Annotated in this window: 52 protein-coding genes and 2 pseudogenes (1 of these 54 running past the window's edge); 25 read left to right on the top strand and 29 right to left on the bottom strand. The window is 62.0% G+C overall.

The features are described from left to right. From DK870_RS28020 to DK870_RS28005, 4 genes are all read left to right on the top strand, one after another. A protein-coding gene (locus DK870_RS28020; RefSeq protein WP_161550308.1) for a multidrug effflux MFS transporter crosses the window boundary here: on the top strand, positions 1-1,181 show its 3' portion. It extends 22 nt beyond the left edge of the window; the window shows 1,181 of its 1,203 coding nt (coding positions 23-1,203); its start codon lies beyond the left edge, outside the window; the stop codon is at positions 1,179-1,181. Between the two features lie 105 nt (positions 1,182-1,286). Further along, positions 1,287-2,147 (top strand): pirin family protein, encoded by an 861-nt coding sequence (locus DK870_RS28015; protein ID WP_060752455.1) that lies wholly within the window; start codon positions 1,287-1,289, stop codon positions 2,145-2,147. Between the two features lie 173 nt (positions 2,148-2,320). Further along, on the top strand, positions 2,321-3,766 hold the full coding sequence (locus DK870_RS28010) for a cyclic nucleotide-binding domain-containing protein (protein WP_060752456.1): 1,446 nt from the start codon (positions 2,321-2,323) through the stop codon (positions 3,764-3,766). A gap of 94 nt (positions 3,767-3,860) precedes the next feature. Continuing rightward, the gene (locus tag DK870_RS28005; RefSeq protein WP_090370387.1) at positions 3,861-4,298 is read left to right on the top strand and encodes a carboxymuconolactone decarboxylase family protein; all 438 of its coding nucleotides are present in this window, start codon (positions 3,861-3,863) and stop codon (positions 4,296-4,298) included. Here DK870_RS28005 and DK870_RS28000 read toward each other — a convergent pair whose 3' ends face one another. Further along, positions 4,299-6,440: a TonB-dependent siderophore receptor gene (locus DK870_RS28000; RefSeq protein ID WP_161550307.1), complete on the bottom strand. Its 2,142-nt coding sequence runs from the start codon at positions 6,438-6,440 to the stop codon at positions 4,299-4,301. It lies immediately after the preceding gene. A 119-nt stretch (positions 6,441-6,559) separates the two neighbouring features. Further along, a complete protein-coding gene (locus tag DK870_RS27995; protein WP_161550306.1) occupies positions 6,560-8,434 on the bottom strand; it encodes a sigma-54-dependent Fis family transcriptional regulator in 1,875 nt (624 codons plus the stop codon). Between the two features lie 309 nt (positions 8,435-8,743). Here DK870_RS27995 and DK870_RS27990 point away from each other — a divergent pair, with 309 nt between their 5' ends. From DK870_RS27990 to DK870_RS27980, 3 genes are read left to right on the top strand one after another with little or no spacing between them, the layout of a single operon-like run. Further along, positions 8,744-9,724, top strand: coding sequence for a thiamine pyrophosphate-dependent dehydrogenase E1 component subunit alpha (locus DK870_RS27990; protein WP_104994074.1), 981 nt, complete (start codon positions 8,744-8,746; stop codon positions 9,722-9,724). 24 nt (positions 9,725-9,748) lie between these two features. Beyond that, on the top strand, positions 9,749-10,768 hold the full coding sequence (locus tag DK870_RS27985; RefSeq protein ID WP_161550305.1) for an alpha-ketoacid dehydrogenase subunit beta: 1,020 nt from the start codon (positions 9,749-9,751) through the stop codon (positions 10,766-10,768). Continuing rightward, positions 10,765-11,868, top strand: a complete 1,104-nt coding sequence (locus DK870_RS27980) for an acetoin dehydrogenase dihydrolipoyllysine-residue acetyltransferase subunit (protein WP_060752462.1) — start codon at positions 10,765-10,767, stop codon at positions 11,866-11,868. The genes DK870_RS27985 and DK870_RS27980 overlap by 4 nt, the downstream gene beginning before the upstream one ends. A 112-nt stretch (positions 11,869-11,980) precedes the next feature. Here DK870_RS27980 and DK870_RS27975 read toward each other — a convergent pair whose 3' ends face one another. Further along, positions 11,981-12,877, bottom strand: coding sequence for a helix-turn-helix domain-containing protein (locus DK870_RS27975; RefSeq protein ID WP_060752463.1), 897 nt, complete (start codon positions 12,875-12,877; stop codon positions 11,981-11,983). 139 nt (positions 12,878-13,016) lie between these two features. On the opposite strand from DK870_RS27975, the gene DK870_RS27970 reads away from it, so the two are divergent. The 5 genes from DK870_RS27970 to DK870_RS27950 all read left to right on the top strand — a co-directional run bounded on the left by DK870_RS27970 (position 13,017) and on the right by DK870_RS27950 (position 18,142). Beyond that, positions 13,017-14,375, top strand: coding sequence for a glutamine synthetase family protein (locus DK870_RS27970; RefSeq protein ID WP_161550304.1), 1,359 nt, complete (start codon positions 13,017-13,019; stop codon positions 14,373-14,375). Positions 14,376-14,399: 24 nt separating this feature from the next. Further along, positions 14,400-15,488, top strand: coding sequence for a polyamine ABC transporter substrate-binding protein (locus DK870_RS27965; protein WP_090370399.1), 1,089 nt, complete (start codon positions 14,400-14,402; stop codon positions 15,486-15,488). Further along, positions 15,485-16,783 carry an FAD-binding oxidoreductase gene (locus DK870_RS27960; RefSeq protein ID WP_161550303.1) on the top strand — a complete coding sequence of 433 codons (1,299 nt, stop codon included), beginning with the start codon at positions 15,485-15,487 and terminating at the stop codon, positions 16,781-16,783. The genes DK870_RS27965 and DK870_RS27960 overlap by 4 nt, the downstream gene beginning before the upstream one ends. 120 nt (positions 16,784-16,903) lie before the next feature. Continuing rightward, positions 16,904-17,701: an SDR family NAD(P)-dependent oxidoreductase gene (locus tag DK870_RS27955; protein ID WP_060752467.1), complete on the top strand. Its 798-nt coding sequence runs from the start codon at positions 16,904-16,906 to the stop codon at positions 17,699-17,701. A 24-nt stretch (positions 17,702-17,725) separates the two neighbouring features. Beyond that, positions 17,726-18,142 (top strand): SRPBCC family protein, encoded by a 417-nt coding sequence (locus DK870_RS27950; protein WP_060752468.1) that lies wholly within the window; start codon positions 17,726-17,728, stop codon positions 18,140-18,142. Here the strand turns inward: DK870_RS27950 and DK870_RS27945 are convergent. Further along, entirely contained in the window at positions 18,126-18,632 is a 507-nt protein-coding gene (locus DK870_RS27945; protein WP_161550302.1) for an AAA family ATPase, read from the bottom strand. The two genes, DK870_RS27950 and DK870_RS27945, sit on opposite strands and share 17 nt — an antisense overlap. Before the next feature lie 42 nt (positions 18,633-18,674). Continuing rightward, positions 18,675-19,709 carry an alginate lyase family protein gene (locus DK870_RS27940; protein WP_161550301.1) on the bottom strand — a complete coding sequence of 345 codons (1,035 nt, stop codon included), beginning with the start codon at positions 19,707-19,709 and terminating at the stop codon, positions 18,675-18,677. 118 nt (positions 19,710-19,827) lie between these two features. Between DK870_RS27940 and dapF the strand changes: the two genes are divergently transcribed. Next, positions 19,828-20,631: a diaminopimelate epimerase gene (dapF, locus tag DK870_RS27935; RefSeq protein ID WP_060752471.1), complete on the top strand. Its 804-nt coding sequence runs from the start codon at positions 19,828-19,830 to the stop codon at positions 20,629-20,631. Here the strand turns inward: dapF and DK870_RS27930 are convergent. Further along, the gene (locus DK870_RS27930) at positions 20,619-21,761 is read right to left on the bottom strand and encodes a PAS domain-containing sensor histidine kinase (protein ID WP_161550300.1); all 1,143 of its coding nucleotides are present in this window, start codon (positions 21,759-21,761) and stop codon (positions 20,619-20,621) included. The genes dapF and DK870_RS27930 overlap by 13 nt on opposite strands. Beyond that, positions 21,751-22,566 carry an alpha/beta fold hydrolase gene (locus tag DK870_RS27925; RefSeq protein ID WP_161550299.1) on the bottom strand — a complete coding sequence of 272 codons (816 nt, stop codon included), beginning with the start codon at positions 22,564-22,566 and terminating at the stop codon, positions 21,751-21,753. Before DK870_RS27925 ends, DK870_RS27930 begins: the two co-directional genes overlap by 11 nt. Before the next feature lie 130 nt (positions 22,567-22,696). Here DK870_RS27925 and DK870_RS27920 point away from each other — a divergent pair, with 130 nt between their 5' ends. Beyond that, entirely contained in the window at positions 22,697-23,905 is a 1,209-nt protein-coding gene (locus DK870_RS27920) for a YgcG family protein (protein ID WP_161550298.1), read from the top strand. 36 nt (positions 23,906-23,941) lie between these two features. Next, on the top strand, positions 23,942-24,475 hold the full coding sequence (locus tag DK870_RS27915) for a GNAT family N-acetyltransferase (RefSeq protein ID WP_161550297.1): 534 nt from the start codon (positions 23,942-23,944) through the stop codon (positions 24,473-24,475). Here the strand turns inward: DK870_RS27915 and DK870_RS27910 are convergent. From DK870_RS27910 to DK870_RS27850, 14 genes and pseudogenes are all read right to left on the bottom strand, one after another. Then, the gene (locus tag DK870_RS27910) at positions 24,462-24,887 is read right to left on the bottom strand and encodes a GNAT family N-acetyltransferase (RefSeq protein WP_161550296.1); all 426 of its coding nucleotides are present in this window, start codon (positions 24,885-24,887) and stop codon (positions 24,462-24,464) included. The two genes, DK870_RS27915 and DK870_RS27910, sit on opposite strands and share 14 nt — an antisense overlap. Before the next feature lie 85 nt (positions 24,888-24,972). Then, positions 24,973-25,326 (bottom strand): hypothetical protein, encoded by a 354-nt coding sequence (locus tag DK870_RS27905; RefSeq protein WP_158683636.1) that lies wholly within the window; start codon positions 25,324-25,326, stop codon positions 24,973-24,975. 127 nt (positions 25,327-25,453) lie between these two features. Continuing rightward, complete coding sequence (locus tag DK870_RS27900) at positions 25,454-25,945, bottom strand: GNAT family N-acetyltransferase (RefSeq protein ID WP_104994060.1); 492 nt, start codon at positions 25,943-25,945, stop codon at positions 25,454-25,456. Between the two features lie 387 nt (positions 25,946-26,332). Continuing rightward, the gene (locus DK870_RS27895) at positions 26,333-26,896 is read right to left on the bottom strand and encodes a TetR/AcrR family transcriptional regulator (protein ID WP_161550313.1); all 564 of its coding nucleotides are present in this window, start codon (positions 26,894-26,896) and stop codon (positions 26,333-26,335) included. A gap of 22 nt (positions 26,897-26,918) precedes the next feature. Then, positions 26,919-28,559, bottom strand: a complete 1,641-nt coding sequence (locus tag DK870_RS27890) for an AMP-binding protein (RefSeq protein ID WP_161550295.1) — start codon at positions 28,557-28,559, stop codon at positions 26,919-26,921. A gap of 77 nt (positions 28,560-28,636) precedes the next feature. Then, a pseudogene (locus DK870_RS30110) lies at positions 28,637-28,891 on the bottom strand (methyl-accepting chemotaxis protein); the annotation flags it as partial. Between the two features lie 30 nt (positions 28,892-28,921). After that, a pseudogene (locus tag DK870_RS30105) lies at positions 28,922-29,584 on the bottom strand (PAS domain-containing protein); the annotation flags it as partial. 353 nt (positions 29,585-29,937) lie between these two features. Continuing rightward, positions 29,938-31,182 carry a GTP-binding protein gene (locus tag DK870_RS27880; protein WP_161550293.1) on the bottom strand — a complete coding sequence of 415 codons (1,245 nt, stop codon included), beginning with the start codon at positions 31,180-31,182 and terminating at the stop codon, positions 29,938-29,940. Then, on the bottom strand, positions 31,179-31,841 hold the full coding sequence (nthB, locus tag DK870_RS27875; RefSeq protein ID WP_058426056.1) for a nitrile hydratase subunit beta: 663 nt from the start codon (positions 31,839-31,841) through the stop codon (positions 31,179-31,181). The genes DK870_RS27880 and nthB overlap by 4 nt, the downstream gene beginning before the upstream one ends. 41 nt (positions 31,842-31,882) lie before the next feature. Further along, a complete protein-coding gene (nthA, locus tag DK870_RS27870) occupies positions 31,883-32,485 on the bottom strand; it encodes a nitrile hydratase subunit alpha (protein WP_060752482.1) in 603 nt (200 codons plus the stop codon). A gap of 81 nt (positions 32,486-32,566) precedes the next feature. Beyond that, positions 32,567-34,081, bottom strand: a complete 1,515-nt coding sequence (locus DK870_RS27865; protein ID WP_161550292.1) for an amidase — start codon at positions 34,079-34,081, stop codon at positions 32,567-32,569. A 234-nt stretch (positions 34,082-34,315) separates the two neighbouring features. Beyond that, positions 34,316-34,840, bottom strand: a complete 525-nt coding sequence (locus DK870_RS27860; RefSeq protein WP_161550291.1) for a group 1 truncated hemoglobin — start codon at positions 34,838-34,840, stop codon at positions 34,316-34,318. A gap of 123 nt (positions 34,841-34,963) precedes the next feature. Continuing rightward, entirely contained in the window at positions 34,964-35,830 is an 867-nt protein-coding gene (locus DK870_RS27855) for a transporter (protein WP_161550290.1), read from the bottom strand. 87 nt (positions 35,831-35,917) lie between these two features. After that, on the bottom strand, positions 35,918-36,976 hold the full coding sequence (locus tag DK870_RS27850; protein WP_090370438.1) for a phenylacetaldoxime dehydratase family protein: 1,059 nt from the start codon (positions 36,974-36,976) through the stop codon (positions 35,918-35,920). Between the two features lie 560 nt (positions 36,977-37,536). On the opposite strand from DK870_RS27850, the gene DK870_RS27845 reads away from it, so the two are divergent. Beyond that, complete coding sequence (locus DK870_RS27845; RefSeq protein ID WP_090370440.1) at positions 37,537-38,472, top strand: helix-turn-helix domain-containing protein; 936 nt, start codon at positions 37,537-37,539, stop codon at positions 38,470-38,472. Positions 38,473-38,843: 371 nt separating this feature from the next. Here the strand turns inward: DK870_RS27845 and DK870_RS27840 are convergent, their stop codons facing one another. From DK870_RS27840 to DK870_RS27830, 3 genes are all read right to left on the bottom strand, one after another. Further along, positions 38,844-39,089, bottom strand: coding sequence for a hypothetical protein (locus DK870_RS27840; RefSeq protein WP_060752489.1), 246 nt, complete (start codon positions 39,087-39,089; stop codon positions 38,844-38,846). A gap of 74 nt (positions 39,090-39,163) precedes the next feature. Beyond that, positions 39,164-39,457, bottom strand: a complete 294-nt coding sequence (locus tag DK870_RS27835) for a superinfection immunity protein (protein ID WP_161550289.1) — start codon at positions 39,455-39,457, stop codon at positions 39,164-39,166. A gap of 131 nt (positions 39,458-39,588) precedes the next feature. Beyond that, positions 39,589-40,536 carry an AraC family transcriptional regulator gene (locus DK870_RS27830; RefSeq protein WP_090370447.1) on the bottom strand — a complete coding sequence of 316 codons (948 nt, stop codon included), beginning with the start codon at positions 40,534-40,536 and terminating at the stop codon, positions 39,589-39,591. A 171-nt stretch (positions 40,537-40,707) separates the two neighbouring features. Here DK870_RS27830 and DK870_RS27825 point away from each other — a divergent pair, with 171 nt between their 5' ends. The 4 genes from DK870_RS27825 (at position 40,708) to DK870_RS27810 (ending at position 45,137) form a co-directional block, all read left to right on the top strand. Continuing rightward, a complete protein-coding gene (locus DK870_RS27825) occupies positions 40,708-41,136 on the top strand; it encodes a hypothetical protein (RefSeq protein WP_161550288.1) in 429 nt (142 codons plus the stop codon). Between the two features lie 3 nt (positions 41,137-41,139). After that, positions 41,140-42,456 carry a M48 family metallopeptidase gene (locus tag DK870_RS27820; RefSeq protein WP_178126911.1) on the top strand — a complete coding sequence of 439 codons (1,317 nt, stop codon included), beginning with the start codon at positions 41,140-41,142 and terminating at the stop codon, positions 42,454-42,456. 3 nt (positions 42,457-42,459) lie between these two features. Continuing rightward, positions 42,460-43,128, top strand: coding sequence for a hypothetical protein (locus DK870_RS27815; protein WP_060752494.1), 669 nt, complete (start codon positions 42,460-42,462; stop codon positions 43,126-43,128). 155 nt (positions 43,129-43,283) lie between these two features. Then, entirely contained in the window at positions 43,284-45,137 is a 1,854-nt protein-coding gene (locus tag DK870_RS27810) for an ABC transporter ATP-binding protein (protein WP_161550287.1), read from the top strand. 47 nt (positions 45,138-45,184) lie between these two features. Here the strand turns inward: DK870_RS27810 and DK870_RS27805 are convergent, their stop codons facing one another. Beyond that, complete coding sequence (locus DK870_RS27805) at positions 45,185-45,826, bottom strand: TetR/AcrR family transcriptional regulator (protein ID WP_161550286.1); 642 nt, start codon at positions 45,824-45,826, stop codon at positions 45,185-45,187. Between the two features lie 122 nt (positions 45,827-45,948). Between DK870_RS27805 and DK870_RS27800 the strand changes: the two genes are divergently transcribed. Then, a complete protein-coding gene (locus DK870_RS27800) occupies positions 45,949-47,166 on the top strand; it encodes an MFS transporter (protein ID WP_090370455.1) in 1,218 nt (405 codons plus the stop codon). A gap of 37 nt (positions 47,167-47,203) precedes the next feature. Here the strand turns inward: DK870_RS27800 and DK870_RS27795 are convergent, their stop codons facing one another. Then, a complete protein-coding gene (locus DK870_RS27795; protein ID WP_161550285.1) occupies positions 47,204-48,265 on the bottom strand; it encodes an SDR family oxidoreductase in 1,062 nt (353 codons plus the stop codon). 101 nt (positions 48,266-48,366) lie between these two features. Next, entirely contained in the window at positions 48,367-49,407 is a 1,041-nt protein-coding gene (locus DK870_RS27790) for an alpha/beta fold hydrolase (RefSeq protein WP_161550284.1), read from the bottom strand. Between the two features lie 383 nt (positions 49,408-49,790). On the opposite strand from DK870_RS27790, the gene DK870_RS27785 reads away from it, so the two are divergent. Further along, on the top strand, positions 49,791-50,717 hold the full coding sequence (locus DK870_RS27785; protein ID WP_161550283.1) for a bifunctional oligoribonuclease/PAP phosphatase NrnA: 927 nt from the start codon (positions 49,791-49,793) through the stop codon (positions 50,715-50,717). A 405-nt stretch (positions 50,718-51,122) separates the two neighbouring features. Here DK870_RS27785 and DK870_RS27780 read toward each other — a convergent pair whose 3' ends face one another. Then, entirely contained in the window at positions 51,123-51,992 is an 870-nt protein-coding gene (locus tag DK870_RS27780) for an AraC family transcriptional regulator (RefSeq protein WP_161550282.1), read from the bottom strand. A 303-nt stretch (positions 51,993-52,295) separates the two neighbouring features. Between DK870_RS27780 and DK870_RS27775 the strand changes: the two genes are divergently transcribed. Together DK870_RS27775 and DK870_RS27770 are read left to right on the top strand one after the other, a co-directional pair. Further along, a complete protein-coding gene (locus tag DK870_RS27775; RefSeq protein WP_161550281.1) occupies positions 52,296-53,369 on the top strand; it encodes an FAD-binding oxidoreductase in 1,074 nt (357 codons plus the stop codon). Positions 53,370-53,630: 261 nt separating this feature from the next. Next, complete coding sequence (locus tag DK870_RS27770; protein WP_161550280.1) at positions 53,631-54,593, top strand: tetratricopeptide repeat protein; 963 nt, start codon at positions 53,631-53,633, stop codon at positions 54,591-54,593. A 116-nt stretch (positions 54,594-54,709) separates the two neighbouring features. On the opposite strand, the gene DK870_RS27765 is transcribed toward DK870_RS27770, so the two are convergent. Continuing rightward, entirely contained in the window at positions 54,710-55,579 is an 870-nt protein-coding gene (locus tag DK870_RS27765) for a hypothetical protein (protein WP_256679938.1), read from the bottom strand. Positions 55,580-55,975: 396 nt separating this feature from the next. On the opposite strand from DK870_RS27765, the gene DK870_RS27760 reads away from it, so the two are divergent. After that, positions 55,976-56,443 (top strand): metallophosphoesterase family protein, encoded by a 468-nt coding sequence (locus DK870_RS27760; RefSeq protein WP_161550279.1) that lies wholly within the window; start codon positions 55,976-55,978, stop codon positions 56,441-56,443. The last annotated feature ends 274 nt before the right edge of the window (positions 56,444-56,717 follow it).

Raw genomic sequence — 56,717 nt, 5'->3', positions numbered from 1 at the left:
CACGCAGTTTGTTGTTTTTATTGGTTGCCCTGACAGCACTGGGTGAAGTCTCGACCCAATTGATCATCCCGGGCCTGGGCTCTATCGAGCAGGCGCTGGCGGCGCCGCCCGGTTCGGCATTGATGGCGATGTCGGCATTTGTCGCGGCGTTTGGCCTTGGGCAACTGCTGTTTGGCCCGCTGTCGGACCGCATAGGTCGCCGTCCCGTGCTGATCGGCGGCTTGGTCCTGTATGCTCTGGCCACGTTGTCGATGCTGTTGGTCAGCGACATCCACCAATTGATTGCCGCCCGGGTCGCGCAGGGGCTGGGCGCCTGCGCCGCGCTGGTGTTGGCGCGCACGGTGGTGCGCGATGTCTGGAAAGCCGAGGCGGGCCCGGCCCTGGCGTTGACCATGATCGGCATGCTCTACGCCATTGTGGTCGCACCGATGATCGGCGGCCTGCTGATCAAACTCTTCGGTTGGCGCGCGCCTATCGTCCTCTCGTTGCTCATCGGTAGCGCGGTGTTGCTGCTGGCGCTGCTGTTTTTCCGCGAGAGCAACCATTCCCTCGATCCCAAGGCCGGTCATTGGCGCACGCTGGGCGGGCAATACCTGGATTTACTCAAAAGCCGCCAATACCGCGCCTACGCCGTCGCGCTGGCCTGTACCTATGGCGCCATGTTTGCGGTGATTGCCGGCTCCTCGGCGGTGTTTATCAACCTGTTGGGTTTCAGCAGCCTTGCATACGGCATCAACTTCGGCCTGATCGTGTCGATGCTGATCCTCGGTTCCACCTACACCCGGCGCAATATCCTGCGCCTGGGCGCGCAACGGATTGTGGCGATGGGCGTGACGATAGTGGCTGTGGGCGGTCTGTCGGCCGTGTTGATTTACGCAGTGTTCGGCCTCTCGGTCGTCGGCTTGGACCTGCCGATTGCGCTGGTCACCCTCGGCGGTGGGCTGGTGTTGCCAGGCTCGGTCACCGGTGGGGTGATGCCCAATGCCCACCGCGCCGGCCTGGCCGCCGGCTTGATGGGCTTTTCCCAGATGTTCGGCGCAACCTGCAGCGGCTTGTTATTGAGCCAACTGCGCGATGGCAGCGCCGTGCCCATGATCATGCTCGAGGCCAGTTTTGCGGTGGCGGCATTCGTCGCGTTTCACCTGTTGCGTGAGCGCCGGCCGGCGCTGGCGGCTGCCTAGCCATAAGCGGTTGATTGTCTCACCTGTGGGACAGTAAGAGCTGTGGCTGCTATCTAGCGCTCAATTGGTATCGGATTTAAGGTGTATGCACTTTGGAGGTACACCATGAAAAAACTGATCGGTATCTACACCAGCCCCCGCGCCCACTGGGTCGGCGACGGCTTCCCGGTGCGTACGCTGTTTTCCTACGACACCATGGGCAAGCACATCAGCCCATTCCTGTTGCTGGACCACGCAGGCCCTGCCGATTTCACCCCCACCGAGCAACGTCGTGGCGTCGGCCAGCACCCTCATCGTGGGTTTGAAACCGTGACCATCGTCTACGATGGCGAAGTCGAGCACCGCGATTCCACGGGTGCCGGCGGCAAAATCGGCCCTGGCGATGTGCAGTGGATGACGGCGGCCAAAGGCATCCTCCACGAGGAGTTCCACTCCGAAGCCTTTGCCCGCAGCGGCGGGGCACTGGAGATGGTGCAACTGTGGGTCAACTTGCCGGCCAAGGACAAAATGGCCGACGCGGGCTACCAGACCATCGTCGATGGCGACATTCCGCTGCTGCCGTTGGCTGACGGCGCCGGGCAACTGCGCCTGATTGCCGGTGAGTTCGCCGGCACCCAGGGCCCGGCGCGCACCTTTACGCCGATTGACGTGTGGGACCTGCGCCTCAACGCCGGTAAAGCGCTGACGCTGGACCTGCATGCCGGGCGCAATACCGCGTTGGTGATCCTGCGCGGCACGGTGCTGGTCAACGGTGAGGAAGTCGCACGCCAAGGCCAGTTAGCCTTGTTCGAGCGCGATGGCAGCCAACTGACCCTGGAGGCCAACGACGACGCCAAGGTGCTGCTGCTCAGCGGCGAGCCGATCGACGAGCCCATCGTCGGCCACGGCCCGTTCGTGATGAACACCGAGCAGGAAATACACCAGGCGTTTGTCGACTTCCAGTCGGGCAAGTTTGGGCGGATGTGAAGCCAGGGGGGGGCGCAACCCCCTTGTGGGAGCGGGCTTGTTGTGGCTGGGGAGCTTGTTGTGGCGAGCAAGCTCCTTCACCACAACAAGCCCGCTCCCACATTTTGCTTGGCGCTATACCTGATCTGTCTATTTCATGCGATCTTCTGCGCATTCGCCCTGGAGTCGCCTGGATGCCCACATTTATCGCTGAACACCCCATGCTCTGCGCGTTGGCGCTGATCTTTATCGACATTGCCGTGTGGCGGCTGATTTCCGTCAACCTGGCCAGTTGGAAGCTGGCGGCGCGGTTGGTGATCTTCGCGGTTTTCAGCGCCGTGCTGTTCAACGACGGCATGAACCCCATGCAACTGGCGCCCTATGCCGACGACACCACCTTGCACCTGGCCGCCACGGCCCTGCAGATCGGCTGGTGGCTGTTCGCGGCGCGCACCCTCACGGTGTTGCTCGGCACCGTGATGATGCAGCGGGTCGGTCACACCGGGCGGCTGTTGCAGGACCTGATGGGCGCGGTGATTTTCCTGATCGCGATCATCGCGGCCATGGCCTATGTGCTCGACCTGCCGGTCAAGGGGGTGCTCGCCACCTCCGGCGCGGTGGCGATCATCGTCGGCCTGGCGCTGCAGAGCACCTTGAGCGATGTGTTTTCCGGGATCGTGCTCAACACCACCAAGCCGTATCAACTCGATGACTGGATTTCCATCGACGGCACCGAAGGCCGCGTCACGGATATCGACTGGCGCGCCACCCGCCTGCAAACCTCCCAAGGCAGCCTGGCGGTGATTCCCAACTCCCTGGCGGCCAAAGCCAAGATCATCAACTTCTCACGCCCGGCGGACATGTTCGGGCTGGCGGTCAGCCTGCAAGTGAGCCCCCACGCGCGCCCGCAAACTGTGATCGAAGCATTGGAACGGGCGATGCTGGGGTGCCGGCCGTTGCTGGCCACGCCGGCCCCGAGCGTGGCATTCAAGTCTTCGGGCAGTGGCGGCGTCGAATATGAGATCAGTGGTTTCGTGCCGGCCATGGGCCTCAAGCGCGATGTGCGCAACCAACTCTATGACCTGGCATTCCGTCATCTGCAGGCCGCGGGCGTCAGCCTGTTGTCCGCCACCGAAAGCAGCGCGCCAAGCTTGGTGTCCGGGGCGCGGGCACTGCTGGAGCGCTCGCCGATTTTCTCCACCCTGCGCCAGGAAGAAAAGGACACCTTCAGCCAGAACATGGTCCTGCAGTCTTTTCGTAGCGGCGAGATGATCTTGCCGGCGGGAGAGGTCAGCGACCACTTGTTCATCGTCGCCTCCGGTGTGGTCTCGGTCATGCTGACCAAGGATGGGCGCAAATTCGAAGCCGGGCGCATGGGGCCAGGTGAGGTGATTGGCGAAGCGGGGATTCTGTCCGATCAAGGCGTGCCGGCAGACTTCCTGGCCAAGACCTACTGCACCCTGTACCGCGTCGAGAAGGAATACCTCAAGCCTTGCCTGGATGCGCGGCATGACATCAGCGAGGCCATGAAAGCCTTGCTCGACTTCCGCCTGCACGCGGCCCAGACCTTGACTCAAGCCACACCGGTCGCGCCGGTAAAGACCGGGTTCCTGCAATGGCTGCGCAACCGTGGCCTGTAGATTGGTCACCTGTTCTTCGCCCGAATTGGCTATTTCTCCGGGACGCCGCGCTGACTAATCTGCTCAGCGTTCCCACCGTTCCCGGAGTATCACCATGCAGGCCCGTACCGATTTCTACACCGCGTCCCCAGATGCCATGAAAGCCATGCTTGCCCTGGAAGCCGCCGTTGGCAAACTGTCCATTGAACTGCCGTTGCTGGAGCTGGTGCGCCTGCGCGTGTCGCAAATCAACGGCTGCGCCTTCTGCCTCGACATGCACACCGCCGATGCGCGCAAGGGCGGTGAAACCGAGCGCCGCCTGTACACCGTGTCGGCCTGGCGCGAAACACCCTTCTTCACCCCCCGTGAGCGTGCCGCCCTGGCCTGGGCCGAAAGCCTGACCCTGATCAGCCAGACCCACGCCGCCGACGCCGACTACAGCGCACTGGCGGCTGAGTTCAGCCCACAGGAGCAGGTCGACCTGAGCGTGGCGATCAGCACGATCAACAGCTGGAACCGCCTGGCGGTGGGCTTTCGCAAGATGCCCAAGTAATCAGAAATTGACCGAGGCACTCAGGCGCGCCGTCAAGGGCGCGCCCTGGAACAGGTAGTCATCGCCCAGGTACTCGCCCGCGTCGCGCCAGTAGCGCTTGTCGAACAGGTTGTCGACGCTCAGGCGAAACACCGTTTCATAGCCGTCGAGCCGGGTGGTGTAGCGGCTGCCCACATTGACCACCGCATAATCCCCCACCTCCACATTGCCGCTGCGATTGGCGTACTTCTTGGCGCTGTATTGCACGCCGCCGAGTACCGCCAGGCCGTTGACCCACGGCAAGGCATAGTCGGCGTACACACTGGCGCGCAGCTTGGGCACGTTGATCGCTTGATGGCCTTCGTAAGCCGGCGTGCCGCTGCCGTCCACCCGGGCACGGATCGCCGCCACGCTGGTGGCGATTTGCAGGCGCTCAGTGGCCCAACCGTTGGCTGACAACTCCAGCCCGGTGTTCTGCTGCCGGCCTTGTTGCACGTAGGTGAACTGGCCATTTTCGGGTTTGGCGTACTGATAGGCCTGGCGCGTCTGGAACACGGCGGCGGCGAAGCTGATACGGCGCCAGTCGTATTTCACACCGGCTTCGATTTGCCGCGAGGTGGTCGGGGCCAGGGTTTCATCGGCATTGGTTGCGAACCACGGCGCGCTCCCGCCCAGGGACAGGCCCTTGCTGTAGCTGGTGTACAGCGAGAGGTTTTCAATCGGTTTATAGATCAACGACGCCTGGGGTAGAAACACAGACTGCTGGGTATGACGCGCCGGGTTGCCATCGCTGTCGAAGGCTTTTTCATCCAGGCGCACTTCACGTCCGCCGAGAATCGTCTGCCACTGCTCGTTGAAACGAATGCGGTCGGTGACGAACAGGCCGTACTGGCGGCTGTCGAGGTTACGGTGGCTGTCGTTCAACGGGACGTCGGTGGCTGGGAAACTCGGCGCATCTTCGTTGATATTGCCGCTGCCGATGTACTCGTTGACCGGTTTGCGCTTGTCGATCACCCGGCGGAACGCGCTGGTGCCGAAGGTCAGCTCATGGCCCAGGCCCGCCGTGTCGAACAGCCCGGTCATGGCGGCTTGCACTTCGTCATCGCGGCGGGTGTCGTCGGGGCTGCGGTAGTCGTAGATGCCGTAATCGCCTTGCGCAGAAAAATAGTTGCCCAGGCCCGTCGTGTCGCCGCCCCAGGCAAACGCGCTGTAATCGTCAATCACCACCTTGCTGTGTGCCGCGCTGACGGAGCCTGTCCACTGATCGCTGAAGCGGTACTCGAACTTGCCGTTGAGGTTCAACGAATCGATACCGACCTGGCGGCCGCCGGTTTGATGGCCGAGCAGTTTCTTCGGCGACGCGTCGTGGGGCACTTCGCTGCCGCCGAGCAACTGATAGCCCGGCACCGAACGCTGCTGCTTGTTCTGGTATTCCGCATCCAGTTGCAGCACGGCATCGGGGCTGATATTCCAGTCGAACGCCAGGGACACGAAATCACGCTGGCCATTGGCATGCTCCACATAGCTGTGCAGGTCTTCATGGGCCACGTTGGCGCGCAGGCCAAATTGCTGTTCGCTGCCGAACCAGCCACCGACGTCGGTGGCGACATAACCACTGCCACGATCGTCGCTGGAAACGCTGACCGAGCGCATATCCTCCGGGCGCTTGGTCACATAGTTGATCACACCGCCGGGCTCGGAGATGCCACTCTGCAAACCCGCCAGTCCCTTGAGCACTTCCACCTGCTGCTTGTTTTCCAGGGCGACGTTCTGCTCGCCGGTGATGGTGCGCCCGTTGATCTTGTAGCTGCTCGCGGCATTCAGTGAAAAGCCGCGCACCACAAAGTTTTCGTAATAGCCAATGGGCGCATAGCTGTCACCCACTGCGGCGTCGTTGCGCAGCACTTCGCTGAGCAGGCGGGCCTGCTGGTCCTTGAGCATGGCGGCGTTGATCACTGTGATCGAGGCCGGGGTGTCCAGCAATGGCGTTTCAGTGAAGCCGCCGACCGAGGCTGTGTCGCTGCGGTAGCCGGATGCTTCCTGGCCCTGGACCTTCACCGCCGGCAGCTCTATTTCAGCCGCCAGGCTGTTGCCGATGCCGCCGCTGAGCAGCAGGCCGAGGGCAAAATGTGAAGGAGCGACGGGACGAAAACGCAAAACCATGGGGCAGGGCCTTAAAGCGCGGGGAGGGGGCGCATAAGCTAGGGGGCAACGCGGCAGCGGGCAAGCCCAAATATCAGTCACTGAAGACTTTTTTGCGGGTGCGGGCTGTTCGCGTCAGATCATTGCTTGCCGGGCATGTCGATGCCCAACCGGTTGACCCGGCGATACAGCGTCGCCCGCGAAATCCCGAGTGCCTGCGCCGTCGGCAACGGCTTCCAGCGATGTCGAATCAGCGCGTCCAGCACGACCTGGCGTTCCGGGCTGGCACTCGGTTGCACCCGTGCCTCAACCTGTTCCCCGCGCACCTCAACCGGCAAATTCGCCAATTGCAGGGTATCGCCTTCGCACACCGCGCAGGCATACGCCAGCACATGCTGCAATTGCCGCACGTTGCCCGGCCAGGCATAACCAAGCAGCGCTTGGAGTGCCGCCTCGCTGAGGCCCAGCGTCATGCCGCTGTTGCGCGCTTGCTGTTCCAGCAGTCGGTTGATCAACGCCAGCTTGTCGGTACGCTCGCGCAATGGCGGCAGGCAGAAGCGCGCACAACCGAGGCGAAAGTACAGGTCTTCGCGAAAGCGCCCTTGGCTGACCAATTCCGCCAAGTCGCGGTGGCTGGCACAGATCACCTGGATATCCACATGGCGCGCCTTTGCCGCGCCCAACGGCGCCACTTCGCCTTCGGCCATCACCCGCAGCAGGCGCGTTTGCAGCGCCAGCGGCATATCGCCGATTTCGTCGAGGAACAGCGTGCCGCCATCGGCTTGTACCAGCAGCCCCGGCATACCCTTGCTGGAGGCGCCGGTAAATGCCCCGGCCACGTAGCCGAACAGTTCGCTCTCGATCAGGTTTTCCGGAATCGCTGCGCAATTCACCGCTACGAACGGCCCGTTGCGGCGAGCACTTTGTGCATGCAACTGGCGGGCAAAGACTTCCTTGCCGGCGCCGGTTTCACCCTGTACCAGCACCGGCAGGTTGCGGTCCTTGACCCGCACGGCCAGGCGCAAATGCTCTTCGACGCGTGCATCCACCTGCGCCACCGTTGCGGCGCGTACCGGTTGGCGCCTGGGGGCATTGACGCGTACGTGCAGCGCGCCCGGTTCGCCCAGCCAATGCAGTTGCTGGGCGTGTTGATCCGTGACTGCGCGCAACGCCTCCAGGTCGAACACTTCGCCGATATGCGCCGGCACCTGGCCGAAGCGTCGGCGCAGGGCTTGGCGGGCTTTGCTGTTGAGCGCCTGCAGGCGACCGTCCTGGTCCCAGGCCAGCAGCAGGTCAGGCTGGCTGTCGACGTAACCCGGCGTGCTGTGGGCTTGCAGCACCCAGTGCTGGCGAGCGCTGTGCATGAAGAAGGCATTCTCGATGGCCTGGGCACTCTGCGCCACCAGCTGGCGCACCAGGTGCTGGCTGCGGCGGTCGTCCGGCGACTGCAAGGCTGAGGCGTCCATCACGCCCAGCAGGTTGCCCTGGGGATCGAAAATCGGCGCGGCGGAGCAGGTCAGGCCGATAAACGCGGCGCGGAAGTGGTCGCGTTTATGCACCGTCACCGCCGACTGGCTGGTCAGCACCGTGGCCACGCCGCAGGTGCCTTCTTCGGCTTCCGACCAGCAGGTGCCCAGGTACAGGCCGGCCTTGCGGCAGTCGCTGCGAATCGTGGTGTCCACGCGATGGTCGATGGTCTGGCCCTGAGCGTCGGTGAGCATCACGCAATAGTCGGCGTGACGCACGCGGTGATGCAACTGGCCGACGGCTTCGCTGGCGATGCGCATGAACAGCTCGGCACGTTCGCGGCATTCCTTGAGCAAGGGTTCGGTGAGGATGCGTGGCCCTTGCAGCGAACCCGGGTCCAGGTGGTATTGCTCCATGGAGCGGCGCCAGGAGTCGAAGATCACCGACGGTACCGGCGCCTGGGGCAGGCGATCGGCATTGCGCACCACGCGGCTGACGCAGTCGACATGCTCCTTGGGGGTCAGCCCCCTTGAGTTCGCGGCGAGCATAAGGCCTCCGGTTCTCGATCTTTGTTGTTATGCCCGCCATTAAGCGCGTATGCGCCGGGAGGGACAAGGGCAGCCTGACCAAATGCCCGGCGTGAGACGCAGCGTCTCATCCGGCGCGAGACGCTGCTTGCGTATTGCACTGCCGCGTCTCATGCGGAGCTGGCCCGGGGCGTGGGCACAGGCTGACGGCGCCGCTCTGGATCAGGCATTTGCCAGGTTTTCCAAGGCCTTGGCACAGGCTGTGCTGAAGGGCCTGTAGCTGGTCGAAGCCAGCCTTTTGTGTGTCGAGACAACCTGGAGAACAACAAGATGTCCACTCACCTGTCCACCGATCAATTGCTGCATGCCTACACCGTGATGCGCACCATCCGTGATTTTGAAGAACGCCTGCACGTGGAGTTCGCCACCGGCGAGATCCCAGGCTTTGTGCACCTGTACGCCGGGCAGGAAGCCTGCGCCGCCGGGGTCATGGCCCACCTCAACGATGAAGATTGCATTGCTTCCAACCACCGTGGCCACGGGCATTGCATCGCCAAGGGCGTGGATGTGTTCGGCATGATGGCCGAGATCTACGGCAAGAAAACCGGCGTGTGTGGCGGCAAGGGCGGCTCCATGCACATCGCCGACCAGGAGAAGGGCATGCTCGGTGCCAACGGCATCGTCGGGGCCGGTGCGCCGTTGGCGGCCGGTGCGGCGCTGGCCGCCAAACTCAAGGGTAGCCAAGGCGTGGCCGTGGCGTTCTTTGGCGACGGTGGCTCCAACGAGGGGGCGGTATTCGAGGCGATGAACCTGGCTGCGATCATGCGGCTGCCCTGCCTGTTCGTTGCCGAAAACAACGGCTATGCCGAGGCCACCGGTTCCGGCTGGTCGGTAGCCTGCAAGGACATCGCCGAGCGTGCCGTAGGGTTTGGCATGCCGGGGGTGATCGTCGATGGCAATGATTTCTTCGCGGTGCATGCAGCGCTCGGCGTCGCGGTGGAGCGTGCCCGCAGCGGCCAGGGGCCGACCCTGGTGGAAGTCAAATTGAGCCGCTTCTACGGCCATTTCGAAGGTGATGCGCAAACCTATCGCGGCCCCGATGAAGTGAAAAACCTGCGCGAATCCCACGATTGCCTGACGCTGTTCCGTCAGCGTTGCGACGCCGAAGGCTGGTTGGAAGTGGCGCAACTGGAGCGCATCGACCGTGAGGTAGCGCAGTTGATTGACGACGCCGTGCGCCTGGCCAAGTCCGACCCCAAGCCTCAGGCCGCCGACCTGCTCAGCGATGTGTACGTCGCGTACCACTCATAACAACAACTACGTGGAGAGAATTTTATGGCTCGCAAAATCAGCTATCAGCAGGCGATCAACGAAGCCCTGGCCCAGGAAATGCGCCGCGACCAGAGCGTCTTCATCATTGGCCAGGACGTCTGCGGCGGCACCGGCTCGCCCGGCGAGCAGGACGCCTGGGGCGGTGTGTTGGGAGTTACCAAGGGCTTGTATCCGCAATTTCCCGACCGCGTGCTGGACGCGCCGTTGTCCGAAGTCGGCTACGTGGGCATGGCGGTGGGCGCCGCCACTCGCGGCATGCGCCCGGTGTGCGAGTTGATGTTCGTCGACTTTATCGGCTGCTGCCTCGACCAGTTGCTCAACCAGGCCGCCAAGTTCCGCTACATGTTCGGCGGCAAGACCACCACGCCGTTGGTGATGCGTGCCATGTACGGTGCCGGCCTGCGCGCCGCCGCCCAGCATTCGCAGATGCTCACCTCGATGTGGACGCACATTCCCGGGCTCAAGGTGGTGTGCCCGGCCACGCCCTATGACGCCAAGGGCATGCTGATCCAGGCTATCCGCGACAACGATCCGGTGATCTTCCTCGAGCACAAGATGCTCTACAGCCTGCAAGGCGAAGTGCCGGAAGAGTTGTACACCGTGCCTTTTGGCGAAGCCAACTTTGTGCGCGAAGGCCGGGACGTCACCTTGGTCACTTACGGGCGCATGGTGCATATCGCCCTGGAAGCCGCCGCCAACCTGGCGCGCCAAGGCATCGATTGCGAAGTGCTCGACCTGCGCACCACCAGCCCGCTGGACGCAGACAGCATCCTGGAAAGCGTCGAGAAAACCGGGCGCCTGGTGGTGATCGACGAATCCAACCCACGTTGTTCCATCGCCACGGATATCAGCGCGTTGGTGGCGCAGGAGGCGTTTTCATGCCTGCGTGCTCCCATCCAGATGGTCACCGCGCCGCACACGCCGGTGCCGTTTTCCGATGCGCTGGAAGACCTGTACATCCCCAACGCCGCGAAGATCGAAGCCGCCGTGCTGAAGATCGCCGACAAGAGGACCGCCGCATGATCCATACCTTGACCATGCCCAAGTGGGGGCTGTCGATGACCGAGGGCCGTATCGACATCTGGCTCAAGCAACCCGGCGACCGGGTGGAGAAGGGCGAGGCGGTGCTGGACGTGGAGACCGACAAAATCTCCAGCAGCGTCGAGGCGCCGTTCAATGGCGTACTGCGCCGGGTGCTGGCGCAGAGCGACGAGACGTTGCTGGTGGGCGCGTTGCTGGGGATTGTGGTGGAGGGCGAGGCCACCGACGCGCAGATTGATGCAGTGATCGAAAGCTTCAACGCCGGGTTTGTCGCCAGCGCGGATGAAGTCCAAGCGTCTGGCCCCAGCGCGCAGAAGGTTGAACTGGGCGGGCGTTTGCTGCGCTATCTCGACCTGGGCGAGGGCGCCACACCGTTGGTGCTGATCCATGGCTTCGGCGGTGACCTGAACAACTGGCTGTTCAACCAGCCGGCATTGGCCGCCGAACGCCGCGTGATCGCGCTCGACCTGCCAGGGCATGGCGAGTCGGGCAAGCACCTGCAAAGTGCGGATGCACACGAGTTGAGCCATGCGGTGTTGGCGTTGCTCGATCACCTTGCACTCGACCGCGTGCACCTGGCGGGCCACTCCATGGGTGGGTTGGTCGCGCTGACGCTCGCCGACCAGGCGCCCGAGCGTATTGCTTCACTGACGCTGATCGCCAGCGCCGGCCTGGGACCGGATATCAATGGTGATTACCTGCAAGGCTTTGTCGAGGCCAACCACCGCAACGCGCTCAAGCCGCAATTGACCCAACTGTTCAGCGACCCCGCGTTGGTGACGCGGCAGATGCTCGAGGACATGCTCAAGTTCAAGCGCCTGGAAGGGGTGGATCAGGCGTTGCGGCAGCTCAATGCCAAGCTGTTCGACGGTGGGCGGCAGACGCTGGATTTGCGCAAGGTGGTGGGGCGGCAACCGAGCCTGGTGATCTGGGGCAGTGACGATGCAATCATCCCGGCCAACCACGCCGAGGGGCTGCAGGCCCGGGTAGAGATCCTGCCGGGGCAGGGGCATATGGTGCAGTTGGAGGCCGCGGAGCGGGTCAACCTGTTGATGGCGGCGTTTCTCAAGTCACAGCCTTGAGGCATCCAAGGTAGGAGCGAGCTTGCTCGCGAAGCACTCACAGGCGCCGCGTTGATTCAGGCAACACGGGGTATCGTTGAGGTTTTTCGCGAGCAAGCTCGCTGCTACAGTTTCAACCGTGACGCTTGAGGGTTTCGCTGGGCAACTCTTTGAACAGGGCACGGTAGCTGTTGGAAAACCGCCCCAAATGCCAGAACGACCAGTTCATCGCCACCTCGGCCACGGTCGTTCCGGGCGAGTTCAACAACTCCCGCCGTGCGCCATTCAAGCGGCGCAGGCGTAACCACTGCGCCGGGCTCATCCCGGTGTAGGTCTTGAAGCCCTGCTGCAACTGACGCAGCGGCACCCCCGCAATCTGCGCCAGTTCCAGCAGGTTCACGGTTTCATCCGGCGCATCCGCCGCCCAAGCGCCGATGCGCGCCATCAACTGGCGTTCGGCGCTGCGACGTTGCAATGAACTGTCGTCCAGGCACACGCAGGCGTTATCCAGAATGAACAGGCAGTCATCGAGCAGTTGCTGGGTGAGGGCGTCGCGACTGATCGGGTCGCTGACGGCGGACAAGCGCGTCAGGGTGCCGCTGAGCCAGCGGGTGAACAGCGCGTTTTGCCGGCAGGTCAGCGGCGCCATGAACAAACCGTCCAGCTTCGCCACGTCCAACCCTTGGCGCTGCACGAACTGCGGGCCGAATACCACGGCCACCTCACGGTAGTTTTCCGGGGTGATCCAGGTGTTGCGGCTTTCGCCATTGAGCATGTACAGCGCGTTGTCGCTGCCGTCGAAACAGAACGCCAGCGAGCCCGGCGGTGCATTGAAATGCTGTTCCACGCGGGTGTTCATGCACTCTTCGTACACCTGCACACCTTGCAGGTCGAGGTAGCGGACCTGCCCGGCAAAATGCCCCGGTGACATCTGCTGGTACTGCTGCACCCAGCCGGGTGTTGCATTGCATTGAGCGGCCACATCACCGGTGGTGAAGGCCTGTACGCGCAAAGCGGTTGCCTGTGTCATGAATGACCTTGGCGCACTCTATTGGTGCGTTATGGTTCGTGCAAAGTGGATAGATGCCCGTTGAAGGCTGGCCCAAGATAGACCTCAATGCGCCGAGAGTACAAGCCGGCGTGTGTATCCCACCCATGACGAGGTCCTTATGAACGCCCCCTTCGATCAGCTGTCCGCCTGGCTGAAAGAACACAAGATTACCGAAGTCGAATGCGTGATCAGTGATTTGACTGGCATCGCACGCGGCAAGATTGCGCCCACCAATAAGTTCCTGCATGAGCGAGGCATGCGCCTGCCGGAAAGTGTGTTGCTGCAAACGGTGACCGGGGACTTCGTCGACGACGATATCTACTACGACCTGCTCGACCCGGCCGACATCGACATGGTGTGCCGCCCGGTGTCCAACGCGACCTATGTGGTGCCCTGGGCCATAGAGCCCACCGCGATCGTGATCCACGACACCTTCGACAAGCAGGGCAACCCCATCGAGCTGTCGCCGCGCAACGTACTGAAGAAGGTATTGCAGCTCTACACCGAGCGCGGCTGGCAGCCGATTGTCGCGCCGGAAATGGAGTTCTACCTGACCCAGCGTTGCGAAGACCCGGACCTGCCGCTGAAAACCCCGGTGGGCCGTTCCGGGCGCGCCGAAACCGGCCGCCAGTCGTTTTCCATCGACGCCGCCAACGAGTTCGACCCGCTGTTCGAAGACGTCTACGACTGGTGCGAAGCCCAGGGCCTGGACCTCGATACGCTGATCCACGAAGACGGCCCGGCACAGATGGAAATCAACTTCCGTCATGGTGACGCCCTTGACCTGGCCGACCAGATCACCGTGTTCAAGCGCACCCTGCGCGAAGCCGCGCTCAAGCACAACGTCGCCGCCACCTTCATGGCCAAGCCGGTGGCCGACGAGCCGGGCAGCGCCATGCACCTGCACCAGAGCGTGGTGGACATCGCCACCGGCAAACCGGTATTCGTCGATGGCGACGGCAAGATGAGCACCTTGTTCCTGCACCACATCGGCGGTTTGCAGAAGTACATCCCCAAGCTGCTGCCGATGTTTGCACCCAACGTGAACTCGTTCCGGCGCTTCCTGCCTGACACCTCGGCACCGGTCAACGTCGAGTGGGGCGAAGAAAACCGCACCGTCGGCCTGCGCGTGCCCACCTCCAGCCCCGACGCCATGCGCGTGGAAAACCGCCTGCCCGGCGCCGATGCCAACCCTTACCTGGCGATTGCCGCGAGCTTGCTGTGCGGCTACCTGGGCATGGTCGAACAGATCGAGCCGAGTGCACCGGTTGAAGGGCGTGCCTACGAGCGTCGCAACCTGCGCCTGCCGTTCACCCTCGAAGACGCGCTGGCGCGGATGGAGGATTGCGACACGGTCAAGCACTACCTGGGCGACAAGTTCGTGCGGGGCTACGTCGCGGTCAAGCGCGCCGAACATGAGAATTTCAAGCGCGTGATCAGTTCCTGGGAGCGTGAGTTCCTGTTGTTGAGCGTCTAAAAAACCAAAAAAAGGGGTGTCGATATGCGTCTTGTGAAAAAGCTTCTTCCGCTGGCCCTGGTAGCCGCCTTCAGCAGCACCAGCCAGGCGGCGCAAACGGTGAGTGTCTACAACTGGACCGATTACATCGGCGACACCACCTTGGCTGATTTCCAGGCCAAGACCGGGATAAAAGTGATCTACGACGTATTCGACTCCAACGAAACCCTGGAGGGCAAACTGCTGGCCGGGCGCACCGGCTATGACGTGGTGGTGCCGTCCAACCACTTCCTGGCGCGGCAGGTGAAAGCGGGGGCGTTCCTCAAGCTCGACCGTGCGCAGTTGCCCAACTTCAAGAACCTGGACCCCAAGTTGCTCGCGCTGCTCGAGAAAAATGACCCGGGCAACGCGCACTCGGTGCCGTACCTGTGGGGCACCAACGGCATCGGCTATAACGTCGACAAGGTCAAGCAGGTGCTGGGCATCGACCATATCGACTCGTGGGCGGTGCTGTTCGAGCCGGAAAACATCAAGAAGCTCAACCAGTGCGGCGTGGCCTTCCTCGATTCGGCGGACGAGCTGTTCCCGGCGATCCTCAACTACATGGGCAAGGACCCCCGCAGCGAGAACCCCAAGGATTACCAGGAGGCGGAAGCCAAGCTGCTGACACTGCGGCCGTATATCACTTACTTCCATTCCTCCAAGTACATCTCGGACCTGGCCAACGGTGACATCTGCGTGGCGTTCGGGTATTCCGGCGACGTGTTCCAGGCCGCCAACCGTGCCAAGGAAGCCAAGAACGGGGTGAACATCGCCTATTCGATCCCCAAGGAAGGCTCCAACCTGTGGTTCGACCTGCTGGCCATTCCCGCCGACGCCGGCAACGTCAAAGAAGCCCACGCCTTCATCAACTACCTGCTGGACCCCGAGGTGATCGCCAAGGTCAGTGCCTCGGTGGGGTATGCCAACGCCAACCCCGCGGCCAAGCCGTTCATGGCCCCGGAACTGGTGAACAACCCTGAGGTTTACCCGCCCCAGGCGGTGCTCGACAAACTCTATATTTCCACCACGCCAACCCCGGCGACCATGCGCCTGATGACCCGCGCCTGGAGCAAAGTGAAGACCAACAAATGATGCAGTCCAGTGAGCACGCCCGCTCCTATTACCGGGCGACGGCCAATGCCATGCCTGAGCGTGCGGTATTGGACGCGGAGCTTGACGCCGATGTCTGTGTGATCGGCGGTGGCTTCACCGGCGTCAACACCGCCATCGAGCTGGCCCAGCGCGGGCTTTCGGTGATCCTGCTGGAGGCCCGGCGCATCGGTTGGGGCGCCAGCGGGCGCAATGGCGGGCAGTTGATTCGCGGCATCGGCCACGATGTCTCGGGGTTCGCCAAGTACATCGGCGAGGAGGGCGTGGCTTACCTGGAGCGTGCCGGCATCGATTCGGTGGCGCTGGTCGGCGAGCGCATCCGCGAGCACGGCATCGACTGCGACCTGCGCTGGGGCTTTTGCGAATTGGCCAACACCCCGGCGCAGTTCGCTGCATTCACGCGTGAGCAGGAACACCTGGCGCAGTTGGGGTACACCCCCGAAACGCGCTTGGTGCCACGCCACGCGATGGCGCAGGTGGTGGATTCCACGGTGTATGCCGGTGGCCTGGTGGACATGGGCTCCGGGCATCTGCACCCGCTCAATCTGGTGCTGGGCGAAGCCCGCGTGGCCGAGGCCCTCGGGGTGCGGATTTTCGAGCACAGCCCGGTGCTGGAGCTGATCCACGGCGACAGGGTACAGGTGCGTTGCGCGGGCGGCACGGTACGCGCCGGCCACCTGGTGCTGGCGTGCAATGCCCACCTGGAGGAGCTGGAACCGCGCCTGAGCGGCAAGGTGTTGCCGGCGGGCAGTTACATCATCGCGACCGAACCGTTGAGCGAAACGCAGGCCAGGCAACTGATCCCGCAAAACCTGGCCCTGTGCGACCAGAAAATCGGCCTGGATTACTACCGCCTTTCAGCTGACCGTCGCCTGTTGTTCGGGGGCGCGTGTCATTATTCGGGACGCGACCCGGCCGACATCGCGGCATATATGCAACCGAAGATGCTCAAGGTGTTCCCGCAGTTGGCCAACACCGCTATCGAGTTCCAGTGGGGCGGCAAGATCGGCATTACCGCCAATCGCTTTCCCCAGGTCGGGCGGTTGCAGCAGTACCCCAACGTGTTCTATGCCCAGGGCTATTCCGGGCATGGGCTCAACGTGACCCACTGGTGCGCGCGCTTGCTGGCCGAAGGCATTCATGCCGGGCAGAGCCGGGGCCTGGACCTGTTCAGTCGCGTGCCGCACATGACCTTCCCCGGTGGCAAGCTGTTGCGATCACCGTTGTTAGCCCTGGGCATGCTCGGCTTGCGTTTGCGCGGGCTTGTCGCTGGCTAGACCTTGAAGGACTCAAGTTGGTCGCAGTATGTCTTGGACGGTCCGATCTTTGCCGTCTAGGATCTTTTCAACGGTCATGACGACCCTGAGACTGGTTGATTCAACGTGAGGATTTCGATGATGAATATTGATGTGAGTGGCAAAGTCGCCATCGTCAGCGGCAGCACCGCCGGGATCGGCCTGGGCATCGGCCGCGCCCTGGCGCAGTCCGGCGCCACCGTAGTGGTGATCGGGCGAGAGGCGGGCAAGGTGGATGCGGCGCTGGCGAGCATTCGCCAGGACGTGCCGGGAGCGGACCTGCGTGGCGTGGTCGCCGACCTCGGCACCCTGGAGGGCGCAGAAAAACTGTTCGCCGCCGAGCCGCATGCCGACATCCTGGTCAACAACCTGGGCATCTTCAATGATGTGGACTTCTTCGACGCGCCCGACAGCGAGTGGGCGCGTTTCTACGAGGTCAATGTGATCTCCGGCGTGCGCCTGGCGCGGCATTATGTGCCGGGCATGGTGACGCAGGGCTGGGGCCGGGTGATCTTCGTGTCTTCGGAATCCGGCATTGCGATCCCGGCCGACATGATCAACTACGGCGTGACCAAAAGTGCCAACCTGGCGGTGTCCCATGGTTTGGCCAAACGCCTGGCGGGCACCGGTGTGACGGTCAACGCGATCCTGCCGGGACCGACCTTTACCGATGGCCTGGAGCAGATGCTCACGGACGCCACGGCCAAATCCGGACGCAGTGCCCGGGATGAAGCGGATGTGTTTGTGCAAAACGCCCGGCCGACGTCGATCATCCAGCGCGCAGCCAATGTGGATGAAGTGGCGAACCTGGTGGCGTACATTGCTTCACCGCTGTCGTCGGCCACCACTGGTGCGGCGTTGCGGGTCGATGGTGGTGTCGTCGACAGCATGGCGATCTGATTTTTCTGGAATGGAGTATGACCCGTGGCAACAGCAGCTTGCGTGATTGAAATACCGGCATCGGCCGATGAGGTCTGGCAATTGGTCGGCGGCTTCGATGCGCTGCCCAAGTGGCTGCCCTTGATCGTCAAGAGCGAAACCCGCGAAGGCGGCCGTGTGCGTCATCTGCAAGCGGCCGATGGCGGTGTGGTGGTCGAGCGTCTGCAGACGTTCGACAACGTGGCGCGCACCTACAGCTACACCATCGAACAGTCGCCGTTCCCGGTGTCGGCGTACCTCGCGACCTTGCAGGTTGAAGCCTTGACTGACACGTCGGCGAAGGCGACCTGGTCCGGCGTGTTCACCCCGGCGGCCGGCACCACGGATGAGCAGGTTGAAGCGCTGTTCGCCGGGGTCTACCGCGGCGGGCTTGAGGCGCTGCGGGCTAACTTCCCCGGCTGAGCCGTTCGAGGATCAGCGCCAGTGACTGGTCCGGCGTGACGTTCGCGGTGTCGAGCGTCAACGTCGGCTCGGTCCAGGCGACGTACTCGTGGGCCGCAACGGCCTGCCAGGTCGGCGGCGTCAGCCCTGGGATATCGCCTGTGCGGGTTTCCACGCGACGTTGGTGTTCCTGGCGATCCGAGCAGGTCACTTGGATATTCATCAGCTCGACGCTCGCCGTCGTCGCCACGGCGCGCCAGGCTTGCCGGCTTTCTTCGACGGGGTTTACGCAGTCGGCGACCACCCCAAGCCCCAAGCACAAGTTGCTCAGGGCCAGCGCATTCGCCACGTGGTAGCCGCTGGCGCCCACCTCGCCGGCCAATACGGCCGCCTCGCGCAGCGCCTGCTCGATCACATCGATACGTAAGTAAACCGCACCCAGCCGGCGTGCCAGTTCCCGGGCAATGGTGGTCTTACCGGTGCCGGGCAGGCCGCTGAAGACAATAAGCATGGTCGATCCTTCGAAGAGTGGGCGCAGCCAGTCTAGCGGTGTCTACTTCAAATAGCAGGCGCTGATCCAGTCCGCCGGGTGCTCGGCCAATTGTTTGGCCACCGGCAGGTAACGGCTGTCCAGTTGTGCCGCCAACCAGAACAGCGTGGCGCTGCTCTTGGGTTGCCAGGTGCCGCTGTAGCCGGCTTCACCGACGTTGGCGCGGTCTTTGTCGAATTGCACATGGGTGTGCACGAACTCCTGGTGGCTGCGCTGGCCGTTGGCATAGGGCACCAGCCAGTCCAGCGCAGCCCCCAGGGAAGCGCCGTTGGCGCTGAGCTTCAACCAGTCGCCGCCGATGCCGTAGGGTTTCGCCGCCAGTGCGGCCTGCACCAGCGGTTCGAGGTCGTAGACCACGTAATGCAGGGCGTCGCGGTCCTGGAAGTCGGTCACCGAACCATCGGGCAGGACATTGTCGGCGATCTGCTGTTTAAACAGTTGCAGCGCCTGTTCCAGCATCGGCCGATCACCCAGTGCGGCGGCGGCCACGGTCACCAGCTTGACGCGATGGCTCTGCCAGTTATTGGTCTGGGTGCCTTTCTTCGCGCCGTGAAATTGCTGGATCTGCGCGATGTAGCCGTTGCCCAGGCGTTGGATCAAGCGACGGCTGGCGTCGCGGGTCTCCAGCCGCAGGTGGTCGGCGGTGAGCGCGTAGGCGCTGATCAGCATGTCGAGGTTGGTTTCGTCGATGGGGTTGAAGTCCGGTTGATACACGTCGGCCCAGGCGGCCAGGTCGTTATCGACTTGCTTGAGGTAGCGCGGGTCGCCACTCATGCGCCAGGCCAGCGCGGCCTGGCGCATGATCGGCCAGTCCTTTTCGGCGGCGATGCTCTGCTCGCGGATACCCTGGTTGGGCAAGGTCCCTTCGGTATGCACACGGGGCAGCGGGTTGGGCGTGTCGCCCAAGTGCCGTTGCGCCGCCTCCAGCAACACCTTGGCATTCGGGCTGGTGGCGGCCGGCTGGCAAAGAGTGGCCGCGATGGCCCCCTGGGACAACACGGCGAGTGCCGCAATTAAGGCGAGTCGGTTGGTTTTCATGAAAAGCTCGGCTGGGCTGGAACGCGACCACGCTAGCATGGGGCTGGACCGGGTTTGATGAAACTCCCCTCGACTCAGTATGCTGGCGTTCACCGCCCGCTCGCCCACAGGATTGTCCATGCCCTTGCCGTTCGTGAAAATGCACGCCCATGGCGATGATTTCATCATCATCGACCGTCGTGGCCAGGACGACCCGATTACCGCGCAAATCGCCCGTCGCCTGGGCAACCGTCACACCGGCATCGGTTTCAACCAACTGGCCGTGGTGCTCGACTGCGCGGACGCCGCTGCGCGCGTCAAATTCTGGAACCCCAACGGCACGCCGCTGGCCACTTGCGGCAGCGCCACCCGTGGGGTAGCCGACCGCCTGATGCATGAAACCGGCACGCAGTCGGTGGTGTTGCGCACCGACCGCGGCCTGCTCACCTGTACGCGTGCGCCGGGGCGGCAGGTGGCGGTGAACATGGGCCCACCGTCGCTGGGCTGGGCTGACGTGCCGCTGGCCGAAGCGATGGACACCCGCGCCTTGGCCATCGACGGCGCGCCGGCGGCGTGCAGCATGGGCAACCCGCACTGCACGTATTTTGTTGACGACGTCGCCGCCATCGACGTGGCGGCGCTGGGCCCGGCGCTGGAGGTTCACCCATGGTTCCCCGCCAGGACCAACGTGCATTTCGTGCAGGTACTGGACCGCCGCCACATCCGTCTGCGCATCTGGGAGCGTGGTGGCGGCGTGCCGCTGGGTTCCGGTTCGTGCTGCTGCGCGGCGGTGGTCAACGGGATCCGCCGCGGTTTACTGGATGACACGGTGGCCGTGCAGTGCGACGGCGGCACCGTCACCGTGCAGTGGGACGGGCAGGGCGGGGTGATATTGACCGGCAGCGTCGAGCCGATCATGCAGGGCAGTGCCTACGGGCTTTGAAACGTCACGGTAAAGGTCGTGCCTTCGGCCGCAGCGGAGCTCACCGCCACATCCCCGCCATGCACCTTGGCCAGCTCGCGCACGATGTACAGGCCCAGGCCCACGCTGCGTACGTCGCTGCCTTGGTCGGTGCCCCGGGTCATGGGTTCGAACAGCCCCGCCAACAGCGCTTTGGGAATTGCCGCGCCGTGGTTGTGCACCGCCACTTCGCAGCCGCCGTCACTCAGGCGTGAGGTGATGGTGATCGGCTGTTGCAGGTCGCCATACGCCACGCTATTGGCCACCAGGTTGCCGATGATCTGTTGCACCCGGTCGGCGTCCAGGCAGGCATTGCCCTGGCCTTCGGCTCGATGTTCCAGCGTGGCCTTGGGGAACGCCACGCGCAACTCATCCACGGCGTGGCGAATCACCGCATGCAAGTCCAACGGCGCGGTCTTGATGGTGATGCCCTGGCCGACCCGGGCCTGGGTGAAGTCCAACAGGTCGGCGATCATGCGCTGGGCGCGCTCGGACGATTGGCTGATATGCCCGAGCAGTTGTTGCTCCCGGGCTGTGCGTTCGCCACGGCTGAGAAAGTCGGACGCCATGCGGATGGCGGTCAGCGGATTCTTCAGGTCGTGGCTGACGATCGCCACCATCTGCTCGGCAAACAATGCACGGCGCTGTGAAATCGCATAGGCCTCGTGCAGTTCAGCCTGGGCCTGTTGCAACGCGACCTCGGCGGCGGTTTTTTCCTGCAGGAGGGCTTCGGCGAGGTGGCGTGCGTTGAGCAGTTCGCGCTCGTACTTGTCGCGGTCGGTGGTGCCGAACAGCGCCAGGTCGTAGACCGCACCTTCGGGCACCTCGCGCTTGATACCGTTGAGCAGCACGGTCACTTTGTGCCCGTCGCGGTGCAGGATGTCGAGCTTCACTTCCGTGATGCGGCCCTGCATGCGCAGCATGGGTGCCAAGTGGGTCTGGTGGAAAATCCGCCCGCCCATGGTCAGCAGATCCTGGAAACGGCGGCCGCATAACTCGTCTGGGTCGAACCCCAGCCAGTCGCTGAAGCGGGCGTTGGCTCGCACAATCGTGCCGTCTTCAGCGGTGACGGCCAGCGCGCAGGCGGCGTTGTCGAACAGCTCAGACAGCATCGGTGGTCGCCCAGGGGGCCAGGAACGCGTCCATTGCCGCTGCACAGGCCAGCGGTGCACTCATGTGCGGGCAATGGCCGACGTTGTCGACCAGGCAGTAGGTGCTGTCGGGTAGCACGCTGTGCAAGTATTCGCCCACGGCGACCGGGGCGATCAGGTCATCGCTCGATTGCAGGATCAGCACTGGCACGTTCAGGCCGAGCACGTCCTCGCGGTTGTCCGAGAGGAAGGTGACGCGCGCGAACTGCTTGGCGATGTCCGGCTCGGTGCGGCAGAAACTTTCGGTCAGCTCCGTGCTGAGCGCCGGTTGGCCCGGCGCGCCCATGATCACCGGCGCCATGGCGCTCGACCAGCCGAGGTAGTTGCTGTCGAGGGTGTCGAGCAGGTCATCGATATCACTGCGCTTGAAGCCGCCCACGTAGTTATCGGTGTCGATATAGCGCGGCGAGGGGCCGATCATCACATGGCCGGCGACGCGTCCGGGCGCCAGGCGGTCGGCCAGGGTGCCGATCATCGCGCTGACCGAGTGGCCCACCAGAATCACCGGGCCCTGGGCGTAAGCGTCGATAATTTCGTTGAGGTCGCGGGCGTAGCCATCCAACACGCTGTATTTGTGTTTGTCGAAGGCGTCCAGGTCTGACAGGCCGGCTCCGACGAGGTCGTACAGGACCACGCGGTAACGCGCCAGGAAATGCGGGGCCAAGTAGTTCCACATCGCCTGGTTGCAACCAAAACCATGGGAGAACACCAGCGTCGCGCGACCGTCGCCCATCACGTGGATATTGTTGCGGTGGCGGAGGTCCATGGATGAGTTCTCGATTATGGCCTAGTGCTATAGCTCTAGGAGTTTAGAGAGTCGCGCCCTCTGGGTCACGCCTTATAGCGCCGATAAGGTAGAGTCGGCAGCTTCAGGAAGAAACTTCAGGTAACAAAACATGCTGGTGATTTTGCGGCAATCCGTTGTGAGCCTCGTGGCACTGCTACTCGTGGGCCTGCTCAGCCTGGCCCGGGCCGACACATCGCCCATCGGCGTGGCTCTTGACCAGCGGGTGATTGACCTCACCAACACCCTCGACGCGGGCACTACCGCCGGTCTGAAACAACAACTGGCAGCCCTCGAACAGCGCAAAGGCGCACAAATAGCGGTACTGCTGGTGCCCACCACCGGCGGCTCAAGCATCGAAGACTACGCCAACCAACTGTTCCGCGCCTGGAAGCTGGGGCGCAAGGACGTCAACGACGGCATCCTGCTGGTGGTGGCCAAGGATGATCGCAACGTGCGCATCGAGGTGGGTTACGGGCTCGAAGGTACGGTGACCGACCTGCTGGCCCATCGCATCATCGAGGAACACATCACCCCGGCGTTTCGCCAGGGCGACTATGCGGGCGGCGTGCAACAGGCGGTCAATGACCTGACCGTGCTGGTGGACGGCGGCGACTTGCCCAAAGTCGCAGGGCCCGGCTTGAACCCCCAAGCGCTGGCGATAGCGCTCGCGTTTATCCTGGGCGCGGTTGGCGGTGTATTGATGGCTGCCGGCAAGCTGCGCTGGCGCAAGGCATTGCTGGCAGCGGTGGTGCTGACCCTGCTGCTGAGCTTTTTGGCCGGCGGCCGGGAGTGGTGGGCGAACCTGTTCATCCTGCCGCTGACCTTGCTGATCGGCGGCGCCACGTTCGGCGCGTTATGGATGGCGCGCCCGGTGTTTTACGGCGTGGTGGGGTTGCTGGCCTACATCATTGGCCTGCTGGTGGTGGACCACTGGTATCTCGACGTCAACTTTATCCATTGGCTCGCATTGCCGCTGGGCGCACTGGCGATACTGGGGGCGTACCTGGTGCTGTGGATGGTCATGAGAAGCGCCTGGAACACCAGCCGGGTTGGTTTTGCCATACGGCTGTGCGCTGCGGTGGCGGTGTATGTGGCGGCAGGGCTGATCGCGGACGCTGGGCGTCACGGGTGGCTGATGGCGTTTCCGATTGCGTCGTTCGTGGCCTTGTTCATCTTTGCCAAGACCACAGGCGGCTCGGGCTCCGGTTCGAGCAGTTCAAGCGATTCGGGTTCCAGCAGCTCCAGTTCCAGCTCCAGCAGCAGCTCGTCCGGGGGCGGCGGTTCCAGCGGCGGCGGTGGGGCATCGGGCAGTTGGTAAGACTTTAATCCTCATCCATTTGAATAAGGACACTCGATGCCCGCCATCACCCTTCGTCCCGCCACCACCGAGGATGCCCTGTGCATCGGTGTGCTGGGCATGCAGGTGTTTCTCGACACCTACGCGACCCAAGGTATCCGAAGCTCGATTGCCAATGAGGCACTGCAAGCGTTCGCCCCGGATGCAATCACGGCGCTGATGGCCGAGCCCGGCACTGCGCTGCTTGTCGCCGAAGCCGACCGACACCTGGTTGGCTTTGCCCAGATCAGACTCGACACGCGCCACCCGATGATCAAGGCGTCGGACGTTGCCGAGTTGCAGCGTTTGTACATCCAGGAGCGTTTCACCGGCCAGGGCGTCGGTTATCGGTTGTTGCAAGCGGCAGAGCAGTGTGCCGCGCAAGCAGGCGCTTCGCTATTATGGGCGACGGTGTGGGAGGGCAACGAGCGTGCGCTGGGTTTTTACCCGCGGCGTGGGTATGTGGCGCTGGGCGCGCCGACCTACACCTTCCAGGGGGAGACCCATGGCAATCGGTTGTTTGGCAAACGCCTGGGTGTCACAGCGGCTTAGACAGAAACACCCGACAGCTGCCCGCAGGCTCACACGGGATTTCACCAAACCGCAGCCAGCCGTGTTTCTCATAAAACCCCGGTGCCTGGAAACTGAGGGTGTACAGCACCGCATGCGCGCAACCACGGCGGCGGGCTTCGTCTTCAAAGGCTTGCAGCAATCGGCTGCCAAGGCCCGAACCGCGTAGCGACTCGGGCAGGTGGAACAGGTCAAGAAAGGCCATACCCAGGCTGGTCTTGCCGGTGATGCCGCCGAGAATTCGCTGAGTGTCGGGACACTTGAGCAATACCGTCAGCGGCAGGCGATCGTTCATGCCGGTAACGCCTTCATTGAACGCGGCCAGGCCACTACCGAGGATGCCTTCGGCTGCGGGGTTGGCTTGGTCACCGATTTCAATGAGGGGCGTGGTCATGGCGGTTTCTCGGTTGTGTTACGTGTATTGCCATCCGACTTTGCCGTCTGACTCGACATACGCCTGGTTACAAAGCTTCAAGCGATTAATGGGGCGAGGCGTCTGATGCGCACTCAGGCAAATCTTTGCAGGCGTGAGCAGGCGGCACCCTCAACGGCATTCGCTTTGCAGCCTCTTGCGCCATCTCTTTCTCCCGTGCCTCCAGGCGTAATTTGCGATCGGCTTCCACACGCTCCTGTTCGTGGCGGCGCATCGTATCTTCAAGGTCTTTGGCCCGTTGGCGATTTTCCTCAGCCGTCCTGCGCATCTGCTCTCTGACCTGGCGTGCCTGCTCTTCGGCCCGCTGGTTGGCTTCGCGCTGGCGCTGTTCCATGGATGAGTTGCGCAGGTGCTCGATGTCTTGGGCTGTGGCCCCTAAGGCAATCGGCACGATGGTCATCAAGGTGCTTGCAATCAACGAGGAGGCTAACAGACGGCTAAGCTGATTCCTGTACATCAATGCATTCCGAGTCAATTCGTGGTGCCTCGTTGGACGGCACCCCGGTAATAAGTTCTATAGGAAGCTATTAAAAAGCCATTATCATTTCATGCCACGCCATACCGCCGTGATCCGACGGAGAAGGCTGCACATAGCGGTAGCCCATGCGGCTGTACAGCGGCACATGTTGCTCTTTGCACATCAGGTGAATGGTCTGCTTGCCCAGCGCCCGCATGCGCTGCACAAACTCGGTCATCAGCAGTCTGGAATAGCCTTTGCCCTGATGAGCCGGGTCGACCACCACCGACATGATCACCACATTCGGCGCTTGCGGCGAATGGCCTACCAGCTCCTTGAACGCCTCGTCCGACATCACCACCTCATGGGCGCAGCCAGAGTTGATGAAACCCACCACGACGCCATCGGCTTGCAGGATCAAAAAACCTTGCGGGTACTGGGCGATACGCGTGGCGATCTTCTCCAGGGTGGCGGCTTCGTCACCTTCGTAGGCGCTGGATTCGATCTCAAAGCAACGCGCGGCGTCGGCAGGCAGGGCGTTGCGGAAGGTGAGGGCGGGCATGGTGATTCCTGAGGCGTTGAGCGAAAGGCCACATCATAAAGAAACATCTGAAATCTGGCATCGTTGTAGTGAGCGGGCAAGCCCTAATGCCGGTCAGTTAAGCGATAAAGCGGGCGATGAATAAATTGTGGGAGGGGGCTTGCTCCCGATAGGCCGCGCAGCGGCCTCAAAAATGGGCCTGCTAAGCAGTCCATCGGGAGCAAGCCCCCTCCCACAGTGACCGCGTTAATCCTTAACTGACTGGCATTAGGGCTTGCCCCGCGCTGGGTGGCGCAGCCGCCCCAAATCCAGTCACTGCGATCTTCCTGAAACACCACGGCGTCCTTGTCGGGGCGGCTCTGCCACCCGGCGCGGGGCAAGCCCGCTCACTACGACCGAGAACGAGCTTCAGGGCAGCGACTTGATAGCGCGCACTACCGCAACGGCGATGGTCTTCGTAATGATTCTGCGCTGGGAATCTTCGATCATCGGGCTCAACCACGTAGGCAGGCTGTTGAGCATCGGCAAGAGGGTCGTGAGTGCACTGTTGCGCAAGGCGCCGCAGGGTTCATGGCCTGGCTGTGCGACCAGGCCCAGTATCTTGGCCTCATAGGCTGCTCTCAACCCGCGCACGCAGTCTTCCATCGGCGCGCTCAGGCAGTTGGCATCCATGACCGCCAGCTTGAAGTGCGCGCCCATGGTTTCATGCAATTGAAGATGGCCTTCGATGAGTGTCGTCAGGCGTTGCGCAGGCGTCAGTCGTTGCGTTGTGACCCGCTCGACGTGCGCCAGCAACGCCTGATACAGCTCCATCAACCACTCGAACAGCAGCGCTTCCTTGCTCTCCACATGGTGATAGATTGCGCCGGGACTTATGCCAATGTGCGCGGCCAGTTCACGCATGCTGACCTGGCTGAAACTGCGCTCCTTGAACACCTCCAGCGCCCGGCGCTGAAACTCCGAGCGGCTCAGCACGCCAGCCTCCACCGCCGGGTCATGTGGCGAGTGCCTGCTGCTTGGCGATTTCCTGGTTGCGCAGGATGAATCGCTGCAACTTGCCGCTGGGGGTCTTGGGCAGTTGCTCGACGAATTCTATTTCCCGAGGGTACGCATGCGCGGCCAGGCGCTGTCGGACATGCAGGCGCAGCACCTCAGCCAACTCGGCGCTGGGCAGGTACTCACGGTTCAAAACGATAAACGCCATGATCAGCTCAGTGCGTTGCGGGTCGGGTTTGCCGATGACGGCAGCCTCAACCACGGCCGGGTGTTCGATGAGAGCACTCTCCACATCAAACGGCCCGACGCGATAGCCCGAGGTGGTGATCACGTCGTCGTTGCGGCCGACGAAGCTGATACTGCCGTCGTCATTGAGCTCAACGATATCGCCGCTCAAGTAATAACGGCCGACAAACGCCTGGGTCGGCATGCCGAAGTATCCATTGAACCAGCACAGGGGCGAGCGCTCGCGGTCCACCGCCAACACGCCAGGCTGGCCGGCCGGCAGTTCCCGGTGCTGATGATCGAGCACGACAATCCGATGGCCCGGCATCGCGTAACCGGCCGAGCCCTCACGAACAGGGTGCTGCAACCCATGGTGATTGCACAGCACCATGCCGATTTCGGTCTGGCCGTAATGATCATGGATGACCACGCCGGCCTGTTCGGCAAACCAACGGATGACTTGAGGGTTGAGCGGCTCACCGGCGCTGCTGACCACGCGCAACTGACCCCGCGCAGCGTCGGCGAACTCCGCGCCCGCCGCGATCAGCAAGCGATAGGCCGTAGGTGAGCCGGCCAGGTTGCTGATCGCGTATTTTTTGATGATCCGGCAGGTGGTGTCCACCGAGAAAGCGCCGTCATAGAACAGCGTGGCGTGGCCGCACGCCAACGGGCCGGTGACCGCGTAATACAAGCCATAGGCCCAACCCGGGTCGGCCAGGTTCCAGAAACGGTCGTCTTCGCGCAGATCGATCGCTTCACGCATGTAGCCCTTGAAGGCCAGGATGGCGCTCAAGGGCACCTCCAGCGGTTTGGCCGGCCCCGTGGTTCCGGAGGTGCACATCAGCAAAAACGGTGCACTGGCGTCCAGCAATTGCGGTGTGCATTGCGTCGAGTACTGATCCAGCGTACGCCAGAAGTCGTAATCGCTCGGATGCGCCGGGGCACCGTCGGTCACGATGATGGGCGGGCAGTCGCTGACATCATCCAGCTTGGGGCGGTTGAGGGCATCGGTCACGATCCAGCGTGCCTTCGAGCAACCCAACCGCTGCTCGATGGCCTTGGGACCGAAGGCGGTAAAGAGCGGCTGGTAGACCGCGCCGATACGCCAGGTCCCCAGAATGGCGATCAACAATTCAACCGTGCGCGGCATCAGGCCCGCGACACGATCTCCCGGTTGGACGCCTTGCTCGCGCAGGAAATTGCCGAAGCGCGCCGCGTGGTCCTGCAGTTCGCGGAAGGTGTGGCGCGTGGCGCGGCCATCCCGCGTTTCGCAATACAACGCGACGGCATCGCCCTCGGCGTGCCGGTCGCAACATTCGATACAGGCATTCAAGGCATTCAGCTCGCCGTGCAAATCCCGGGCGGCCAATTGTAGAAAGTCGAAAGAGTTCACTGCTGAGGTGTAATCGCGCATAACGCACCCGATTGTTATTGTTGGAATAGGTTGTGTATCCACGCCTGCAGCGTGGGCTGTTCATCTGATCAGTTGTGCATCATCTCGGCCGCTTGCTGGGTTGCCTGGCTGGTACGGGTGGCGAGTTTGCGCACTTCATCGGCGACCACTGCAAACCCGCGCCCGGCATCGCCGGCGCGTGCCGCCTCGATGGCGGCGTTCAACGCCAGCAGGTTGGTCTGGCTGGCAATGCCCTGGATGGTGGCGACAATTTGCGTGAGCTTGTTGAGGGTGTCCTGCATCACCCGATGCTGTTGTGCCTGCGCCTCGCGCATCGTGCTTTCTTCATGGCGGGCGTGGATATCGGTGATCGCGCCGACCACCCGCTGCGGGGAGCCGTCCTGCGCACGGCGTGTTTGCCCGCGGCCACGGAACCAGCGGTAAGCGCCGTTCTGGTGTTTGAGGCGATAGTCCACGTCGAAAGGGGTCTTGCCGCTACGGTCTTCAACATGGGCGACAAACGCCGCAATGGCCCGCGCGCTGTCCTCGGGGTGCAAGCGCGAGGTCCAGCTTTCCAGGGTGTTGGGGAACTCCTCGACGGTGTTGCAGCCCAGCAGCCGGCGCATTTGTGACGACCACCAAATGGTGTTTTTCGGGTTCGCCGGGTCGCCGGCCACCACCTCGATATCCCACAGCCCGTCATGCAGCATCTCCCGGGATATATCGAAGCGGGTGGCCGCCAGCTCAAGGCCCTCGTGATGCAGGTGCTGCTCGTGAATATCACGCACGCTGCCGCCGATGGCCAGCGCCATGCCTTGTGCGTCACGTCGCGCTACTCCGCTGACCCGGCACCAGCGATAGTCGCCGTCGCCGGCAGGCTTCATGCGCACGTCCAACGCAAACGGCGTGCGCCCACTGCGATCGGCCAGATGCCGGGTAAGCGCATCCAGATGCACTGGCTGGTCTGCCGGGTGCAACTGGTCGCTCCATCGGCTCAGTTGGTCAACCCCCTGCACCTGGATCGACGTCGGTCCCGCCCACTGCATGGCAGAGGTCGGCGCGGGGGCCGGGGTGCCCTGCAGTTCCAGTACCCAGAACAGTTCATCCGCGCCTTGGCTGACCAGGTCCCAGTACGCCTCATGTTGGCGCGTCTGTTGGTTACGATCGGCCAGGTGTGCTTCCAATTGGGCGACTTCCAAGGCCAGCGCACGTGCCTGGGCCTTCAGGGTTTGCCGCTCCTGCAGCAGATGGTCGACGCCGGTCAGCAGACGGCGCAGTAATGGGTTGTTCGACGACACGGGCGCGCTGGCCTGGTCAGGTTGCTCCAACCTGTCGGCGAGCGGCGCCAAGACCCAGCGGGCGGTGCGGCTGAAAAAAAGCATAAACACCTCTAGCTCGGTTAAATGGACGCCGTCGGGCTGGCCGACAAGGCACGGGTGTCAAAGGTCGTCGCCCCCGGCAGGGCGGGCCAGGCCGCCGGGCCCGCGGCGATTTCCTCGGGGCTGAGCAGGCAATGGTCGAGTTCGCGCTGCAACGCCTGGGTATCGAGGTCCTGGCCGATAAAGACCAGCTCCTGCCGACAGTCGCCGACCACGCCGTCCCACTTGGCCATGATGCCTTGCAAGCGGTATTCGTCCTTTGGCCATTGCGACGGCGCTATGAAGCTCCACCAGTGCCCCACATAGTCCCACTGGAACTGCTTGCCGCTGTGTACCAGCAAGCCGGTTTCCAAGTGTCGGCTGGCAAGCCAGAAGTAACCTTTGCTGCGCAACAGGCGCCCGTTGCTCCAGGGGCGCTTGAGAAAGTCGAGCAAGCGCTGGGGGTGAAACGGTGCACGCTCGCGGTACACCCAAGAGGTCACGCCGTAGGTGTCCGACTCGGACGCCGTTGCGCTGTCAGGCTCCAGCTTGCGCATCCAGCCCGGCGCTGCGGCAAGGCTGGGTAAATCGAACAGACGGGTATCGAGGATGCTGGCCAACCTGACGTTGCCCTGGGTCATCGGCAGGATCCGCGCGGTCGGGTTAAGGCCCGCAAGGATCGCCCGCACAGCCTGATAGGCCGGCTCGTCGATCAGGTCCAGCTTGTTGACGAGGATCACGTTGGCGTACTCCACCTGCTCAATCAGCAGGTCCGCCAACGGGCGTCTGGGCGCGTCTGTCTGGGCGTCGTCGCGGGCGACGCTGTCCGGTGACTCCAGCAATGCTTGAAAACAGCTGCCGTCGACCACCGTCACCAAGGTATCGAGCCGCGCCAGCTCGCTGAGGCTGAAGCCCTCGGCGTCAAGGAAGGCGAACGTCTCCGCGACCGGCATCGGCTCCGAGATCCCGGTGGATTCGATCAGCAGGTAATCGAAGCGCTGTTGACGCGCGAGCGCGCTGATCTGTTCGAGCAGATCGGCGCGCAGCGTGCAGCAGATACAACCATTGCTCATCTCGATCAACTCATCGCGGCCACGGTGCAGCGACACATCGCGCTGTACCTCTGCGGCATCGATGTTGATCTCGCTCATGTCGTTGACGATGACCGCGACTCTCAGGCCCTCGCGGTTGCGCAGGATGTGGTTGAGCAGGGTGGTCTTGCCGGCGCCGAGGAAGCCGGAAAGCACGGTCACTGGCAGTCGGCCCGCCTGGGCGCCGTCCATCACACGTTCACCGCTGGACGGCCCTCGGCCGGATCCAGGTAGCTTTCGAACAGGTCGACCACCACGAAACCTTCATCTGCCGCGTCGCCCCACAGGTCTTTGCTGTGGAACTCGACGTGGTAGGTCGGCTGATGCGCTGCGCTGGTATCGCCGTGACCTATGGCATCCGGGAAAGGCCATTTTTCCGAGGTGCGATGCAACACCACGCCCTGCTTGCCGCGTACGTAGGCCGGCATGCGGATATGCCCCGCCACATATTCGTCGCGCACCACCACCCGATCGCCGACCTCAAACGGTGCTCGCCCGGTGATCGCCGCACGACCTTCTGCATGCGCCGGGTTCGCCAGCTTGAAGTGGCTACCCAGCGCCTGGTCGAGTTCGGCCTGGGTGAGCACGCCGGTTTCGACCAGCAGGGTAGCGGTCGCGATGACATAACGTTCGTAGTACTGGGTGCCGACATGTTGGCGAACATCCAGGCGTTCGACGGCGTGGCGCACTTCGTCCACGCTGAACTTCTTCAGCTGATCGACACCGATAAACATCAAGCTGTAGGCCAGGTGTTCCCAGTCCTGCTTGAAGACCTTTTTGTAGTCCAGGCTATTGATGGTGTGAGGGACTTTGCCAAAGCCTTGGAAACCGCCGAGATCGTGGAAACCATCCATAATTGAAACTCCGGTAATTGAACGATGGGGCGTTGTTTGTCTCAATCAACGCGGGGCAGGGCGACGCCGATCAGCACGTCTTTGGTCACCAGGGCCTGAAGCTGCTCCTCGCTCATGTGCTCGGTGCCTTCAGGCCGTACCGGCAGCACCAGGTAGCGGCTTTCGGCGCTGGTGTCCCAGACCTTGACCACCATGTCGCTCGGCAGCTCGGTGCCCAGCTCACGCAGGACGGTGCGGCCCTCTCGGACCAGGCGCGCGCGGAACTCGAAGCCCTTGTACCACTCCGGCGGCAGGCCGAGTACAGGCCAGTTGGTGCAGGAACACAGGCTGCAGACAATCACGTTTTTCAGCTGGGGCGTATCTTCCAGGGCTACGATGTACTCGCCCTGCGGGCCGGTGTAGCCAAACTGGGCGCAGGCGGCGGTGCCGTCCTTGAGCAACAGCGCCCGGAACTGCGGATCGACCCAGGCCTTGGCGACCACGCGGGCACCGTTTTCCGGGCTCCAGCCGTGCTCCATCAATTGCGTGAGCTGCTCGACGTAACCCTGTGGGATGAGCTCCTTGCTCTTGAGGACTTGAAACAATGCCCAGGCTCGTTCGCCGGGTGTCGAGGTGCTCGCAGAAGTGGGCGTAGATGGACTCATTGGGGTATCTCCTATCAGTCAACGCGGTTGTGGAGTGATTGAAACGTGCCGGTCGTTCTTATTGTTTTGCAGGGTTGAAACTCAGAGCGTGCGCCAGTCCACTGCGGCTTCGAACGCCGCCGCCGCCTGGTAGATCGTGCCCTCGGCGTAGTGCCTGGCGATCAGCATCAAGCCGACGGGCATGCCGTCCACCGAGCCGCACGGAATCGACATGGCGGGATGCCCGGTGATGTCCTGAGGCGCGGTGTTGCCGATCATTTCCAGGGCGCGCGCCACGTATTCGGTGATCGAGCAGTGCGCTGGCGGGTGCGGTTGGGCCGTGATGGGAGTGGTCGGCATCACCAGCAGGTCATAGGACTGCAATGCCTTGTCATAGCCTTGCCGGGCAAAGCGCGCCAGGTTCTGGGCCTTGGCGTAGTAACGCCCGTTGTAGTGCGTCAGGCCGTATTGACCGACGAACATGCAGAGCTTGAGAGACGCGGACAATTGGTCGGCCTGTTCGCGCCAGCCGGCTTGTTTGTCCAGCAGGCCGATGTCGTACAGGCCTTTCCAGTTAAAGCCGGCGCCGTTGCCATGCATCATCTGCATGGTCAGACCTTCGCAGCCGATGGGGTGCCACAGCGATCCCGCCAGGTTGTGTTCGGGAATGGACACCGGCTCGACCTGCGCGCCCAAGGCCTCGAGATGGGCGATGGCCTCGCGCACCTTGTCCGCCACACGCGGATCCTGATTGGCCAGCGCGAACCCTTCCTGCACGACGCCGATTCTGAGACCGCTCACGCCCCGCCCCAGGTAGCTGCAATAGTCATCGACCTGCGGCTCTGCCTGGCGTGGGTCGAGGCCATCGGAACCGGCCATGGCCTGCAGCATCAGCGCGTTGTCACGCACGTTGGCGGTAATCGGGCCGACGTGATCGATGGTCGCTTCAATCGCCATGATGCCGGTGTAGGGCACCAGGCCATGGGTTGGCTTCATTCCGTAGGTTCCGCAGAAAGCCGACGGGATGCGGATGGAACCGCCTTGGTCGCCGCCCACGGCGATGTCCACCTCGCCAGCGGCGACCAGGGCAGCGCTGCCCGATGAGGAACCGCCAGCGGCATAACCGTGACGATGAGGGTTGTGCACCGGGGCTGGGTCAGAGGTGTGGCTGCCCCCCGAGAGGCAGTAGTGCTCGCAGGTGGCTTTGCCGAGGATGGTCGCGCCGGCATCGAGCAAACGCGTGACCACGGTGGCGTCGAACGAAGGGACAAACCCCTCCAGTGGCGCGGCGCCGTTCATCATCGGGACGCCGGCCAGGGCGATGTTGTCTTTGAGAGCGACGGTCTTGCCCGCCAGCGTGCCTGAACTGGCGCCCATCACCTCCGTCTTGTAGTACCAGGCGTTGAGCGTGTTTTCAGTGTGCGAGGGGCGATAGCCCGCGCTGCGCTCGTAGCGCACCAGCGGTGTGAAATCGGGCAGATCATCGACCAGGTCGTACGCATCGAAACTGGGTTGCATGAGTGCCAGATATTCGCTGGCTTGTTCGCGTGTCAGCTGTATGTGCAGGCTGGTAGCGAGGTCCTGCAGTTGTTCGACAGTCGGGCGGATGATAGCCATGAGACGTCCTGTTTCCTGAAGTGGGCTGGCAAATGTCTGTGCACATGTCTCGCGGCGAGGTCCTGCAAAGGTGTCCGCGTGACTGGGGTCTGTGACTAAGCTATCTCTGGTGATCGAACGGCGCTTGGTTGAGCAAGACAGCCATTTGGTTGAAAGGGACGGGTGTGTCCCGTGAGCTTCAGCTGCCAGGGCGAACCCCGGCAGCAGGGCGTATGCCCTGAAGATCCAAACGGCTTATTTCTGGGGATCAGGCATTGCGTCTTGCGCAGATGACTTCTCGTGTTTGGGCCAGATAACGCCGACTCTTTTCATGCCCTTGGCGGGGTCCATTTCAGGGTGGGCGAGTACGACGTCCCGATAGGAGGGGCTACCTATCACCGCCGGCTTGAACTTGATGAGAAAGTCATTGACCTCTTTGCGCAGGTTCGCCGCCAGGTCGTAGTCGTTGTAGCACTCCTCGAGACAATCGAGCACGGCTTGCCAGTGCACCTCGGTAAGCCCCATGCCCCGATGTGCGGTGACCATGTCCCGCCCCCGGTATTTGGCGCTTCCGCCCCAGTGCTCGGAGAGGAAATCGACAAAGTTGATGTGTTCTTTCTGGAACGTTGATTCGGACATATGGGCCCAGATGTGCCCGATGGCAGGGTGGCCCATTGTTTTTCTCAACACGGCGCCGGCGAACTGATAGATAACGTCGTAGCCCCCAAGGCGCGTGTAGAGGGAGGGCTGTTGTTCCAGGGCGGGTTGTTGGTCGGTCATGTGTGATTTCTCCGTTTCAGTGGGGACAATCTCATTGGCTACGGCTGGCGGGTTCACGTTAGATCTGCTCTCGCGCACACGCTTGGCTGGTGAGGACAACCGTTTGATCCAGGCGGACAGGGGTCAGAAAACCCGTGCGTAACGCAGGTTCATGCGAAAGTTTTCCTTTGGCCCGTTCTCCACGGACAGGTCGCGGCCCAGTTGCAGCTGAAACTGGTCCTTGGCGGTGACGAACTTGGTGGCGGTGACGCGAAAGTTGGTGGTCTGCATCTTGTCGTCCTGGTTGACACCCGCGACCTGGGTTTCACCGCCCCAGTTGTGGCCAAAGCCAATGGCCAGCGCGGTGGTCGGGTCAGGCATGTAGCGGCCCATCAACTGGGTTTCGTAGGAAACGTCCTGCTCCCTGCGGGCGGAGTTGGCGCCGAAGTCGTTGTTGTCGCCATACCAAATGGCATCGCCTACGAGGTCGACGGCCCACTTTTCCGAGAAGTGCTTGATGTAGGCCGCCTGGAGGTCAACCTTCCAGCGGTTCTCGCCCAGGTTGAGCGCGTCGTTCTTGTCGTAGTTGCCGCTAGGCACATAGAGGTAAGCGGTGGCGCCGAGGACGTCTTTGGCATCGTTTAGCGTGTATTTGAGCGGCGCGGTGAGAATGAGGTCGCCCACGCCACTGGTGTTGCCCAAGGCGGAAGCGTCACCGCCGCTTGAGACATGGCCGAAGGGCAACAGGAGTTGTGGCGAGACGGTGAGTCGCTCGCTCAGCTGGTAGACGTGCAGCAGTCGCAGAATGCCAACGTCGGAAGTCAGGTTGAAATCGGAACTGATTTTGTGGCCTTGGGCATAGGCACTGTTCGTGGTGGAGTGCTGGTAGTAGAGCAGGCCAAGCGTTGCATCAGCGGGCAACTGCTCGTAGTCGCCAGGGGCTACCTCGACTGCGTGGGCGCAAAGGCTGGGGAGGAGGGCTGCAAGCGACAGGTAACGAAACTGTTTCATGGTCGAGGATCCTTTTTGCGGGCAAAAAGAGCCCCGCTATCGCCAGTCAGGCAAAGCGCAGGGCTAAAAGTGGAGTCAGGGCTGGCGTCAGGCGGGCGATACTTGCGCGTCGCGCAACATGCCGGTCTGCGGATGGCAGTTGATGTACTCGAAGATCTGGCTCTTGGCGTCCGATACCGATACTTCGTGGTACAGCCGCAACTTCTTCAAGCCCGCGGCCACGCGAAAGAAGGTCACGAAAATGCGCAGGTGGGTCGGGTGGGATTCGGCCCAGCGTTCGAGTTTCTCCACCGAGCGCCAGTGACCGATGTTGTAGCTGACGTCGAGAAAGTTGCCGTCCAGGTCGATATTGCGCACGAACCGGTTGCTGTAGCAGCCCAGCGGTTGGCCGTTGTCGCGCAGGAAGTCCATGCCGTCCTGCAAGGTCGGCAGGATTTCGTCGAGGTACAGCGAGCGCTCTTCAGCCTCGGCATCCGCCCAGTCCTGGCCGGAGCGGATCAGCGTGAGGTTGTCATGCCCCAGCACCACCACGCGCCCACCTTGGGCCGGGTCACCGGCGATCACTTGCAGCTCGCTCGTCGGCTTCATCCAGTCCGTCTGCGAGATGGGGAAGCGGTCGCGCATCGAACCCCAGTAACCGTGCTCTTCGATTTCGCCACTGATGTTATCCATGACCGCGCCGACACCGGGCAGGTTGTCCTGGAAGGCGTACAGCGTCTCGAACTGCTCGGCGCGCGGTGCGCTGATCTCGCGAAAATAGCCAAGGCCGTCGTTGAGCCTGTCCTCTGACGCCCACCAGGCGTTGACCGGTGCCGAGCGCAGCCAGCGGCAGTGAGCCGCCGGGTCCTTCCAGTAGCCGACCACAATCAGATTATCGAAGCCGCTGTTGTCGGTGTGGTGGGTCAAGTCATGGGTCTGCGGGCCATCGGCCAGGCTGAAACTTTCGACGATATGACGCATCGCCTGCAGCGCGGCAGCGCGCTGCGCTTCGCCGCGATACTGCACGCCGAAGTAAGCCATCACCACCTGTTCCAAATGCTCGTCGGCGCGTGCCACCCACATTGCAAAGGGCGGCTGGTACTCATCGGGCACGCGGCGAGACAGGGTGCGCGGGCATTTGAGATGTGTGTCGATTGCAGATTCCATGTTGAGCTCCTCGTTATTTTGGTTCAGGCCTACGGTTGGGCATCAGTACTTGGGCGGCTGGCCGCGCTTGGCGGTCTGTCGTCGGTGCAGCAGCTTCATCGCCCCCCACTCGATCAACCAATACGCCGACTCTTCAGGCACGAGGTCGCGCCTCTGCAGGAGCCAGGAGGTGTCAGCCAAGGGGGGTGAACAGGGTCGATGCATGGCGAGCCTCATCAGCGGGGGTTGAGTTGCTGTGAGGTGGAAATTAGGCGTGACGACGAGCAGCCGCTTGGTTCGTCGAGACAACCGTTTGGTTGGAAAAGACAGCGTAAGCAGGGGGGGCGCGTGCATGACCGAGGTTGGTGCACTACCGCTGTAAACCCACGGGGCCGTGCCTCTTAATGGGTAGGGCGAGGTCGTCACCCGGCATACGGGCGAGGGGAGACAATGTCGGTGACAGACGCGTGTCGATCACTCACCTGCGCCCGTGAAGGCGCCTGGCCTGTTAATTGCTAGCGCTGAAAAGCCGGTAACACCTTTTCCAGCTCTTACTGCATTGCTGTACCGAGGTCAGTGTCATGAATCCAAGCACTCAGTATTCGACCCTCGCTGTCGCCGCACCCCGTCGCTTTGAATACTGGAAAGAAGTGGTCTGTCGCCATTGCCTGGCGGCCGACAGCAAACCCCTGTCCCAGAGCAGTTTCGATGGCGCGCTCGCGGTCAATGCGTTAGGCGCTCTGGACATCTGTTCGCTGTCATCGCCACTGCATTATTGGGAGCGTTCCGAGCAGCATCTGCGCAGCGGTCCGGCCGACGATTTATGGTTGGGGTTTGCCCGAAACGGTCATGGCCAGATTGAACAGGGCGGCAGGAAAGCCAGCCTGGCAACCGGCAATTTGTTTCTTTATGACGCAACGCAAGCGTTCCGATTCAGCCTCGGTGGTACCGAAAACCACCTGGTGCGCATCCCGCGAGCCCTGCTCAGTGAACGCCTGCCGCGTATTGCGGATTACACCGCGATGGTCCTCGATGATCGACGGCCTGGCGTGATCCCCTTGCGTGAAATGCTGCGCCACGCGGCCAATACGCCTGCTGCATTCCAGGATGAAGGCATCTCCAGTCGTTATTCAGAGGCGTTGCTCGACCTGCTGGTGATCAGCCTGGAACTTCAGGACCTGAAGGCCGTTCACCAGGAACTGGACCTCTACGGCCGCATCATGCAGTACATCCAACGCCATCTGGCCGAGCCGGACCTGTCGATCGAGGCCATCGCCCAAGCCCACAATGTTTCTACCCGCACCGTTACGCGTGCCTTTGCGCGCTACCAGAAGACCCCTGCGGCGGAGATCTGGAGAGAACGGCTGAATGCCAGCCGGGAAGCGATCGAGCGTGGCCAGGTGCGCAGTGTCTCGCAGGCCGCGCTGGACTTCGGGTTTTCTGACTTCTCGCATTTCAGCCATGCGTTCCGCAAGGAGTTCGGCGTCGCGCCCAACACGCTTTTGCAGCGAAATTGAGAGGGTGTGCCATTTGAAAACACCGAGCGCAACCTGCGCGGTATCGATATCGATAATGGCCTCGCGCCACCGTTGGTCGGATCTCCCCTCGCACCACTGAACGATTTTTGAAGGGCACCGCTCTATCTGCGCGGACATAATCAGGTGCTCACATGCAACATCCAATGCGGCGTTCCGCTGTGCAAAGCTGGGCTGAAATGTATGCCCAGGCCGTAAACCACGAGGATATTGAGGATCAATATTTCAAGTTGCTGAGCAGGGCCGACGATATGGAGAGCACCGGCCTCATCAATGGGAGAGAGTGGAGGAAGCTTGTTCGCCGAGCCGGCGAATACCTCGCCAGCACTGCAGAATAAGTCGATAGGGGAGCGCTAGCCGGCGCTCCTGTTCCTGGACATATCAACCTCAAACGTTATCTCGTCAGCGAGTTGCTGAACGCTCGAGCTGTCTGCCAGCTTGGCGAGGTTGATACCCGTCGTGCAAAACATCGATTCATGTTCTGGCTGCCTGACAAAAACGGTGGCCGTCCAGCCGTTGATCAGCACGCAATCCACCGTATGCCCCGGCAGACTCCGCTCCAGACCCTCAGTCAACGATATTTTCTTCCAGCTGTGCATGATGACGTACTAGCGTAAGTAGTGATGCACGATTGACCCGTGCGCGTGCAAAAAGTGCCAATAGGCCATCACTTTCAATCTTTGCGCTTGAGTACATTGGCATCCTGCTCATGCAGTTCGGCAAGCGCCCAACGATAGGCCTTGACCCAACCGAATACGGTCCACCCCGCGAGGAGATTGATCTTGAGCAAGGCACGCGGAGGGTTCGGATGGAGGAGGGCGACGCAGATCGATGGGTACATGTAGAGCAAAACGGCGCTGAGATAAAACAGGAAACTGGCTGCCAAGGCGATCGCCGTGTCACCCGTACAGATCAGAGAGCTGACGGCGCAGGTTGGGACAAGTACTGCCAGGCCAAATACCCTCATCGCCAGCTCTCCAGGCCAGCCGCTTTGGATCGCGGCTTTGAGAGCAGTGATATCACAATGCCTTGTCCTTGAACAGGCAAGCGCAAAAAACGGTCAGGCCACGATTTTCAAGGGCTCAGGCGCAACAGACATCAGGATTCAGCCCCCGGCGGATGGCCGAAATACGCTTTATAGGCATGGCTGAAGTTGGCGGGGTTGGCATAGCCCACGCGGTGGGCAATCTGCGCCACGTGCCATTTGCGCTGACGCAGCAGGGTGCGCGCCAGTTCCAGGCGCTGGTGGCGCACGTAATCGAGCATCGACTGGCCATACACGCGGTTGAAGGCCCGTCTCAGGGTGGTTTCGCCCACACCCAACTGCCGTGCCAGCGCCTGGGTGCCGGGCGGGTTCATCAGGTTGGCGTCGAGCTGAAAGCGTGCTTCGTGTGCCAGGTCCGAATGGCTGCGCAGCGTGGCCGCAGGCTCGACCGGCGGCGCAGACAGATGCGCGGCCAGTTCGACCAGCACGGCCAGGCTCAGGCTTTCCTGGTTCAGCCGTTCCAGCGTGCCCTCGTAAGGTGAGTGATAAAGCCGCTCGAGCAAGCGCCCAACGGCGTGGCAGCCGTTCAGCTCTGAAAAGTGCATCCCATCACCAAGCAGCGTGGACAACGGTTGCAGTGCCGGGTCTTCTTCGGCCATCTCGCGCAGGTAGTCGCCACCGATGCGCAGCCCGGCCATGCGTGCACGGCTGCCTGCGGGCATCTGGTCCATGGCTTCCATGCTTTCGCTCAAACCCAGCACATGGGGGGCGCCGGGCGTGTAGTGATTCAGCACGCCGTCCACCCGATGCTGCCACTGCCCACCCAGCACCTGCACGATGCACACGCTGTCGGGCAGCACTTTATGGATGCTCAACGGCTCGGGGAACAGCAAGTCACAGTCGAAATACTGCAAGTACGGCTGCACCGTCTGCGCACGGTAATGCCCGATTGCGCTGCCCATGACCTGCCGCGCACTGTCATCGAACACGCCGGCCTGGGCCAGGGCCTCTGGATGATCAAAGCAGAATTGGGTATCGAGATACGGGTTGCGGCGGTCCATTGAAAAAGCGTCCGTCAGAGCTGGTTGGCAGCGTTGCATGATACCGACATCGGGCAACCGGATCAGTTGTTGTGAGCCACGGCCTTATTGTTGTGCGCAGCGGCCGGACCGCTTGGCAGACCCCCGCGTGTTGATTTCAATGATCGGCTTTGAAACTTTGAGGAAGCGGATATGTTGATTTATCGCAAGTGGGCGGCCCTGCTGGGCCTGGTGCTGGCCGTGATGGCGGGGCTTGCCCACGCTGACAATCGCCCGGAAGTCGCGGAAAAAGTGCTGGCCTATGCCGGCGCGGGCGGTGTGAAGGTCTGGACCCTGCGCATCGGTGCGCGCAGTGACAACCAGGCGCTGGTGCAGGTGGAGGGCGTGGATCACGACTGGAACCTGAAGATCCAGAAAATGACCGTGGAGAAGACCGCCAAGGACACCCGCTACTCCACCCGCGTGGACGGCCAGAAATTCGTGGTGCTGGTGCTGCAACAAAGCTGGGGCGAGCTGTACTTGCCCGGCGAAGCCCAAGCGCTGAGCGTCGGCTATGACGAGTCGTTGTCCAGCCAAGGCAATGCGCAGGCGTTCCTGACCGATTATCTGCAGGCCAACTGAGCCATGGGCCGAGTCGGACGCGGGTCATGGGCGCTGATGCTGCTGTTGTTACCGCTGGCGCTGATGGGCTGGGCCAGTGTGCAGGGCTGGCGCGCCGATGAGGTGCTGCGAGAGGCGCAGGTCATCGACCCCGTCTGGATCCGTGTACGTCAGGCCCTGGCGGCGCTGGCGTACTGGCTGGCCCTTGCCGCGCTGGTGGCGGGGCCCGCGACGTGGCTCAAGCTGCGGCTGGACGCCTGGCGCGCGCGGCAATCCAGGGACTTTCTCTACGACCGCCTGCTCCTCTGCTGGCGTGCCCTGGGGCATTGGCTGGTGGCCTACACCGCGCTGCTGGTCGGCGCGCTGGCGCTGAGCCTGGCGTATGAACTGAGCTGGGGCTGGAGCCATTTCAAGGCTGGCGGCTGGTTCATGCTGCTGGTGGCGGTGCCGGTGCTTGGCGTGCTGTGGGCGGGGTGCCTGCTGATCAAGCGGCTGCGCCAGCAATGGCACGTGCTGGAGCGCCCGTCCTCGGCATTTCTGGGGCAAACCCTGGGGCGCGACAAGGCCCCGGCGTTATGGGCGTGGATTGCGCAACTGGCGCATGCCGCCGGCGCGCCGGTGCCCGACCATATCGTGGTGGGCATCGACCAATCGTTTTTCGTGACCAGCGTCGATGTGGCGCTGCAACCGGCGGGCGAACGGCTCACAGGGCGTACCCTTTACCTGCCATTGACCTACCTTTCGACCCTGAGCCAGGCCGAGACGGCGTCGATCATCGGTCATGAGCTGGGCCATTTCAGCAGTCGCGACACCGAGCGCGGCAGCGCAATCGGCGCGCAGTTCAGCCTGATGTGCCGGCACTTTTCCTCTCTCAGTGCTGAGGCGGCCGACCCTGCGTGGATCGAGCGCCCGGCGCTCTGGATGACGCAGCGTTTCCTGCACCACTGGCACCTGGCGGTGCATCACTGGGGCCGTGCTCAGGAACTGGTCGCGGATCGAGTCGGCGGCAACATCGCTGGTGAGCGGCTGTTCTGCCAGGCGCTGCTGCGCGTGATTGCGCTGGACGCTGAAATCAACCGGCTGCTCGCCGAACACCACCCCAACCTGATCCAGGCCCTGGCCCACCACCTGCGCCATACCCCGTTGCGCTTGAACGACGCGGTGCTGGACCACGCCATTGCACACCCCTTTGATACGCACCCGCCAACGGTATTGCGCGTGCAGCAACTGGACGTGGTGCTGGATGACGCGCTGCTGGCCCAGGCCACCCGGGTGCCCACCGAACACGACCGCCATTGGTTCAGTGAACTCACCCGTATAACAAACCCTCAAGGAGAATGATCAATGACCCAACCCCGCGACCCTCTGTCGGACCTTGCCAGCGCACTCAGCCAGGACTATGCCGACTCTCGCGAGGCTCAGCGCGAGCGTGCGATAGCCGAACTGGAGCAGGTCATCCAGCGTGTACCCGAGCAGACCGAATTCACCAACTCGCGCCGCTACAAGCTGTGCGGCCCGCTGTTTTTGCTGATTGCGCTGGGCTTGCTGGGGTTCGCCCTGCATCGGGGCTCCTCCGGCCTGGCCGTGTGTGCTGCGGTGATGGCGGTGGTGTTCGTGCTACTTACCTGGCAGCACCGCAACGCCGGGCAACACGTCTTTATGCGCCTGACCCGCCGCCAGCTGTTTGTCGACACCCTGAGCGCGCCGATCGAGCTGGCCGACATCGTCGATCTCGAGGTCAGTGAGCCAGGCTGGCTGACCGTGCAGAAACTGCTGTTGCGCGCGGAGGCGCCCCTGCCTGTGCACCGTTCCGCGCGACAGCTGTTCGGCAACCAGGCGCTGGCCCTGAAGAAGCCCCAGCCGCATATCCTCATTCAATCCGCTGGCCTGATGCATGACGGCCGCACCCTGGAGTGCGACCAGATCGCCGAGATCCTCAACGCGTATTGCCAGGCTGCCCACGCCCAACAACAGCTGGATGCCTTGCGCCAGGGCACCCGGCACGATTCCTGAGCGGTTGAAGCAGCTGGGGAGGGGTTGCCCTGAGCGCATGCGCATCCGCTCGGGGCTCAAACCTGCCATTGCGCTATTTCTGCGGAACAGATGCAAACCCCGCAAAGTCTCCTTTAAATGCCAGAATCACTGCTGGAACGTTTTTGGAGAGTTTCATGCTGCGCACCTTTGAACAACGTCTCGACCCTTTCCCGCCTGACGAGGTACCGCCGCCGCCGGAAGGCCTTGCGCGGTTCCTGTGGGCCTGCACGCGCGGTGCACGCGGTTATGTCCTCGCGCTTGCGCTGCTCAGTGCCGGTGTGTCGATTTACGAGGCCTGGCTGTTTTCGTTTCTCGGTCAGGTTGTGGACCTGCTCTCGACCTGGCAGGCCGGCGGCGAGGCGGCGGGGCAGGAGAGCCGCGTGGTGTGGGGTATCGCTATCGTATTGCTGACCAGCATCGGCTTGGTGGCCTTGCGCACGATGGTGCAGCACCAAGTCTTGGCGATCAATCTGCCGCTGCGGCTGCGCTGGGATTTTCACCGGTTGATGCTGCGCCAGAGCCTGTCTTTCTTCTCCGATGAGTTCTCCGGCCGCGTCACCACCAAGGTGATGCAAACCGCGCTGTCGGTGCGCGAGGTGCTGTTCACCCTGATCGAAATCGCGCCCGGTATTGGTGTGTACTTCATCGCGATCATTGCGCTGGCCGCCGGCTTCGACCCTAAGTTGATGCTGCCTTTCATTGCCTGGCTGGTGTTGTTCGGCCTGGCCATGGCGTACTTCGTGCCGCGCCTTGGCAAAGTCGGGCAAGAACAGGCCGATGCGCGCTCGTCCATGACCGGAAGGATTTCGGACGCCTACACCAACATCACCACCGTGAAGCTGTTCTCTCACTCCAAGCGCGAAGCGCATTTTGCGCGCGCGGCGATGGAGGATTTCAAGCAGACCGGTTTTCGCCAGATGCGCCTGGTCAGCCAGTTCGAGATCGTCAACCAGGCCCTGGTGGTCGGGTTGATCATGGGGGCCGGTGGGTATGCGCTGTGGTTGTGGCACCAGGGTGAAGTCGGCACTGGCGCCGTGGCGGCCATTACCGCCATGGCATTGCGCATCAACGGCATGTCTCACTGGATCATGTGGCAGATGACCGCGCTGTTCGAGAACATCGGCACCGTGCAGGACGGCATGCAAACCCTGACCCGCGGCCCCAAGGTGCAGGATCTGCCCGACGCTCCCGCGCTCATCAGCACAGCCGGTGAGGTGACCTTCGACAATGTGAGCTTCAATTACAACGGCGAACGCCAGGTGCTCGATGGCCTGAACCTGACCATCCGCCCCGGCGAAAAGATCGGGCTGGTGGGGCGCTCCGGCGCCGGTAAATCGACGCTTATCAACCTGCTGTTGCGTTTCTATGACGTGGACAAGGGCGCGATTCGCATCGATGGGCAAAACATTGCTCATGTCACACAGGAAAGCCTGCGCAGCGTGATCGGCATGGTCACTCAGGACACGTCCCTGTTGCACCGCTCGATCCGCGACAACATCGCCTATGGCCGCCCCGACGCGACCGACGCGCAGATTCGCAGTGCCGCAGCCAGCGCCCAGGCCGATGAGTTCATCAGCCAGCTCAGCGACAAACAGGGCCACTCCGGCTACGACACGCTGGTGGGCGAGCGGGGCATCAAACTCTCGGGCGGCCAGCGTCAACGTATCGCCATTGCCCGGGTCATGCTCAAAAACGCGCCGATCCTGCTGCTGGACGAAGCCACCAGCGCACTGGACTCGGAAGTCGAAGTCGCCATCCAGGAAAGCCTCGATGAAATGATGCAAGGCAAGACGGTGATTGCCATTGCCCATCGGTTGTCGACGATTGCGGCCATGGACAGGCTTATCGTCATGGACAACGGACGCATCATCGAGCAGGGCACGCATACCCAATTGCTGGAAAAAAATGGCACCTATGCGCGGCTCTGGCATCACCAGAGCGGGGGCTTTTTGGGGGAGGATCAAGGCGTGGTCGAGGGGGTGGAATAAGAGGGGTATTGGCCGCCGTGAAATTTTTTGCGCGCTGCTTGAAATTGTCAGCCCGAAGCTTTACCCACAGGGGCGGCGATGGACGCGGCGACGTCCCAGGTCATCAAGAGTTGGCTGATCGCGGCGTCGAGTGTGGCGTGGGGTACGTTGTCCCGCGCGAGGATTGAAACCCCCTGCAAGAAGCTGTCAAACACACTCGCCATCACCGCAGGCTGAGTATGTTGCGGCAACTGGCCGCTACGCACTGCGCGCTCCACACACGCGACAATCCCTGCCCGTGTGCGCAGGCGCGACTGGGTCAGCGCATCCGCCACCCGCGCATTTTCCGGGCTTGGCGCACTCATCACGCCCAGCGCGACCATGCAGCCCTTGGGGTGTCCCTCTTCGCACTGCATGCGGACTGACTGGCGCAGCGCAGTCTCGACGGCCTGGCGCGGTGGCAGACTTTCGTCCCACAGGCATTCGGTGACTTGGGCGTAGGTTGTCAGATAGCGCTGCACGCACTCCTCGAACAACGCCTCCTTGGAACCGAACGCGGCATAGAAACTCGGCGCGGAGATTCCGCCGCCCAGGCCGGCCTTGAGCTGGGCCAGAGACGTGGCGTCGTAGCCGTGTTGCCAGAACAGGTGCAAAGCCTGTTCCACGGCGTGCTCACGGTCGAAGGTGCGGGGGCGGCCCATTTGTGCCATGTCAGGTCTCCGGTGGCAAGGTGAGATAAATACTAGTCGATACATAAGTCATTGACAACGCGCACCGGTCGCCTGCAATATTTATATCGATCAGTATATAAGTCTTGCCAAAGGAGTTTCCCGTGACCGCCTCACTCACCGTATCGGCCGCATCCGAGCGCTTGCCTATCGGCGCCTTGCTCGCCCTGGCCATGACCGGCTTCATCTGCATCGTCACCGAAACCCTGCCTGCCGGCCTGCTGCCGTTGATCAGCGATGGCCTGGCGATCTCGCCATCAATGGCTGGGCAGATGGTCACCGCCTATGCACTGGGTTCGGTGCTGGCGGTGATTCCCATGACGATTGCCACCCGTGGCTGGCGTCGGCGCAATGTGCTGCTGCTGACCATCGTCGGTTTCCTGCTATTCAACTCGATCACCGCACTGTCGTCCCACTATGGCGTAACGCTGGTAGCTCGTTTTTTTGCCGGGGTGGCGGCGGGGTTGGCCTGGAGCCTGTTGGCCGGTTACGCGCGGCGTATGGTTGCGCCCCACCAACAGGGCAAGGCACTTGCGTTGGCGATGGTCGGCACGCCGATTGCGCTGTCGTTGGGGGTGCCTTTGGGCACCTGGCTCGGTGGACTGGTGGGCTGGCGTACCACGTTCGGCCTGATGTCGGCGCTGAGCCTGGGGCTGATCGCCTGGGTACTGGTGAAAGTCCCGGACTACGCGCCGCAGCCCGCTCACCAACGCGTGTCCCTGCGCAAGGTGCTGACTACGCCGGGCGTGCGCCCGGTGTTGGCGGTGGTGATCAGCTGGATGCTGGCACACAACATTCTGTACACCTATATCGCGCCGTTCGTGGCGCCGGCGGGGTTGGCGGAGCGTGTCGACCTGGTGCTGTTGGTATTCGGGATTGCCGCGCTGGTGGGGATTTGGATCACGGCTAAATTGGTTGAACCGTTACTGCGCAAGACCGTGTTGGTCAGCCTGGCAAGCTTTGCGCTCATCAGTGTGGTGTTCGGTTTGCTGGGAAATGTGCCGCAGGTAATCTACCTCGGCGTAGCGGTATGGGGCTTGAGCTTTGGCGGCGCCGCGACCTTGCTGCAAACCGCCCTGGCGGATGCGGCGGGCGATGGCGCGGACGTGGCGTTGTCACTCAACGTGGTGGCGTGGAACAGCGCGATTGCCGGCAGCGGCGTGGTGGGGGGCGTGTTGCTGGACACCTGGGGTGTGGCGGCGTTTCCGTGGGCGATGCTGGCATTGATCGGCGTTGCGCTCCTGATTACCGTGGCGGCGCACGCCCATGGCTTCAAGCCGGGGGCGCGTAGCGCAGGCAAGCCAGCCGTGGCCGGCCATTAAGAGAAAAGCGGCCGCCGGTGAATGGCGGCCTGTTTCTTCAAGGGATCAACCGCGCTTCACGCAACTGATCGAATACCTCAAAAAACGCCTGGTCGCTGGCCTGGTAGGCGGTAAAGCCCATCTTCCGGCTCTTGGACATATCGGTGACCACCTCGATCGGGCGCCCCAGGTCGGCATCGGTGTGCCAGGGCGAGACCAGGCGGCTGATGTCGGTTTCCTTCAACCCGTGTTTGGCTGCGATCTCGCTCCAGGCCGCCTGATCATCGGCCATCTGGCTCTCAAGCGGCGAGGGTTTGGCCGGGAACGCTGCGGGTACAAGGCCAAAATAATCGGCGATCTGCGCCCACATCCATTTCCAGCGGAACACATCGCCATTAGTGATGTTGAACGCCTGGTTGGCCGCCGCCGGCGTGGTGGCCGCCCATAGCTGCTGCTGGGCCAACTGGCGCGCATCGGTCATGTCGGTGAGGCTGTCCCATTGCACGCGGGAACCGGGGAATACAAACGGGCGTGCGGTGTGTTTGCAGACACTGGCATAGACGGCGAGGGTGGTTGCCATGTTCATGGCCTTGCCCACCGCCACGCCGGTGACGGTATGGGGGCGATGCACGCTCCAGGTGAAACCGTCCTTTTTTGCGGCGGCGAACACTTCGTCTTCCTGGGCGTAGTAGAAGTTCTCCACGTCCAGGCGGCCTTGTTCTTCGCGGAACGGCGTTTGCGGCAGGCTGCCCTTGCCGTAGTTTTCGAACGGCCCGAGGTAATGCTTCAAGCCGGTGACCAACGCCACATGCTGCACGCTTGCGGCGGGGCGCACGGCGTTCAGCACGTTGCGCACCATGGCCGCGTTGACACGGATGTTCTCGGCTTCGGTAGCCTGGCGTGACCAGGTGGTGATGAACACATGGGTGGGTTTCAAATCGGCCAGGGCCTGTTGCAGCGATGCAGGGTCCTGCAAGTCGGCGGCCACCGGAATCACGCCGGGTACTTGCGAGGGGTGGCGGGACAGCGCGGCGACCTGCCACTGTTGGTCGAGCAGTAACTGGGTGATGGCGCTGCCAACGATACCGCTGGCCCCGACGACTAATGCAGTCTTGGTCATAAAATTCTCCCGAAGATGTAGGGTTCTGAGCCTCTACGTGTGGGAGAGGTTCAACCTTATCCGCCAGTCTCGTCCTAGGTGCTTAAAGGTCGATACCGGCTTCAAGTTCGAAACGATTGGCGTAAAAAATCGCTGATCAGCCCCACCACCTGTTGTTGAATCACCGCCCTCGGCCGAGCCTCTTCACCATCGCGGCAAATCATGCCGTCGCCCGGCGAGCTCTCCTCAATCAACGCCATGCCGCCCGGCTTGCAGATCGACATAAAGCTGAAGTGGGTGGCATCGGCGATCTGCACATAGGTCGTGGTTGCTTCAGGCAGGCGCTTTACCAGGGCGGCGGACTCCAGCTGCGGGTCCATATCCTCTGAAGGCACGCCCCCTGCAATCACCAGCGCCGGTACCGGCAGCGTCGCCAGGCTCACGTCGGAGAAGCCGCGTGACAGGCCCAGGTCCAAGGACACTATGGCGCTGACGCGTTTGTCGCTCAAATCGGCGGCCAACCGAGCCTTGCCGGCTGGCGTGTCGGCGGGGTTCATCGCCTGATAGCCGATGCAGCCGCCGAGCTTGGGGTGGACGCCGCAGTCACGGCTGAACAGGTCGGGATCGAAGCGTGCTCCGGCGGTTTCCAGCACGGTCCAGCCGCCAAGGGAATGGCCCACGGCAGCAATCTGGCCAGCCGCGACCGCGCCAAATGCCTTCGGCTGAGCCAGCACCGCATCAATCGCGCGGCTCAGGTCGGTCGGGCGTAACCACAACTGCGCAGCGGTGTGTGGGTTGCGATCCTTGGAGGTGGTGCCCGGGTGGTTGACCGCCGCGACGATGTACCCCTGATGCGCCAGCGCACTGGCCAGCCACACCTGATTGCCCCAATTACCGCCATAACCATGGGAGAGCACCACCAACGGATGTTCACCGGCCGCCGGCGGGGCGTCAGGCACGGCGAGGGCACCGATGAACACCGCGTTGTCGGCGATCAGCGTGGGGGTGGCCGTGGTGGTGGCGGGGTACCAGACGGCCAGTTCGAGTGGCCGGTTGTTTTGTGCGTCGGGCAGGGTGACGGTGTTGAAACCGACGGGGTTTTCGGCGGCGAAGGCGGGGGCGGTCAGGCACAGCAGGAGCAGGGCGTGCAGGGCGGTTTTCATTGTGGTTATCGTCCTTGATTCGGGGGGGCATCATGACCTGAATTCCCCGTTCAGTGCCATGAGCTGCGCGCCGTTTTTCATCCATACCCGTAGTAGCCCTGGCTGAGCGCGCGCTCGGGCTGGCGGTCTAGATTTCGTCATATTTTTGCAATGAAAAAATGCGATTTTTTCCGCGGAAAGAGGACGTAGCAGTGTGCTAAACCAATCTAAGTACATGTTTTAATTATGTAAAATTGATTTTAAGGAAGGCCGATGTCGGTGTGTTGTCAGAAAAGCCGGGAAGCGTTTGAACGTACGCTGCAAGCGCGGATTCCGGAGGGTATCGCCCATGCGCTGAAGCTGTCTTCGAACGTCTCGGCAGCTCACGCTGTGACCCACGTGTCATGAGAGTGGTGACCTCGGGTTCGGCGTACCTGGACATCGACGCGTATGCCTGTTGCATTGCGTACGCCGAGCTGTTGAATCACCAAGGTGTTGATGCTCGGGCCGTCAGTAGCGCCCCGCTCAATGTCAGCATCTCCAGAACCGTGCTCGGATGGCAATCATCTCTGGACGATTATCTGCCGGGAGCGGGTGATGAGTTCGTGTTGGTGGATGTCTCCGACTACCACCATTTCGATCCGTTGGTGGTTCTTGAACAGGTGGTGGAAGTCATTGACCATCACCCAGGCTTTGAAAACCATTGGGCGCAGAAGCTCGGATCTGCGGCAGACATCCTGCCGATCGGTGCAGCGGCGACTCTGATTTTTCAGCGTTGGGAAGCGGCAGGGCTGTTGCCGCTGATCAGCGAAAAAAGTGCTGCGTTGCTGGCCACGGCAATTCTGGACAATACCCTGAATTTTACAGGGCAGTTGACCACCCCATCGGATATCCGGGCTTATGAAGTCCTCGCATGCCGGGCGAAACTGGAAGCCGACTGGCCCGAGCGATATTTCTCCGAGTGTCAAGCCACTATCGAGTCAGACCTGATTGGCGCGTTGGCTGGTGATTTGAAGCGGCTGAAAGCCGATAGCAACCTGCCGCAGGTTTTCGCGCAGATGGCGGTGTGGGATGCCAGTGCGCTCATCCGAACGCATCGTTCAACGATCGGTCACTGGCTGACGGCGCAGGGTGGAGACTGGCTGTTAAACGTCATCAGCATCCGCGAGTGCAAAAGCTACTTTCTGGCTGAGCCCTTGGTCAGCCAACAAAAGTTGAGCGATTTGCTGTCGATCGAATGGCAGGCCGGAATGGCTGTGCTTGAACACGCGCTGCTACGTAAGGAACTGTTGAAGCTGGGGTTGGCCCGCATCTGCATTAAAAACGGGTAGCGTCGCCAAAGCCCGCATCATGCAAAAGCCGGCCGCCTCATAATGGAGAGGGCCAACACCTTTTCGCTACTAAACGAGAGGGTGGCAGCTGTACGCAGGTTAGTAGACCGGGGAAACACACAAAGCCGGCGCGCCCGAGGGCGCCCTGCGCACAGCCACCATCAAGTACAGACAAGAACATCTGATCGATGAGGCTCATGCACTTCATGTTGTCACGCGGGCTACTAAACTCGATCACTGAGTTGTCAGTGACCAGGCCACCTTAGAGACGCCCACTCAAGCGCACAAGCCGGCGGATTCAGACGCAACTGTAGGCAATGGAGCAAGGCGCCGAGGCTTCTAACTGGGCTTGAGCGAAAAGGGGGCGGGAATCCTTCAGAAGTAAATCCGTCCCCTTTTCGGACGCTATTTCAGCGGGACATACACATCGGTCTGCCACTGATCCTGCGGCGTCTCGGGGTAAACGCTCAGGTAATGGAAGAACAGGGGATGGTCGCGAAGCTCCTCGCCACTGGCAGGCAACCAATCGCGATAAATCGGATAGATCGTTTCGCCGATATGATCCGGCGACCCCACATGCCGCACCACCACGCATCGCCCACCCGGAATGACGCGCTCATGCACGCCAAACGCATTCGGCGCCACAGCCTCGTCAATCTCGCCACAGATGACAAAACGAAATTCCTCCGGCGGGGTGGTATCGGGGTTGTTATAGGGAATGCCAAACGTGCGGCTCGACGCCACCGGCGACTGGCCGCTGTGCTTGCGCCATTCGATAAACCGGCTGGTCGTCTGATTGACAAGCCCGGCGGGCCCGCGATGCTCAAGCGCGGCGACCTGGGTTTCAGTGAACACTACGATGCGTAGTTGCATGATGATCGTCCTGGAAAAGTGAGGGATGGCGAACACCGCATTCCAGGTCTGCCAGTTCGGCGCCTTCCTGAACGCACTCGGCGCCATACCGAACGCCCGCCGAAACGCCCGGCTGAACGCCTCCGGGCTTTCAAAACCGGCACCGAGCGCGGCATCCAGCACCGAATACTCGGCAAGGCCCGCCAAGCTATGGGCCGCACGACGCAGACGCATCAGCTGCACATACCGTGATACCGGCACGCCGACAAACGCAGTGAACTGTCGATGGAAGTGAAACGCCGAAAAGTTCGCCACCTGGCTCAACGTATTCACCGACAGGTCACCTTCGAGATTGGCTTCGATATAGGCGAGGACGACGTTGAAACGTTTGGTGTAGGCGAGGTGGCTGGGCGTTTCGGACACTGGAAGAAACTCCTGGAGGGGCGGTCGGCGATAGAGTCGCCTACAGCGAGGGGGGCGTGCCTAGCCGGGTTTGCTCAAGGTGCGATTGGGCTGCTCACCAAAAACCAGAAAGCCCGCCAAAGCGGGCTTTTTCACAGCTTAAATCACATCAGGCAACAGTGGGCGAAGCAAACCTGCGCTTCTAATCGAAAAGGGGGGCGAATTTATTTTGGCTTTTTTTACGGGAAGAAGTCGGCCAGCAGCGGACATTCAAAAAGTACCCAGCTGTCGTACCATCGGCATGTCGACAAAACGGAGGTTGATATGGGAAATGGTCATGGAAAACGAGTCGTTGTCATTGGTGCAGGCATCGTAGGCGCGTCACTTGCGTATCACCTGGCTGGTAAAGGTGCGAATGTCATCTTGGTCGAGGCGCAAGGCATAGCGTCTGGGGTAACTGGGAGTTCATTCGCCTGGATCAATACCACACATCCCGAACCTGACCCAATTGCGCAACTGCGCGCTTCTGCCATCAAAGAGTACCGCCGACTCGAAACACAGTTGCCTGGCATGGAAATACGATGGACAGGCGCCTTGTCATACAGCGTGATGCCGAATGCGGCGCTGTCGGCTTCGGGTAAGCAGGCATCGGATCACTGGGTCTCTCGATCACAGATTCTCGACCTTGAGCCAAATCTTAAGAATCCTCCGGAGGCTGCTTTGTTTGTGGCGCAAGAAGGGGCGCTCGACGCAGTGGCAGCTACGCATGCGTTAATCGCGGGCGCCGAGGCATATGGGGCGAAGATTCTTACTCAGACGCGAGTTCTCGGATTTGTAACGCAGGGTGCAAAGGTGTCCGGGGTTGAAACAACAATAGGCAGCATCGATGCCGATATCGTCGTATTAGCAGCCGGGACAGGCATAACGAAGCTGACAGACATGCTTGAGGTGTCCCTACCCATAAAGGCCTCGCCTGCCATTTTCATCCGCTACAAACCACAACCCAACCTCGTGCACACCCTGATCTCCAGCCCCGAAATGGAAGTGAGGCAAAGCTCGGACGGTGCGTTGCTGGCGGCAGAAGATTACCTGGACGAAGCCATGGAGAACCAACCGTTAGCGATCGCACTTCGAACTGCCAAGACAATCCGGGACGAACTCCATGGGGTCAATTCAATAGATGTGGAGAGCGCTTGTGTCGGACTCAGACCCATACCTGCCGATGGTATCCCCATTATCGGTTATCTACCCAAGGTGGTCGGCGCGTATGTTTGCGCAATGCACCCCGGAATTACTTTGGCGGCGATAGTCGGGCGCCTTGCCAGCGAGGAAATCATTGACGGCGTGGCGTCCAGTGCCCTTTACCCATGCCGGCCCGATAGATTTTTCCAAGCTTAGTGGCTGCTCCTGTTACATATCTATCGGCCAGAAGCAGCCAAAAGCGGCTCCTTGACCACCCATTAGTCGGGCGGCTCGTTACTTCTTGTGTGAACAACTCTGGAGTCCACCGTCACTCATTCGCTAGTGCTCAATATTTGCGGGCTTCACGTGCGACAGGTAGGATCCGCCCCATGTATCTACTGCGCTAACGCGTTCGCCAAGCTACCTATGGATCACCCGCACGAGCTACCGCCGTGCATGTATGGAAACAGGTAAAGCATGACCCGAAACCTCGCATCGATTGGCCTGATGTTCGCCCTGGCCGGTTGCCAGAGCCTCAACGACATGGGCAAGAGCACCGCCGACTACATCAAGGCGGCACGGCAGACTCCGATGGATCGCTACCTCGAAGAACAGCGCAACCGTTACGAGCCGCTTGGCACCTTCGATTACACGCGGGACGACAACCAGAGCAAGGCCTGCCGTGAAGCCATTTACAGCAGGGATGTTGCACCCGCTAGTATGGTGATGGTCAAGGGAAGCAGCGATGCTGGTAATGCGACGTGCCGGCATGTGCTCGGCACGTTTTACGAGAGCGGCAACGGCGTCACTCAGAACATCGGTATGGCCCGCGGTCTGTATCTCGAAGCGGCAAAGGATGACCCTTACGCCTATGTCGAACTCGGGCGCATGGCGCGCGACGGGGTGGGCGAGCCCGCTGATTGGATTAAAGCCCGTGATTACTACCGACTGGGGGGACGAGCTGGTGCGGTGGCACTGGGTGAGATGATGGAGCACGGACAGGGCGGTGCGCACGATGTGCCCGGGGCCTTGAAGCTTTACATTGACGCGACGCAGAAGTATGGCGACAAAGCTTGGCAGGCGATACAGCCACTGTTGGCGCAAGGGCTCGAACTCGACGCCGGGCAAGTGCAGAAGTACAACCGGTTGTGGACCGAACGATTTGTACGCGAGCAGCGCAACCGCTTGTTGATGTCTACGGTGTTTCAGCATGTTAAGGCATCCGGTCAAACCTTCACGGTCACCGTGCTTTACCGGTTCACGGCTGGGCAGCCCCGTTCCAAGGCCTATCTGGTCAAGAGCTGCGGCGATCCGGTTATCGACAGTCTTGTGGTGTCGGCAGTGGACGGCCTACCCATGCAGGATCGCTACCTAGTGCGGGCGGGCGAGGACATTCCGCCCATCCAGGTGCCTATCGTATTAAGGCCAACCGCTGGTTGAAGCCTTGTGTTGCCATTGCTGACCTCATCACTGGCAAGCCGGCTCCCGAACGGTCCAAACTTCGGGGGGATTGGGGTCAGACCACGCTTCCGATAATGGTGGTCTGACCCTAGTTCCTAGGCTTGCGCCTTGTCCGCCAGCCGTTGCACCCACTCGGCATCCTGGTCATTGACCACGGCGTAACGGTCCGGGGGTAAAAAGGCCCAGTGATGGGCTACCTCGACAAGGCGCTTGAGTTCATCTGCAGACACCCAATACGGCGTGTCGACCAATGGCATCGGCGCACCGCTGAAACGCCTGCCGAGACAGAGGTGGGTGCCGGGGGCAAAGGCGAACGTCAGTGCCTGGCAGGGCTGCATGTGCTTGTCCGGGGTGGGCATTTTGCCAACCCGTCCATAGCTGAAGTTGCCTGGATATTCCTCCTTGAGCACCAGCCAGTGGCCCGCAGTCGTCTTGGCCAGGACCCATTGCGTCACACCGCTGTGTTGCACGCATTCAAGCTTGCCTTTTGCCCATTGCATGAGGGTGTTGCAGTCCGGATCATAATCGGAGGACCACAGGCTGGTGCCGGATACCAGGCCATGGTGCTCAAGCTCGACCAACCCTTGCTCCGGCATGGACCGCCAGTAGCGTTTGGTCGGGTCGCGGGCATCGCGCAAGAAGTTGTGTAACCCCCAGCCCGCCATGAAGAGCAGCGTGGCGAGGGCAAGCCAGCCAAAGGAGGCTCCGACGATCCGGTCAATATCCAGGCCGGGGGCGAATAACGAGCGATAGAGCAACAGGCCCAGTAAAAACGCGATACCCGGCAGTACAGGGCCAAAGCACAGCGGCGGCACCAACACTTCGATCCAGCTGAAACGGTGCCTGCATGCGTGCTCCCGCGCCCAGGCTTGCTCCTGGGCGAGCATCGGCGCCTGTTCGCGTGGGGCAATGCCAGGGTCGGGCGTCTGAAAGCGCATGAACAGTGTGTAGGGGGTATCTCTCATGGACCCATCATGCTCTTGAGGTCGAAACGGGGACAGCCTGTAGAAGATCCTGCGCCGGCTATATATGCAAGAGGTCGCCGGGTTTTTGCATAGTCTGAGACGACTCGGCGACCTTTTGTGGGTAAAGCGTCTAGCTGATAGCCGCCTCGTGCGTCATCAACTTATCCATCAGCAATACGCCCAACCTGAGTTGTCAGCGACCAGGCCACCTTAAGGCGAGGACAACGTTGAAACGTTTGGTGGGGCGGCTATGAAGTTTGCCGATGCCTATCCGCTGCTGAAAAGATGCGGATAGCTTGACCCGGAAGGGGCGCGACCGCCTTGTGCAGTGCGCGTAGTGCAGCTTTGGGTCGAAAACAGTCACTCCCACCCGAAACGTCCACGGAAATTTGACCCATGAAAACCGCTCTAATCTCCGACACTCACAATCTCCTCCGCCCCGAAGCCATCGGCGCGCTCCAAGGCTGTGACTTGATCATCCACGCCGGCGACATCGGCAATCCGGACATCCTCGCCCAATTGGCCAAAATTGCCCCCGTCCACGCCGTGCGCGGCAACAATGATCTCAGCAGCCCATGGGCCAAAGACCTCCCTGACCTCCTGACCTGCACCCTCAACGGCTGGCACACCCTTCTTGTCCACGACATCGCCGACGTCCCCGCCGATCTAGATCCAGACATAAAGCTCATCATCACCGGCCATTCACACAAACCTCGCATCGAATGGCACGGCGATCGTCTATACGTGAACCCCGGTAGCGCTGGCCCTCGGCGTTTCAAATTGCCGGTCACGCTGGCGATTCTCGAGATACAACCCGACAGCATCAATCCGCGCCTGATTTCCCTGCTGGATCCCCCCAGCTGACACCGCTACGGTTCCCCCGACCCAGAACAAGGAACCCACACATAATCTGCACCGCCAGCCGCCGCAGCGTTTTGTTGGAAGCGATGTTCAACCGCATTGCGCCAGCCGGTTTCGAAGCGGTCGGGGAAAAAGGGGACAGATTTATTTCTCAGAGGGCGTGAGCGTTGGCCCAAGCTGCTGGGATGACTGGCAGCTATCGGCCAGACGCTGCCACTCAATACGACTCGATAATTCCCACCCGAGCGTGCATCATCGCGCTTGCCACGATCCCGTC

The sequence above is a fragment of the Pseudomonas sp. Q1 genome, assembly GCF_009935975.1.
GTDB lineage: Bacteria > Pseudomonadota > Gammaproteobacteria > Pseudomonadales > Pseudomonadaceae > Aquipseudomonas > Aquipseudomonas palleroniana.
This window is presented reverse-complemented; position numbering and strand designations above follow the sequence as displayed.

Excerpts from the sequence above, each read along its gene's own strand:
- DK870_RS27960 (WP_161550303.1), top strand. The coding sequence starts at position 15,485 with ATGATGCAGTCCAGTGAGCACGCCCGCTCCTATTACCGGGCGACGGCC.
- DK870_RS27785 (WP_161550283.1), top strand. The coding sequence starts at position 49,791 with ATGAGAGTGGTGACCTCGGGTTCGGCGTACCTGGACATCGACGCGTAT.
- DK870_RS27965 (WP_090370399.1), top strand. The coding sequence starts at position 14,400 with ATGCGTCTTGTGAAAAAGCTTCTTCCGCTGGCCCTGGTAGCCGCCTTC.
- DK870_RS27835 (WP_161550289.1), bottom strand. The coding sequence starts at position 39,457 with ATGAGGGTATTTGGCCTGGCAGTACTTGTCCCAACCTGCGCCGTCAGC.
- DK870_RS28005 (WP_090370387.1), top strand. The coding sequence starts at position 3,861 with ATGCAGGCCCGTACCGATTTCTACACCGCGTCCCCAGATGCCATGAAA.
- DK870_RS27825 (WP_161550288.1), top strand. The coding sequence starts at position 40,708 with ATGTTGATTTATCGCAAGTGGGCGGCCCTGCTGGGCCTGGTGCTGGCC.
- DK870_RS27760 (WP_161550279.1), top strand. The coding sequence starts at position 55,976 with ATGAAAACCGCTCTAATCTCCGACACTCACAATCTCCTCCGCCCCGAA.
- DK870_RS27840 (WP_060752489.1), bottom strand. The coding sequence starts at position 39,089 with ATGCACAGCTGGAAGAAAATATCGTTGACTGAGGGTCTGGAGCGGAGT.
- DK870_RS27765 (WP_256679938.1), bottom strand. The coding sequence starts at position 55,579 with ATGAGAGATACCCCCTACACACTGTTCATGCGCTTTCAGACGCCCGAC.
- DK870_RS27980 (WP_060752462.1), top strand. The coding sequence starts at position 10,765 with ATGATCCATACCTTGACCATGCCCAAGTGGGGGCTGTCGATGACCGAG.
- DK870_RS27975 (WP_060752463.1), bottom strand. The coding sequence starts at position 12,877 with ATGACACAGGCAACCGCTTTGCGCGTACAGGCCTTCACCACCGGTGAT.
- DK870_RS27920 (WP_161550298.1), top strand. The coding sequence starts at position 22,697 with ATGCTGGTGATTTTGCGGCAATCCGTTGTGAGCCTCGTGGCACTGCTA.
- DK870_RS28000 (WP_161550307.1), bottom strand. The coding sequence starts at position 6,440 with ATGGTTTTGCGTTTTCGTCCCGTCGCTCCTTCACATTTTGCCCTCGGC.
- DK870_RS27985 (WP_161550305.1), top strand. The coding sequence starts at position 9,749 with ATGGCTCGCAAAATCAGCTATCAGCAGGCGATCAACGAAGCCCTGGCC.
- DK870_RS27865 (WP_161550292.1), bottom strand. The coding sequence starts at position 34,081 with ATGGCTATCATCCGCCCGACTGTCGAACAACTGCAGGACCTCGCTACC.
- DK870_RS27795 (WP_161550285.1), bottom strand. The coding sequence starts at position 48,265 with ATGACCAAGACTGCATTAGTCGTCGGGGCCAGCGGTATCGTTGGCAGC.
- DK870_RS27830 (WP_090370447.1), bottom strand. The coding sequence starts at position 40,536 with ATGGACCGCCGCAACCCGTATCTCGATACCCAATTCTGCTTTGATCAT.
- DK870_RS27845 (WP_090370440.1), top strand. The coding sequence starts at position 37,537 with ATGAATCCAAGCACTCAGTATTCGACCCTCGCTGTCGCCGCACCCCGT.
- DK870_RS27925 (WP_161550299.1), bottom strand. The coding sequence starts at position 22,566 with ATGGACCTCCGCCACCGCAACAATATCCACGTGATGGGCGACGGTCGC.
- DK870_RS27805 (WP_161550286.1), bottom strand. The coding sequence starts at position 45,826 with ATGGCACAAATGGGCCGCCCCCGCACCTTCGACCGTGAGCACGCCGTG.
- DK870_RS27775 (WP_161550281.1), top strand. The coding sequence starts at position 52,296 with ATGGGAAATGGTCATGGAAAACGAGTCGTTGTCATTGGTGCAGGCATC.
- DK870_RS28010 (WP_060752456.1), top strand. The coding sequence starts at position 2,321 with ATGCCCACATTTATCGCTGAACACCCCATGCTCTGCGCGTTGGCGCTG.
- DK870_RS27910 (WP_161550296.1), bottom strand. The coding sequence starts at position 24,887 with ATGACCACGCCCCTCATTGAAATCGGTGACCAAGCCAACCCCGCAGCC.
- dapF (WP_060752471.1), top strand. The coding sequence starts at position 19,828 with ATGCCCTTGCCGTTCGTGAAAATGCACGCCCATGGCGATGATTTCATC.
- nthA (WP_060752482.1), bottom strand. The coding sequence starts at position 32,485 with ATGAGTCCATCTACGCCCACTTCTGCGAGCACCTCGACACCCGGCGAA.
- DK870_RS27855 (WP_161550290.1), bottom strand. The coding sequence starts at position 35,830 with ATGAAACAGTTTCGTTACCTGTCGCTTGCAGCCCTCCTCCCCAGCCTT.
- DK870_RS27930 (WP_161550300.1), bottom strand. The coding sequence starts at position 21,761 with ATGCTGTCTGAGCTGTTCGACAACGCCGCCTGCGCGCTGGCCGTCACC.
- nthB (WP_058426056.1), bottom strand. The coding sequence starts at position 31,841 with ATGGATGGTTTCCACGATCTCGGCGGTTTCCAAGGCTTTGGCAAAGTC.
- DK870_RS27860 (WP_161550291.1), bottom strand. The coding sequence starts at position 34,840 with ATGACCGACCAACAACCCGCCCTGGAACAACAGCCCTCCCTCTACACG.
- DK870_RS27990 (WP_104994074.1), top strand. The coding sequence starts at position 8,744 with ATGTCCACTCACCTGTCCACCGATCAATTGCTGCATGCCTACACCGTG.
- DK870_RS27815 (WP_060752494.1), top strand. The coding sequence starts at position 42,460 with ATGACCCAACCCCGCGACCCTCTGTCGGACCTTGCCAGCGCACTCAGC.
- DK870_RS27945 (WP_161550302.1), bottom strand. The coding sequence starts at position 18,632 with ATGCTTATTGTCTTCAGCGGCCTGCCCGGCACCGGTAAGACCACCATT.
- DK870_RS28015 (WP_060752455.1), top strand. The coding sequence starts at position 1,287 with ATGAAAAAACTGATCGGTATCTACACCAGCCCCCGCGCCCACTGGGTC.
- DK870_RS27820 (WP_178126911.1), top strand. The coding sequence starts at position 41,140 with ATGGGCCGAGTCGGACGCGGGTCATGGGCGCTGATGCTGCTGTTGTTA.
- DK870_RS27995 (WP_161550306.1), bottom strand. The coding sequence starts at position 8,434 with ATGCTCGCCGCGAACTCAAGGGGGCTGACCCCCAAGGAGCATGTCGAC.
- DK870_RS27955 (WP_060752467.1), top strand. The coding sequence starts at position 16,904 with ATGAATATTGATGTGAGTGGCAAAGTCGCCATCGTCAGCGGCAGCACC.
- DK870_RS27915 (WP_161550297.1), top strand. The coding sequence starts at position 23,942 with ATGCCCGCCATCACCCTTCGTCCCGCCACCACCGAGGATGCCCTGTGC.
- DK870_RS27850 (WP_090370438.1), bottom strand. The coding sequence starts at position 36,976 with ATGGAATCTGCAATCGACACACATCTCAAATGCCCGCGCACCCTGTCT.
- DK870_RS27890 (WP_161550295.1), bottom strand. The coding sequence starts at position 28,559 with ATGCGCGATTACACCTCAGCAGTGAACTCTTTCGACTTTCTACAATTG.
- DK870_RS27905 (WP_158683636.1), bottom strand. The coding sequence starts at position 25,326 with ATGACCATCGTGCCGATTGCCTTAGGGGCCACAGCCCAAGACATCGAG.
- DK870_RS27970 (WP_161550304.1), top strand. The coding sequence starts at position 13,017 with ATGAACGCCCCCTTCGATCAGCTGTCCGCCTGGCTGAAAGAACACAAG.
- DK870_RS27770 (WP_161550280.1), top strand. The coding sequence starts at position 53,631 with ATGACCCGAAACCTCGCATCGATTGGCCTGATGTTCGCCCTGGCCGGT.
- DK870_RS27810 (WP_161550287.1), top strand. The coding sequence starts at position 43,284 with ATGCTGCGCACCTTTGAACAACGTCTCGACCCTTTCCCGCCTGACGAG.
- DK870_RS27900 (WP_104994060.1), bottom strand. The coding sequence starts at position 25,945 with ATGCCCGCCCTCACCTTCCGCAACGCCCTGCCTGCCGACGCCGCGCGT.
- DK870_RS27790 (WP_161550284.1), bottom strand. The coding sequence starts at position 49,407 with ATGAAAACCGCCCTGCACGCCCTGCTCCTGCTGTGCCTGACCGCCCCC.
- DK870_RS27940 (WP_161550301.1), bottom strand. The coding sequence starts at position 19,709 with ATGAAAACCAACCGACTCGCCTTAATTGCGGCACTCGCCGTGTTGTCC.